General features: G+C 72.1%; 55 protein-coding genes (2 of these 55 running past the window's edge). 21 read left to right on the top strand and 34 right to left on the bottom strand.

From position 1 onward, the window contains the following. Positions 1-83: the final stretch of a hypothetical protein gene (locus tag AB4030_RS15570; protein ID WP_442280118.1), read on the top strand. The gene continues 148 nt to the left of window position 1, outside the view; 83 of the gene's 231 nt are visible here — the last part of the coding sequence; its start codon lies beyond the left edge, outside the window; the stop codon is at positions 81-83. 2 nt (positions 84-85) lie between these two features. Next, the gene (locus AB4030_RS15565; protein ID WP_442280117.1) at positions 86-1,420 is read left to right on the top strand and encodes a hypothetical protein; all 1,335 of its coding nucleotides are present in this window, start codon (positions 86-88) and stop codon (positions 1,418-1,420) included. Positions 1,421-1,453: 33 nt separating this feature from the next. Here AB4030_RS15565 and AB4030_RS15560 read toward each other — a convergent pair whose 3' ends face one another. Both AB4030_RS15560 and AB4030_RS15555 read right to left on the bottom strand, forming a co-directional pair. Then, complete coding sequence (locus AB4030_RS15560) at positions 1,454-2,947, bottom strand: AAA family ATPase (protein ID WP_442280116.1); 1,494 nt, start codon at positions 2,945-2,947, stop codon at positions 1,454-1,456. Continuing rightward, complete coding sequence (locus tag AB4030_RS15555; RefSeq protein ID WP_442280115.1) at positions 2,944-3,609, bottom strand: hypothetical protein; 666 nt, start codon at positions 3,607-3,609, stop codon at positions 2,944-2,946. Before AB4030_RS15555 ends, AB4030_RS15560 begins: the two co-directional genes overlap by 4 nt. Before the next feature lie 191 nt (positions 3,610-3,800). On the opposite strand from AB4030_RS15555, the gene AB4030_RS15550 reads away from it, so the two are divergent. Next, on the top strand, positions 3,801-4,028 hold the full coding sequence (locus AB4030_RS15550; protein ID WP_442280114.1) for a helix-turn-helix domain-containing protein: 228 nt from the start codon (positions 3,801-3,803) through the stop codon (positions 4,026-4,028). A 36-nt stretch (positions 4,029-4,064) separates the two neighbouring features. Here AB4030_RS15550 and AB4030_RS15545 read toward each other — a convergent pair whose 3' ends face one another. Next, positions 4,065-4,610 carry a hypothetical protein gene (locus AB4030_RS15545; protein ID WP_442280113.1) on the bottom strand — a complete coding sequence of 182 codons (546 nt, stop codon included), beginning with the start codon at positions 4,608-4,610 and terminating at the stop codon, positions 4,065-4,067. Between the two features lie 99 nt (positions 4,611-4,709). Between AB4030_RS15545 and AB4030_RS15540 the strand changes: the two genes are divergently transcribed. Together AB4030_RS15540 and AB4030_RS15535 are read left to right on the top strand one after the other, a co-directional pair. Further along, positions 4,710-5,720: a LysM peptidoglycan-binding domain-containing protein gene (locus AB4030_RS15540; protein WP_442280112.1), complete on the top strand. Its 1,011-nt coding sequence runs from the start codon at positions 4,710-4,712 to the stop codon at positions 5,718-5,720. Next, a complete protein-coding gene (locus tag AB4030_RS15535; RefSeq protein WP_442280111.1) occupies positions 5,717-6,259 on the top strand; it encodes an Rv3235 family protein in 543 nt (180 codons plus the stop codon). Before AB4030_RS15540 ends, AB4030_RS15535 begins: the two co-directional genes overlap by 4 nt. A 139-nt stretch (positions 6,260-6,398) precedes the next feature. Here the strand turns inward: AB4030_RS15535 and secA are convergent, their stop codons facing one another. From secA to AB4030_RS15490, 9 genes are all read right to left on the bottom strand, one after another. Continuing rightward, on the bottom strand, positions 6,399-9,230 hold the full coding sequence (gene secA, locus AB4030_RS15530; protein WP_442280110.1) for a preprotein translocase subunit SecA: 2,832 nt from the start codon (positions 9,228-9,230) through the stop codon (positions 6,399-6,401). Positions 9,231-9,431: 201 nt separating this feature from the next. Beyond that, a complete protein-coding gene (locus AB4030_RS15525; protein ID WP_442280109.1) occupies positions 9,432-10,670 on the bottom strand; it encodes a winged helix-turn-helix domain-containing protein in 1,239 nt (412 codons plus the stop codon). Then, a complete protein-coding gene (locus AB4030_RS15520; protein WP_442280108.1) occupies positions 10,667-11,356 on the bottom strand; it encodes a response regulator in 690 nt (229 codons plus the stop codon). The genes AB4030_RS15525 and AB4030_RS15520 overlap by 4 nt, the downstream gene beginning before the upstream one ends. Before the next feature lie 132 nt (positions 11,357-11,488). Further along, positions 11,489-12,139 (bottom strand): ribosome hibernation-promoting factor, HPF/YfiA family, encoded by a 651-nt coding sequence (hpf, locus tag AB4030_RS15515; RefSeq protein WP_442280107.1) that lies wholly within the window; start codon positions 12,137-12,139, stop codon positions 11,489-11,491. A gap of 269 nt (positions 12,140-12,408) precedes the next feature. Then, positions 12,409-13,269: a ComF family protein gene (locus AB4030_RS15510; protein WP_442280106.1), complete on the bottom strand. Its 861-nt coding sequence runs from the start codon at positions 13,267-13,269 to the stop codon at positions 12,409-12,411. A 152-nt stretch (positions 13,270-13,421) separates the two neighbouring features. Then, positions 13,422-15,215 (bottom strand): LpqB family beta-propeller domain-containing protein, encoded by a 1,794-nt coding sequence (locus AB4030_RS15505; protein WP_442280105.1) that lies wholly within the window; start codon positions 15,213-15,215, stop codon positions 13,422-13,424. Continuing rightward, a complete protein-coding gene (gene mtrB / locus AB4030_RS15500) occupies positions 15,212-16,951 on the bottom strand; it encodes an MtrAB system histidine kinase MtrB (protein WP_442280104.1) in 1,740 nt (579 codons plus the stop codon). The genes AB4030_RS15505 and mtrB overlap by 4 nt, the downstream gene beginning before the upstream one ends. Position 16,952: 1 nt before the next feature. Beyond that, entirely contained in the window at positions 16,953-17,630 is a 678-nt protein-coding gene (gene mtrA / locus AB4030_RS15495; RefSeq protein ID WP_442280103.1) for an MtrAB system response regulator MtrA, read from the bottom strand. A gap of 218 nt (positions 17,631-17,848) precedes the next feature. Continuing rightward, positions 17,849-18,388 carry a hypothetical protein gene (locus tag AB4030_RS15490; protein ID WP_442280102.1) on the bottom strand — a complete coding sequence of 180 codons (540 nt, stop codon included), beginning with the start codon at positions 18,386-18,388 and terminating at the stop codon, positions 17,849-17,851. A 311-nt stretch (positions 18,389-18,699) separates the two neighbouring features. On the opposite strand from AB4030_RS15490, the gene AB4030_RS15485 reads away from it, so the two are divergent. Next, positions 18,700-20,076 carry a hypothetical protein gene (locus tag AB4030_RS15485; protein WP_442280101.1) on the top strand — a complete coding sequence of 459 codons (1,377 nt, stop codon included), beginning with the start codon at positions 18,700-18,702 and terminating at the stop codon, positions 20,074-20,076. Positions 20,077-20,163: 87 nt separating this feature from the next. On the opposite strand, the gene ahcY is transcribed toward AB4030_RS15485, so the two are convergent. The 7 genes from ahcY to AB4030_RS15450 all read right to left on the bottom strand — a co-directional run bounded on the left by ahcY (position 20,164) and on the right by AB4030_RS15450 (position 27,934). Continuing rightward, on the bottom strand, positions 20,164-21,600 hold the full coding sequence (gene ahcY / locus AB4030_RS15480) for an adenosylhomocysteinase (protein WP_442280100.1): 1,437 nt from the start codon (positions 21,598-21,600) through the stop codon (positions 20,164-20,166). 578 nt (positions 21,601-22,178) lie between these two features. After that, positions 22,179-23,120 carry a DUF808 domain-containing protein gene (locus AB4030_RS15475; RefSeq protein ID WP_442280099.1) on the bottom strand — a complete coding sequence of 314 codons (942 nt, stop codon included), beginning with the start codon at positions 23,118-23,120 and terminating at the stop codon, positions 22,179-22,181. A 42-nt stretch (positions 23,121-23,162) separates the two neighbouring features. Next, a complete protein-coding gene (locus AB4030_RS15470) occupies positions 23,163-24,554 on the bottom strand; it encodes a mycothione reductase (protein ID WP_442280098.1) in 1,392 nt (463 codons plus the stop codon). A 95-nt stretch (positions 24,555-24,649) separates the two neighbouring features. After that, positions 24,650-25,798: an SIS domain-containing protein gene (locus tag AB4030_RS15465; RefSeq protein ID WP_442280097.1), complete on the bottom strand. Its 1,149-nt coding sequence runs from the start codon at positions 25,796-25,798 to the stop codon at positions 24,650-24,652. A 5-nt stretch (positions 25,799-25,803) separates the two neighbouring features. Beyond that, complete coding sequence (locus tag AB4030_RS15460; RefSeq protein ID WP_442280096.1) at positions 25,804-26,013, bottom strand: Trm112 family protein; 210 nt, start codon at positions 26,011-26,013, stop codon at positions 25,804-25,806. Continuing rightward, complete coding sequence (locus AB4030_RS15455) at positions 26,010-27,509, bottom strand: phosphomannomutase/phosphoglucomutase (protein ID WP_442280095.1); 1,500 nt, start codon at positions 27,507-27,509, stop codon at positions 26,010-26,012. Before AB4030_RS15455 ends, AB4030_RS15460 begins: the two co-directional genes overlap by 4 nt. 8 nt (positions 27,510-27,517) lie before the next feature. Beyond that, positions 27,518-27,934 (bottom strand): DUF3499 domain-containing protein, encoded by a 417-nt coding sequence (locus tag AB4030_RS15450; RefSeq protein WP_442280094.1) that lies wholly within the window; start codon positions 27,932-27,934, stop codon positions 27,518-27,520. Between the two features lie 225 nt (positions 27,935-28,159). Here AB4030_RS15450 and AB4030_RS15445 point away from each other — a divergent pair, with 225 nt between their 5' ends. Then, positions 28,160-28,495, top strand: coding sequence for a metallopeptidase family protein (locus AB4030_RS15445; RefSeq protein WP_442280093.1), 336 nt, complete (start codon positions 28,160-28,162; stop codon positions 28,493-28,495). Between the two features lie 73 nt (positions 28,496-28,568). On the opposite strand, the gene AB4030_RS15440 is transcribed toward AB4030_RS15445, so the two are convergent. After that, positions 28,569-28,871 carry a helix-turn-helix domain-containing protein gene (locus AB4030_RS15440; RefSeq protein WP_442280092.1) on the bottom strand — a complete coding sequence of 101 codons (303 nt, stop codon included), beginning with the start codon at positions 28,869-28,871 and terminating at the stop codon, positions 28,569-28,571. Positions 28,872-28,934: 63 nt separating this feature from the next. Between AB4030_RS15440 and map the strand changes: the two genes are divergently transcribed. Further along, on the top strand, positions 28,935-29,711 hold the full coding sequence (gene map, locus AB4030_RS15435) for a type I methionyl aminopeptidase (RefSeq protein WP_442280091.1): 777 nt from the start codon (positions 28,935-28,937) through the stop codon (positions 29,709-29,711). 12 nt (positions 29,712-29,723) lie between these two features. Here map and AB4030_RS15430 read toward each other — a convergent pair whose 3' ends face one another. From AB4030_RS15430 to AB4030_RS15420, 3 genes are read right to left on the bottom strand one after another with little or no spacing between them, the layout of a single operon-like run. Next, positions 29,724-31,190: a DUF5719 family protein gene (locus tag AB4030_RS15430; RefSeq protein ID WP_442280090.1), complete on the bottom strand. Its 1,467-nt coding sequence runs from the start codon at positions 31,188-31,190 to the stop codon at positions 29,724-29,726. Continuing rightward, entirely contained in the window at positions 31,187-34,456 is a 3,270-nt protein-coding gene (locus AB4030_RS15425) for a glycosyltransferase family 2 protein (RefSeq protein WP_442280089.1), read from the bottom strand. The genes AB4030_RS15430 and AB4030_RS15425 overlap by 4 nt, the downstream gene beginning before the upstream one ends. A 37-nt stretch (positions 34,457-34,493) precedes the next feature. Beyond that, positions 34,494-34,760, bottom strand: coding sequence for a WhiB family transcriptional regulator (locus AB4030_RS15420; protein WP_442280088.1), 267 nt, complete (start codon positions 34,758-34,760; stop codon positions 34,494-34,496). Positions 34,761-35,003: 243 nt separating this feature from the next. On the opposite strand from AB4030_RS15420, the gene cofD reads away from it, so the two are divergent. Beyond that, positions 35,004-35,999, top strand: a complete 996-nt coding sequence (cofD, locus tag AB4030_RS15415) for a 2-phospho-L-lactate transferase (RefSeq protein ID WP_442280087.1) — start codon at positions 35,004-35,006, stop codon at positions 35,997-35,999. Beyond that, the gene (locus AB4030_RS15410; protein ID WP_442280086.1) at positions 35,996-37,054 is read left to right on the top strand and encodes a coenzyme F420-0:L-glutamate ligase; all 1,059 of its coding nucleotides are present in this window, start codon (positions 35,996-35,998) and stop codon (positions 37,052-37,054) included. The genes cofD and AB4030_RS15410 overlap by 4 nt, the downstream gene beginning before the upstream one ends. Before the next feature lie 13 nt (positions 37,055-37,067). Here the strand turns inward: AB4030_RS15410 and AB4030_RS15405 are convergent, their stop codons facing one another. Beyond that, positions 37,068-38,039: a zinc-binding dehydrogenase gene (locus AB4030_RS15405; RefSeq protein WP_442280085.1), complete on the bottom strand. Its 972-nt coding sequence runs from the start codon at positions 38,037-38,039 to the stop codon at positions 37,068-37,070. 52 nt (positions 38,040-38,091) lie between these two features. On the opposite strand from AB4030_RS15405, the gene AB4030_RS15400 reads away from it, so the two are divergent. The 3 genes from AB4030_RS15400 to AB4030_RS15390 are packed head-to-tail and all read left to right on the top strand — an operon-like array spanning position 38,092 to position 40,143. Next, positions 38,092-38,769: a biotin transporter BioY gene (locus AB4030_RS15400; RefSeq protein ID WP_442280084.1), complete on the top strand. Its 678-nt coding sequence runs from the start codon at positions 38,092-38,094 to the stop codon at positions 38,767-38,769. A gap of 7 nt (positions 38,770-38,776) precedes the next feature. Next, complete coding sequence (locus AB4030_RS15395; protein ID WP_442280083.1) at positions 38,777-39,487, top strand: energy-coupling factor ABC transporter ATP-binding protein; 711 nt, start codon at positions 38,777-38,779, stop codon at positions 39,485-39,487. Between the two features lie 44 nt (positions 39,488-39,531). Next, a complete protein-coding gene (locus tag AB4030_RS15390; protein WP_442280082.1) occupies positions 39,532-40,143 on the top strand; it encodes an energy-coupling factor transporter transmembrane component T family protein in 612 nt (203 codons plus the stop codon). Here the strand turns inward: AB4030_RS15390 and AB4030_RS15385 are convergent. From AB4030_RS15385 to AB4030_RS15375, 3 genes are all read right to left on the bottom strand, one after another. Then, a complete protein-coding gene (locus AB4030_RS15385; RefSeq protein WP_442280081.1) occupies positions 40,140-41,312 on the bottom strand; it encodes an NAD(P)-dependent malic enzyme in 1,173 nt (390 codons plus the stop codon). The two genes, AB4030_RS15390 and AB4030_RS15385, sit on opposite strands and share 4 nt — an antisense overlap. A gap of 172 nt (positions 41,313-41,484) precedes the next feature. Continuing rightward, entirely contained in the window at positions 41,485-42,771 is a 1,287-nt protein-coding gene (locus AB4030_RS15380) for an HD-GYP domain-containing protein (RefSeq protein WP_442280080.1), read from the bottom strand. Further along, positions 42,768-44,081 (bottom strand): HD-GYP domain-containing protein, encoded by a 1,314-nt coding sequence (locus AB4030_RS15375; RefSeq protein WP_442280079.1) that lies wholly within the window; start codon positions 44,079-44,081, stop codon positions 42,768-42,770. The genes AB4030_RS15380 and AB4030_RS15375 overlap by 4 nt, the downstream gene beginning before the upstream one ends. A 456-nt stretch (positions 44,082-44,537) precedes the next feature. Between AB4030_RS15375 and AB4030_RS15370 the strand changes: the two genes are divergently transcribed. Continuing rightward, positions 44,538-44,612: a 50S ribosomal protein bL37 gene (locus tag AB4030_RS15370; RefSeq protein ID WP_369791897.1), complete on the top strand. Its 75-nt coding sequence runs from the start codon at positions 44,538-44,540 to the stop codon at positions 44,610-44,612. A gap of 105 nt (positions 44,613-44,717) precedes the next feature. Here AB4030_RS15370 and rsrA read toward each other — a convergent pair whose 3' ends face one another. The 4 genes from rsrA to AB4030_RS15350 are packed head-to-tail and all read right to left on the bottom strand — an operon-like array spanning position 44,718 to position 47,303. Then, complete coding sequence (rsrA, locus tag AB4030_RS15365; RefSeq protein WP_442280078.1) at positions 44,718-45,017, bottom strand: mycothiol system anti-sigma-R factor; 300 nt, start codon at positions 45,015-45,017, stop codon at positions 44,718-44,720. Beyond that, positions 45,014-45,793 (bottom strand): sigma-70 family RNA polymerase sigma factor, encoded by a 780-nt coding sequence (locus tag AB4030_RS15360; RefSeq protein WP_442280077.1) that lies wholly within the window; start codon positions 45,791-45,793, stop codon positions 45,014-45,016. The genes rsrA and AB4030_RS15360 overlap by 4 nt, the downstream gene beginning before the upstream one ends. Positions 45,794-45,810: 17 nt before the next feature. Then, positions 45,811-46,449 (bottom strand): alpha/beta hydrolase family protein, encoded by a 639-nt coding sequence (locus tag AB4030_RS15355; RefSeq protein WP_442280146.1) that lies wholly within the window; start codon positions 46,447-46,449, stop codon positions 45,811-45,813. Continuing rightward, entirely contained in the window at positions 46,449-47,303 is an 855-nt protein-coding gene (locus AB4030_RS15350; protein ID WP_442280145.1) for an SOS response-associated peptidase, read from the bottom strand. Before AB4030_RS15350 ends, AB4030_RS15355 begins: the two co-directional genes overlap by 1 nt. 146 nt (positions 47,304-47,449) lie before the next feature. On the opposite strand from AB4030_RS15350, the gene AB4030_RS15345 reads away from it, so the two are divergent. From AB4030_RS15345 to AB4030_RS15325, 5 genes are all read left to right on the top strand, one after another. Then, positions 47,450-47,980 (top strand): DoxX family membrane protein, encoded by a 531-nt coding sequence (locus tag AB4030_RS15345; protein ID WP_442280076.1) that lies wholly within the window; start codon positions 47,450-47,452, stop codon positions 47,978-47,980. Between the two features lie 37 nt (positions 47,981-48,017). Then, a complete protein-coding gene (aroA, locus tag AB4030_RS15340; RefSeq protein ID WP_442280075.1) occupies positions 48,018-49,376 on the top strand; it encodes a 3-phosphoshikimate 1-carboxyvinyltransferase in 1,359 nt (452 codons plus the stop codon). Beyond that, positions 49,373-50,419, top strand: a complete 1,047-nt coding sequence (rsgA, locus tag AB4030_RS15335) for a ribosome small subunit-dependent GTPase A (RefSeq protein WP_442280074.1) — start codon at positions 49,373-49,375, stop codon at positions 50,417-50,419. Before aroA ends, rsgA begins: the two co-directional genes overlap by 4 nt. Positions 50,420-50,484: 65 nt before the next feature. Further along, positions 50,485-51,276 (top strand): histidinol-phosphatase, encoded by a 792-nt coding sequence (gene hisN, locus AB4030_RS15330; protein ID WP_442280073.1) that lies wholly within the window; start codon positions 50,485-50,487, stop codon positions 51,274-51,276. A gap of 55 nt (positions 51,277-51,331) precedes the next feature. Continuing rightward, on the top strand, positions 51,332-51,928 hold the full coding sequence (locus AB4030_RS15325) for a GNAT family N-acetyltransferase (RefSeq protein WP_442280072.1): 597 nt from the start codon (positions 51,332-51,334) through the stop codon (positions 51,926-51,928). A gap of 17 nt (positions 51,929-51,945) precedes the next feature. Here the strand turns inward: AB4030_RS15325 and AB4030_RS15320 are convergent, their stop codons facing one another. Together AB4030_RS15320 and AB4030_RS15315 are read right to left on the bottom strand one after the other, a co-directional pair. Continuing rightward, positions 51,946-53,334 (bottom strand): M16 family metallopeptidase, encoded by a 1,389-nt coding sequence (locus tag AB4030_RS15320; RefSeq protein WP_442280071.1) that lies wholly within the window; start codon positions 53,332-53,334, stop codon positions 51,946-51,948. Continuing rightward, positions 53,331-54,629: a M16 family metallopeptidase gene (locus AB4030_RS15315; protein WP_442280070.1), complete on the bottom strand. Its 1,299-nt coding sequence runs from the start codon at positions 54,627-54,629 to the stop codon at positions 53,331-53,333. The genes AB4030_RS15320 and AB4030_RS15315 overlap by 4 nt, the downstream gene beginning before the upstream one ends. A 121-nt stretch (positions 54,630-54,750) precedes the next feature. Here AB4030_RS15315 and AB4030_RS15310 point away from each other — a divergent pair, with 121 nt between their 5' ends. Together AB4030_RS15310 and AB4030_RS15305 are read left to right on the top strand one after the other, a co-directional pair. Continuing rightward, a complete protein-coding gene (locus tag AB4030_RS15310; protein ID WP_442280069.1) occupies positions 54,751-55,113 on the top strand; it encodes a hypothetical protein in 363 nt (120 codons plus the stop codon). A gap of 92 nt (positions 55,114-55,205) precedes the next feature. Continuing rightward, entirely contained in the window at positions 55,206-56,906 is a 1,701-nt protein-coding gene (locus AB4030_RS15305; protein WP_442280068.1) for an aminotransferase class V-fold PLP-dependent enzyme, read from the top strand. A 30-nt stretch (positions 56,907-56,936) separates the two neighbouring features. Here the strand turns inward: AB4030_RS15305 and AB4030_RS15300 are convergent, their stop codons facing one another. Beyond that, positions 56,937-56,944: the final stretch of a hypothetical protein gene (locus AB4030_RS15300; RefSeq protein WP_442280067.1), read on the bottom strand. Its footprint extends 835 nt past the window's final position; only the last 8 of its 843 coding nucleotides appear in the window; the start codon falls outside the window, past its right edge; its stop codon occupies positions 56,937-56,939.

The following is a 56,944-nucleotide window of genomic DNA, read 5'->3' as shown; positions in this document are numbered from 1 at the left end:
GGCTGACCGGCAAGGAGGCCGGCTCCTACGAGATCGAGACGCACGACCCGGCCCTGACGCTGCTCACGGTCGCCGTCCGCTGACCGTGGCCCTCCTCGCTCCTGCGGTCGCCCCGGCCCACGGCGTCGGCAGCCGCAGCGACCTGCCGCTGCCGTTCACGGCCCTCGTCATCGCGGCCGTCGCGGCCCTGGTCATCTCGTTCGTCGCCATCGGCACGCTGTGGCGCGAGCCGCGTCTGCGCGACACCGACGGCTGGCTGCTGCCGGCCCCGATCGCCGCCGTGCTCGACTCACACTGGCTCCGCGTCGTGGCCCGCACGCTCGCGGCCGTCCTCACCGTGTGGACGCTCGCCGCGCTCGTCCTCGGCCTCGACTCGGCGCGCAACCCGGTGCCGCACGTCGTCTACGTGTGGCTCTGGGTCGGTCTCGCCTTCTCCTCGATGCTCCTCGGGCCCGTGTGGCGCGTCATCAACCCGCTCCGGGTGCTGCACGCCGGGCTGCTCCGGCTCGCCCGCGTCCCACCGGACATCGCGGCGCTGCGCTACCGCTGGGGCCTGTGGCCGGCCGCGGTCGGGCTCGGCACCTTCACGTGGGTCGAGCTCGTCGCCGAGGAGAACACGTCCCTGGGCTTCCTCCAGTTCCTCGTGGCCGGCTACTTCGCCGTGTCGCTGCTCGGTGCCGCCGTCTTCGGCCGCACGTGGTTCGACCAGGCCGACCCCTTCGAGGTGTGGTCCCGCCTGCTCGGCCTGCTCTCGCCCCTCGGGCGGCGTCGCGACGGCCGGTGGGTGCTTCGCACTCCGCTGCACGGCGTCAACGGCCTGCGAGGCCAGCGTGGGCTCGTGCCCACGGTCGCCGTCATGCTCGGCGGCACGGCATACGACGGCTTCTCTGCGAACCTGTCATGGGCGACCTTCGTGCAGACCTCGCCCATCCCCTCGTCGCTGCTCAAGACGGCGACGCTGCTCGCCTTCTTCGGGCTGGTGGCCGGGACGCTGTGGATGGCCTCGGCGGTGTCCGTCCGACTCTCCGGCGAGCCCTTCTCCCACTCCTTCTCCTTCGTCAGCGACATCGCGCCGTCGCTGATCCCGATCGCCGGGGGTTACCTCGTCGCGCACTACTGGTCGCTGTGGGTCTACCAGGGCCAGTACGCGTGGCGCCTGTTGACCGACCCGCTCGGAACCGGCGCGGACCTGCTCGGCACCGCCGACCTCACCCCGAGCGACCTGCTCATCCAGCCGACACTCGTCGCGACGATCCAGGCGGTGAGCATCGTCCTCGGTCACCTCCTGGGCGTCCTCGCCGCCCACGAGCGCGCGATCACGGTGCTCGACCGCCGCGCCGCCGTGGTCGGTCAGGTGCCGGTCATGGCCGTCATGATCGTCTACACCCTGGGCGGCCTGACGATCCTCTTCTCCCCCTGACCCCGACGTCGCGCTCAGGCTCCGACGTCGCTCTCAGGCCCCGGCGACGGCCGAGGACCCGCGACGCAAGAGTCGGCGGCCCCGCCGTTCGCGGCGGTCACGGCGCTGCCCGGCAGGGACGGTCCACGGGAGCAGCGCGGTGGCGAGGTCGGCGACGGCATCGATGACCGGGGAGTCAGGTGCGTGCTCGACGAGCGAGCGCCCGGCGAGGAGGGCCCCGTCGAGCGCTCCGGGGTCGTCGGGCACGAAGCGCACCGAGGTCAGTCCGGCGAAGCGCAGGAGCGAGTCGGCGATGCGCGACTCCGGCCTGGACCCGACGGCGACGCTGCGGACCCGGTTGACGACCGGCGCCGGCTCTCCTGACGGGACGGTGCCGAGCTCCTGCAGGCCCCGGACGAATCGTTGGAGCGCCACCGGGTCGGCTCCACTGACGGCCACGACGTGGTCGGACGCCGCGAGGGAGGTCAGCGTCGCCTCGTTGCGGCGCGGAGCGACGGTGTCATAGCTCAGCTCCTCGTCGTCCTCGAGGCAGAAGCCGCAGTCGACCACGACGACCTGCACCAGCGACCGGCTCAGCTCGAGCACCCGCTCGAGGGCGGCCGCGCGGACCTCGGGCCAGCGCTCGGCCTTGGGCAGGCCGGTCAGCACCCGCAGGCCGGGGACGACCGTGGGCGCGATGCGCGAGAGGGCGGGCAGGTCGAGCAGACCCTGGTCGGCCGCGCGGCAGGCGGCGGCGATCCCGGGCGCCTCGTCGAGCAGCCCCAGGGTCTGCGCCACACAGCCGCCGTAGGTGTCCGCATCGATGAGCAGCACCTCGATGCCACGGCGCGCGACCTCCGCGGCCAGCGTCGTCGCGATCGTCGTGCGCCCGGGGGCGCCGGTGGGTCCCCACACGGCGACGACGGGCGCCCGGGCCGGGCCGCGACGTGAGCTCGCCGCAGGGCTCTCGCCGCCGACACCCTCTACGGGCCGGGCAGCATCGGCAGCCCCGTCGCCATCGCCGGGCGAGGGTCGGTCACCCGCACCGGCGGGGAGCCATCCCGGGCCGGGGTCGGCAGCCTCGCGGCCGTCCCCGAGGGCCCGCAGGTCCCCCCGTGACCCGGTTGCCCCCTTGGCGCCCGGCTCGGAGGGCTCCGACGGTCCGGACGCCTGGAGCGCAGCCTCGAGCTCGTCGACGGCGCTGGGACCCTCCTCGAGAGACGTCGTCCACCGGCCGGCATCCGCGTCGACCGGCAGGGTGGTCGTCACGGTGAGCTGGCGCAACCTCCGCTCGGCGCCCTCGTCGTCGGCGGGGTGGACGCCGATGACGCGGATCCGGTTGGCCCGCAAGCGGTTCACGACAGCCAGGTCGAGCCCGCGCAGGTCGGAGGAGACGACGGCGGTGTCGCCCAGACCCGCCTCGGCCACGGACAACAGCTCGGAGACGTCGGCGCAGCGCCGGCTCACCGTGACCCCGCGCACACCCTCGAGGGTCGTGGCCACCGCCGACTCCCACTGGTGGCTGAGGGCGGTCAGGACCTCGGTCATGCTCCGCCGCCGACAGCCGCCCCCACCGCCGGCACCAGGGTGAGCTTCGCGTCGGCGTCCACCGCCTCGACGAGCGGCTGCACCTTGTCGGAGGGGACGTAGATCTGCACCGAGGTCATCGAGCCCGAGCCGAAGCCACCGGTGCTCGTCAGCACCGCCGCCACAGCAGCGGACTCGAGGACCTTCTTCGTGCGCATCGTCGTGGCAGCGTCGCTCTGGGTCGACGTCTTCGGCGTGACGAAGACGTCGACGCGGCTGCCACGGGCCAGTCCCGTCGTCGACATGGCGTCGGCCCGCACGGTCACCCGCTGCACGTCGACGCTGTCGGCGCCACCGACGGCCGAGGCGGGCACCAGCTCGCCAGCACGCACGTCGCGGAGCATGAACGAGCCCGTCGGGGGCGGCGCGTCGGCGGCGAGGTAGCCGTTCATGCCGTCGGCGAGGCGCACGTCGGCACGGGCGAAGGACGCCTCCTCGACCTTGTCACCCGCAACGAGGTTGCTCGCGGCCACCCACACCGGCACCCGGTCGTCGGCGCTGGCGACGGCCTTGGCTCCGAGGGTCGCGGCGACGACGACGAGGAGCAGCCCCACGACGAGGCGGCTGTCGCGCCAGGACGGTCGCTGCAAGCGTTTGGCGCTGGGACGGGCCAGCTCGGTCATGGGACCCCCTGTGGTCCGTAGGTGGATGTGCGCCTCGATGCAGACACCGGGCGACGCGGCAACATCTTGCAGCACGTGGGGGCGAAACGCTCGTCGAGCGTGCACAGGTGGGGACAACGGGCGAGCCAGTTGCGGCGGGTCTCTAGGATGATGAGGTCCGTCGACGAGGCGGTGACAGAGAAGGAGTCAAGGTGGCCCAGCGGTTCCTGCAGCTCGCCGAGGTGTCGGAGATCCTCAACATCTCCTCGGCGCAGGCCTACGCCCTGGTGCGTTCCGGGGAGCTGCCGGCCATCAAGATCGGCGGGCGGGGCCAGTGGCGCGTCGAGGCCACCGAGCTCGAGAGCTACATCCAGCGGATGTATGCCGAGACGAAGTCCTTCGTGCAGGCCCACCCCTTCGGCGGCACCGGCGAGGAGTGAGGTCGGGCCGGGTGCCCGGGCTGAACGGTCGTGCACCTAGAGACGGCGGACCGACCCGAGTGACCAGAACGGCACCAGGAGCCGGCCGGTGACGTTCGCCGTGCGCCGGACCTCGTCGGAGGCGTGCTCGGCGAGCTCGAGGTGGTCGGCGCCGACGACGTCGATGGTTCCGGTCACCCCCTGACCGTCGACGTCGGCCACCTCCACCACCGCCCGGTCCCTGCTGACGGCGCGCAGGGCCGCCCCCAGGCCGAACCGTCGGGCCACGACCGACGGAGTGAGCGCTCCCGGACCGACCCCGGACACGGCACGGACCGCGGCGAGCGCCACCAGGACGGGGCGGCCCGGTGCCGTCTCGACGAGCGCCCAGTCGGGGCCCACGTCCACGAGGCAGCCGGCGACCACGCGTGCCGGCAGGCGCAGACCGACGTGTGATGACCCGACGTTGGCGAGCAGGCGGGTGTGCACGTCGAGCAGCGCTCGCTCCCGCCGGGTGCGGTCGGCGACCTCTGCCTCGAGCTCACGGACGTCGTCGAGAGCCAGCTGCGCCTCGAGATCGTCGAAGAGTCGGTCCCACCGCATGCGCTCCACCCTCCCTCGCCGAAGCATCGGGCGCCACCCGATGTCCCTTGACCAAAACCATACTTGACCAAACGCAAGCAAACGACATTCAATGATGGCATGTACAGGGGATCAGCATCAACCATCCGCGCCGGGTCGCGGCCAGCACGAGCCCGGCACGAACACCGCCGGCGCCGGCCGGGCGCGGGGGCCGGTCCGGGGACGACCGTCCGGGAGCTCGTGGGCGGCCTGGTCGGCGTCGGCGTCGCCGTCGCGGCCATGGCCCTGCTGATGACCGTCGTCCGACAGGGCGCGCGCCTCCCGGCGGCCGCCCGTCTTGACGACGTCCTGCTCCTGCTCCTCGGGTGGGTCGGTGTGCTGCTGGCAGCCTGGCTCGCGCTCGGCTCCCTGCTTGCGGTGGCCGCGCTGCTGCCCGGAGCCGCCGGGCGCGCGGCTGCGAGTGTCGGGGACCGCATCACGCCGCTGGCGGTGCGCAAGATCCTGGCCCTGACGCTGGGGGCCTCGGTCGGCTCACTGGCCCTGCCGCCGACTCCCGTGTCGGTCGCCGGATCCGGTCCGGTCGCCCGAAGCACGGACCCCGGGGTCCCGGCGGGCGGCAGCGCGACGCCGAACGACCTGGCGCCGGGGTTCGCACCGACCGAACCGACGCCCGGCTTCGCCCCGACGGTCGACCGAGGGCAGGGTGCCACCCCCGCGCCCTCCGTCGAGCCCGCAGTCCCCCCGACGCCTGCCGGCCCGGGCTACGTCCCGACGGCTCCTCCACCGGTCCACGACACCGACCTCCCCCGACTGCTGGCGCCGGCACCCAGACCGACGTCGGCGGCCCACGACCTCGTAGCTGTTCGCCGCGGCGACTCCTTGTGGTCCATCGCGGCTCGACACCTGGGACCGGGCGCCACCGCCGCCGAGATCGCCTGGGAGTGGCCCCGGTGGTATGCCGCGAACCGTGCCGTCGTGGGCGACGACCCCGACCGGCTCACGCCGGGACAGCTGCTGCGACCGCCGCCGGCGACCTTCCCAGCGACCGCGGCGCTCCCCTCCGCGCCTGGCCTCGGGACGCCTGCCGGCACCCTCACGAGCGCGCCCGCCCAGCAAGGAGCCCCGCGATGACGCGAGCCACCGCGGCAACAGCCGCCCTGTCGACCACCCCCGCGCCGGCCGGCTTCACCGTGCGGCGCATCCCCCAGACCGCGCCACGGGTCATCAGCGCCGACGAGGCGTGGCACGGCGAACTGCCCTACGCCCAGGACGCCCTCGCCCTCGACTTCCTCGGCGCCCGCGACGACGAGGACTTCGGTCGCCAGCCCACCCGCTCGAGCCAGCTGCCCGAACCGGCGCCGCTGGTGGCTCGCCTCGCACAGGCCATCATCGAGGTGGTCTCGGGGCAGCGACCGGCGCCGCAGCTCATCCGGCACACCGCCCCGACCATCTACTCGGTCATCGCCCGCCAGGCCATGGTCGCGGGTCGCCGCCGGACCCCCGGACCACGACGACCTGCGATCGTGCGCCGAGTTCGGGTGTGCGAGCCCGCCGACGGGATCGTCGAGGCCTGCGCGGTCGTCGTCTCGCACGGCCGCGTCCGGGCCCTGGCACTCCGGCTCGAAGGCCTCGACGGCCGCTGGCTCGTCACCGCCCTCACGATCGGCTGACCGTGGCGCCGACGCCGGGGCGCGCCATCCCGTGGTGTCGGCGGCCCACCCGGCATACGCTCCCTGTCGGACACGAACGGCCCGGGCAGCCTGTAGGTGCCCGGGCCGTCTGCCCCGCGCTGTGCGGGAAGAACGTGGATCAGCGGCGCTTGCGCTTGACCTTCTTGCCGCGGCGGTCGGCCTTGCGCTCCACCGTCTGCTGGTCGCCGGACTCCACCGCCCGGCCGTCCTCGCCGGGGGCGGTGTACCGCAACCCACCGGAGCGCTGGCCGTCAGTGTCGAGGTCCACGCCGGACACGCGGACGCCAGACCCGAACGGTCGACGCCCGGCCGCCACGGCCTCGTCCTCCTCGCCGCCCGCCGCGGCGCCTGGCGCGTCGTCGGCCACGTGGGCGTGGTCGGCGAGGCCACCCATGAGGTCACCGACCGACATCGGCGTGGCGCCGACGGGAGCCGCCGCCGGCTCCGGGAGCTGCACCTCGACTGAGAAGAGGTGGCTGACCGACTCCTCCTTGATCGCCTCCATCATCGCCTCGAAGAGCTGGAAGCCCTCACGCTGGTACTCGATGAGGGGGTCACGCTGGGCCATGGCGCGCAGGCCGATGCCCTCCTGGAGGTAGTCCATCTCGTAGAGGTGCTCGCGCCACTTGCGGTCGAGGACCGACAGGACGACACGACGCTCGACCTCGCGCATCGTGTCCGAGCCGAGGGCCTCCTCGCGCTGGTCGTATGCACGGTGGGCGTCGGACATCAGCTGCTCGCGCAGGAGCTCGGCCGTGATGGCCTGCCGCCCGCCGGCCATGTCCTCGACCTCCTCGACGGTGAGCGAGACGGGGTAGACCTGGCGCATCGCGTCCCAGAGCTTCTCGAGGTCCCAATCGGCGGCGAAGCCGTCGGCGGTCGCGGCGTCGACGTACGAGCCGACGACGTCGTTGACGAACATGCGCAGCTGCTCGTGCAGGTCCTCGCCCATGAGCACGGCACGGCGCTCGTCGTAGATGACCTGGCGCTGGCGGTTCATGACGTCGTCGTACTTGAGGACGTTCTTGCGGATCTCGTAGTTCTGCGCCTCGACCGAGCCCTGGGCCTTCTGGATCGAGTTCGTCACCATCTTGCTCTCGATCGGCACGTGGTCCTCCATGCCGGCGGTCTGCATGAAGCGGTCGACGAGACCGGCGTTGAACAGGCGCATCAGGTCGTCGTTGAGCGAGAGGTAGAAGCGGGACTCCCCCGGGTCACCCTGACGACCGGAGCGGCCTCGCAGCTGGTTGTCGATACGGCGCGACTCGTGCCGCTCGGTGCCCAGGACGTAGAGCCCGCCCAGCTCGGTGACCTCCTCGTGCTCGGCCGCCACGTCGCGCTCGGCCTTGGCGAGCGCCTCGTCCCACGCGGCTTCGTACTCCTCCGGCGTCTTGTGCGGGTCGAGCCCGCGACGCTTGAGCTCCGCGACGGCCCGGAACTCGGAGTTGCCGCCGAGCATGATGTCGGTGCCGCGACCGGCCATGTTGGTCGCGACGGTCACGGCGCCCTTGCGACCGGCGTCGGCGACGATGGCGGCCTCGCGCTCGTGCTGCTTGGCGTTGAGCACCTCGTGCTTGATCCCGCGCTTCTTCAGCTGCTGGGAGAGGTACTCGCTCTTCTCGACCGACACGGTGCCGACGAGGACGGGCTGGCCGACGGCGTGCTTCTCCGCGATGTCGTCGACGACGGCGTCGTACTTGGCGACCTCGGTGCGGTAGACGAGGTCGGCCTGGTCCTTGCGGATCATCGGACGGTTCGTCGGGATCGGGATGACGCCGAGCTTGTAGATGGAGTTGAGCTCCGCCGCCTCGGTCTGGGCGGTGCCCGTCATTCCGGAGAGCTTGTCGTACATGCGGAAGTAGTTCTGCAGGGTGATCGTGGCGAGCGTCTGGTTCTCGTTCTTGATCTCGACGCCCTCCTTCGCCTCGATCGCCTGGTGCATGCCCTCGTTGTAGCGACGGCCGGGCAGCATGCGACCGGTGTGCTCGTCGACGATGAGGATCTCGCCGTTCATGACGACGTAGTCCTTGTCCTTCTTGAACAGCTCCTTGGCCTTGATGGAGTTGTTGAGGTAGCCGATGAGCGGGGTGTTGACCGTGTCGTAGAGGTTGTCGATGCCGAGCAGGTCCTCGACCCGGGCGATGCCCGACTCGAGGACGCCGACGGTGCGCTTCTTCTCGTCGACCTCGTAGTCGCCGCGCCCGTCCTCGCCACGGTTCAGGCGAGCGGCGATGCGCGCGAACTCGACATACCACTTGGTCGCGAGGTCGGCCGGGCCGGAGATGATCAGGGGGGTGCGGGCCTCGTCGATGAGGATCGAGTCGACCTCGTCGACGATGCAGAAGTTGTGGCCGCGCTGGACGAGCTCCGACGGGTCCCACGCCATGTTGTCGCGCAGGTAGTCGAACCCGAACTCGTTGTTCGTGCCGTAGGTGATGTCCTTGGCGTACTCGGCGCGGCGCTGCTCGGGCGTCATCTGGCTGAGGATGCAGCCGGTCTCCATGCCGAGGGCGCGGTGCACGCGGCCCATCAGCTCGGACTGGTACTCGGCGAGGAAGTCGTTGACGGTGATGACGTGGACGCCCTTGCCGGACAACGCGTTGAGGTAGCTCGGCAGGGTCGCGACGAGCGTCTTGCCCTCACCGGTCTTCATCTCGGCGACGTTGCCCTGGTGCAGTGCGGCGCCGCCCATGAGCTGCACGTCGAAGTGGCGCTTGCCCAGCGTGCGCTTGCTCGCCTCACGCACGGCGGCGAAGGCCTCCGGCAGGAGCATGTCGAGCGTCTCGCCGTTGTCGAGACGCTCGCGGAAACCCTTGGTCTCGTCGCGCAGCTCCTCGTCGGACAGCTTCTCGAAGTCGGCCTCGAGGGCGTTGACCTGCTTGGCGATGCCCTGGAGCTTCTTCAGGGTCCGGCCCTCGCCGGCGCGAAGCAGCTTCTCGATGACGGCCATCTGGTGATCTCACTCCCGACTGAACGTGTGGACGCGCCCGGTGGGCGGGCTCCATCGCCCGTGATGGGTCACGGGACCCGCCTAGGCTAGCCGCCTTGCGGACACAACGACCAACGCACCGGCGCGTGGTCCGGTTCCGATGCCGTTCGGACGGGGGGTCTGGCGCCACCCGAGGGCGTATGCCGGGTGCTCCGGGCACGCTCAGCGGCTGACCATCGTCCCGGCGAGGTCGAGGGCGGCATCGCCGGCGAGGTCGACGCGGCCGAGTCCGAGCCAGCTCGCCATGGACTCGAGGTTGGCGAGCAGTGCCGGGCGCGCCTCGGCGGGTGCCTGCGGCTCCCACGTGACCCGATGGCAGCGGAGCACGCCCGCGGCTCGGTCGGCCTTGAGGTCGCAGCGCGCCACGAGGGCGTCGCCGTGGAGGAAGGGCAGCACGTAGTAGCCGTGCACGCGCTTCTCGGCGGGGGTGTAGATCTCGATGCGGTAGTGGAAGTCCCAGAGCGCGTGGATGCGGTCGCGCTGCCAGACCAGCGAGTCGAAGGGGCTGAGCAGCGCCTCGGCGTGGACGCGTCGGGGCAGCCGGGCCTCCGCGTGCAGCCAGGCCGGCTTCCACCCGGGCACGGTGACCGGGATGAGCTCACCCTCTGCGACGAGGCGCGCGATGGCCGGGCGGGCGTCCTCGCGCCTGATCCGGAAGTAGTCGGCCAGGCAGAGCTCGGTGCCGACGCCGTGCGCCCGGGCCGCGATGCGGACGAGCTCGACGAAACGCTCCGGGTCGGCCTCCGCGCCGGGACGCTCGGTCCAGGCCTCACGCAGGGGCGGCGGCGCGGTGGTCGCGAGGGCGGCATACCGACGCTCGAACGCAGTGGTGCGCCCGACCGAGCTGATCTGCCCGGCCCAGAAGAGGTACTCGAGTGCCTGCTTGACCTCGGACCAGTTCCAGCCCCAGTGGTCGGTGCGGCGGGGCTGGTCGTGGGCGAGGGCGACCTCCACCTCACGTGCCGTCATCGGGCCGCGGGCCTCGACCTCGGCTCGGACCAGATCGACGTAGTCGGGGCGCTCCTCGAGGATGCGCCGCATCCCGCCCCAAGCCTTCTCGGCGGCGGCGCGCATCCGGAAGTCGAGCAGCGGCCAGGTCGAGGGCGGCACGAGACTCGCCTCGTGCGCCCAGTACTCGACGAGGCGACGGGGCGCCCGGTCACGGGCCCGGTCGAGCAGCGCGGTGTCGTAGGGCCCGAGCCGGGAGAAGAACGGGAGGTACTGGCTGCGGGCGAGCACGTTGACGCTGTCGATCTGCACGACACCGACCCGGTCGACGACGCGCTGGACGTGGCGCATCGTCGCAGCGAAGGGTGCGGGACGCGGGTCGAGGAAGCCCTGGGCGGCGATGGCGACGCGTCGGGCCTGCCCTCGCGTGAGGCTGCGGGTGGCGGCGCTCATTCGCCGGGGTCGATGAGCCGCTGGCGGACGGCATACATCGCTGCCTCCATGCGCGAGTGCATCTGGAGCTTGTCGAGGATGTTGCGGATGTGGTTGCGCACGGTGTTCTCGGAGATGAACAGCTCCCCCGCGATCTCCCGGTTGAGCCGGCCGCGGGCGACGAGCTTGAGGATCTCGAGCTCACGGTCGGTCAGGCGCGGCAGCTCCAGTCCGGACACCGGGGCCGGGGCGGTATCGCGCTGGCTGATCTGCTTGAACTCCTCGAGCAGCTTGGAGGCCATCGACGGCGAGAGCAGGGACTGGCCGTGGAAGACGCTGCGGATCCCGGCCGCGACCTCCTCGGGAGGCACGTCCTTGAGGAGGTAGCCGTTGGCCCCCGCGCGCACCGCCTCGAAGAGGTTCGCCTCGTCCTCGGAGCTCGTCAGCATCAGGATGCGGGCCGAGGGCACGCGCTGCTTGATGACCCGGCAGGCCTCGATGCCCCCGCGCTTGGGCATGCCGACGTCCATGACGATGACGTCGGGAACGATCTCCTCGGCCCGATCGACCGCCTCGACCCCGTCCGCTGCCTCGCCGACGATCTCGATGCCCTCCTCGACCGCGAGGACGGTCTGCAGGCCCCTGCGGTAGAGCGCGTGGTCGTCGACGATGAGGACACGGATGACGTCGGTGGTCGGCGGGTTCACGCCCCCATCTTGGCGCACACCACCGTCACACCGCCCGTCGGATCCGCGTGGCCGCGACTCGGACGTGAAGACCGGTCGGGGCGCCCCCTCGAAAGGGGACGCCCCGACGTGTCGGCGTGCAGGAATCGTGGTTCAGCCCGTGGCGGCCACGTCGGCGTCCACGTCGGTCTCGAGGTGCAGGACCCCGTAGCTCCAGCCGCGTCGCCGGTACACCACGCTCGGGCGGTCCGTGTCCGCGTCGTGGAAGAGGAAGAAGTCGTGCCCGACGAGCTCCATCTCGTTCACGGCGTCCTCGAGGGTCATGGGCGCTGCCGTGTGGATCTTCTCGCGGACCTCGATGGGCGAGTTGCCGAGTGCACCGAAACGCTCGAGGTCATCGACCCGGTCGTCGCGGGTGTCGGCGTCGGAGCCGGCCAGCGCCGTCCCGTCCGCCAGGGAGTCGATGCGGGCGGTCGCGTGCGCGACCGACTCCGGGATCCGTCGTCCGCGACTGACCTTGCGCTTGTCGTGCACCCGCCTGAGGCGGTCCATGAGCTTGTCGACAGCCATGTCGAGCGCGGCGAACTTGTCATCGAGACAAGCCTCCGCCCGGATCACAGGCCCCTTCGCATGGCACGTGATCTCGACCTTCTCGGACCCGCGGGCAACCCGCTCGTGGGTGACGACGACGTCGATGCGGTGCACCTTGGGGGCGAGCGCGGGCACCTTGGCCAGTCGCTCGTCGAGCTGCTCACGGAATCGGTCGGGGATCTGGACGTGACGTCCAGTGACGACGATCTCCACGGTTCCTCCTTGATCGCGCACGTCTTCTTCGTGCGGTGCAGTGAGAGTGGTTTTGGGCCTCTGGTCACCTTGGACCGGGCCCACCGGTCATCCAGGCACCACCTCTTCCTGTTGATCTCGTCCCGGGTCGACGGCCGGACGGCCGCACCCGTGGGACGGGGTCCATGACCCGACCCTACTTGCGCCGCGCGTCCACTGGAAGGCGTGCAACGCCCTCAGACCGGAACAATCCGCGCCGCACCCGCAGGGCCCGTCCACAGGTCGCGTCTTCAGCCGCGAGTGCGCTGGGTGGCCGCGATCGAGGCACCCACGACAGAGCCCGAACCGGCGGCCCGCAGGGCTCTGGCGCCTTCGGCGAACGTCGCACCCGTCGTCACGACGTCATCGACCAGCAGGATTCGGCGTCCGCCGATCACGCTGTGCCACAACGGGATCACCGAGAGGGCGCCGGAGAGGTTGCCGCGCCGCTCAGCCGTTCCCAAGCCGGACTGGTCCTCCACCCGGCGCACGTGGCGGAGTGCCGGCGCCACTCGGAGGACGGGTCCGCCTCGATCCGTGAGCTCCGCGACGGCTGCGCGGCAGAGTGCGGCCATCGGTGTGTCGCCGCGCTCGCGCACGGCGTGTCGCGACGAGGGTGCAGGGACGACGACGACCACTCCGTCGGCCCAGCCCGCGCCCCTGAGGGCGCCGTCCACGGACGCGGCGAGCAGGGGTGCCAGGACGGCTTCGAGGTCGCGCCGGCCCACGTCCTTCCATGCCGACACGGCAGCCCGGAGCGGGTCGGCGTAGATCCCCCAGGCGTGCACCGGCGGCATGCCGGCCGGTGCCGGGTGCGGCACGACCCAGGGGCCGCCGCCGTGCTCGACCACCGCAGCCCCCTGCACGGTCGCCGGGGCCGCACCCGGCTGCAGCAGGCCCCGGGCCGGTGCCTCGAAGGCCAATCCCAGCAGCGCCCGTTGGCACCGCGCGCACCAGTCCGCGCCGGGGCGGAGGCACCCGCCGCACTCACGGGGCAGGACGAGGTCGACGAGGGCGCTGCCCCTCAGCCGCGACAGGGCCCGCCCGACGCCGCTCCCGACGTCACGACGCCTCCGCGGATCGGTGGGTCCGGTCGCGCCACGCCCAGCCACGAGACCACCAGACAGCATCGGACGTGGAGACGTGAGACGGTTCGCAGGGTCTGGGGACGACGGCGTGTCGCCGCGGGGGGATGTGGACCCGGAACCGCAAGCCGCTGGATCGCTCTCTCTGGACCACGCCGCCCTGACCAACCGGGCCCGGGTCAGCCTCCCGGCACGAGCACGTCGCTGCCCCGCTCGATCTGCGGCCAGTTGGACCCGGCTCGCGCCAGCACGCGGTGGTCGCTCGTGACGATGAGGATGCCACGGGGTCCGCCGACGGTCGTGATGCTCACGGCGCCCGGGACCGCGTTGAGGCGACCGATCCCCGGAGCGGTCCCGTCGACGCCCGCACCGAGCGTGGCCAGCCAGGGGCGCACGGCGTCGCTCGCCCCCACCTGGCCGAGGACTGCGTAGTTCGCCGGGTCCAGCCAGGTGACGTCCTGGATGCGGGTCAGCGACTGGGCCTGGCGCAGCGGCGGCGACAGGGCCTCGGGCTCGCTGTTCGTGGCCCGGACGATCCCGCTGAGGCCGAGCTGCGCGTCACCCCCCGAGCGGTCGGTGGTCACGACGAGCACGCGGGCGCCGTCCGCCGCGACGGCGAGCGCCGTGATGCGACGGTTGCCGAGCCACGGTGTCCTGATCGGCTTCGGCGCGGACTTGGGGTCGCTCGAGACGGAGTCGAGGACGTAGACGCGGTCGTTGCCCCGGTCGTCGGAACCGGCGATCCAGAGGTAGCCGTTCGCGTCGAACGTCGGTTGCGTCAGCGACGTGGCGAACGACGGGACCGGCCTGGTCGGCTCCGTGGCCCGCCAGATCGAGAGGTCGCGGCGGTCCGCCGACACGGCCGCGACCTGCTTGCCGTCGACGGAGAGCGCGAGACCGCCCCACGTGTCGGGGACACGGGCGATGTCCCCGTCCTTGGGTTTGAGGTCCGGTCGCTTCGACGCCTGCGTGTCGGGGACGTAGCGGGGATCGAAGCGCCGGATGGCATCGCCGTCGCGCAGCAGGGCGGTGTCGAAGACCGCGGTGGCGGCGACGTCGTAGCCGAGGTCCGAGGCGGACTCCACCGACGTCACGCCACCCGGCAGCTCGAGCTGGGTGTTGTCGACAGCCAGCGACACCGACCCGACCGAGGCGACCTGGCCCAGCGTCTTCGTCAGCTGTGCCCACATCGCCGCGCGGGCGGCGGGGTCGGCGGAGAGCGCCTCGCTGCTGAGGTTGACCAAGGCCCTGCCGCCGGTGACCGGGACGGCGTTGACCGCCAGGCGCGTCCCCGTCGGCACCCCACTGGTGACCGCGCCAGCCAGGTGCGGGGGCACTGAGCTGAGCTGGGCGCGGGCCAGGGTCGTGGCCAGACGGGTCCCGATCGGGAACCAGCGCGGGTCCGGGACGAGGTCCCGGTCGTTGGGGGCGACGTAGTAGATGAACCGCTTGACGAAGACCCGGTTGAACTGGTCGTTGTCGAGCCACAGCCCGAACCCGCCCGGAGGCAGCTCGACCCGCCACTCGCCGCCGACCTTGGTCAGGCCGAAGACGACCTTCTCGCGAGTCCCCGGTGGCTGCTCGATGTAGCGTCCGTCGGGCGTCAGCCGGGCCATGCCGGCCGCACTCACCTCGACGGCGTCACCGGGGAGCTGCTTGACCGTGAGATCCCCGTCGTAGACCACGACGTCCTCGCTCGACCATCGCCAGAGGTCCACCGACTGCGGCGCGAGGAACAATCGGCCCGTGGCATGGGTCTCGTCGATGTCCTCGCCGGCGCGCAGGAACCCTCGAACCACTGCCTCCTGGCTGGCACCGTCGACGGGTCCGACGGCCACGACCCGGACGGGCTCGTTGAGGACCTCGCCCAGGGCGCGTCCCTCGACGACCGGGCCGGTGCTCGGCAAGCCGCCGCAGGCGGCGAGCACCGTGGACGCGACGAGGAGCAGCCCCGCGAAGCGGCGGCCTCTCACGGTGCGCGCTCCACGACGATGCGGCGCAGGCGCAGCGTGTCGTCGTCGGCGGGCTGGACCGGGCCGGATGGCTCGTCGCTGCCCGAGTCGTCGCCGCCTCCACGGAGGCGASCCGCCTCGGCAGCGAGCGGGCTGAGCGGCAGCGGTGAGCTGGTGATCGTCGCGTCGGCCCGACGCGGCAGGGTGAGGCGGAAGCACGACCCCTCACCGCGCGCGCCCCAGGCCTCGAGCCGCCCGGCGTGCAGGCGCGCGTCCTCGAGCGCGATGGCGAGCCCGAGGCCCGTGCCGCCGGTCGTCCGGGCCCGGGCCGGGTCGGCCCTCCAGAAGCGGGTGAAGACGAGGGCCGCCTCCCCGGGGCGGAGCCCGACCCCGTGGTCGCGCACCGTCACGGCGACCGCGCTGTCGTTGGAGCCGATCGTGATCTCGATCGGCTTGCCCTCGCCGTGCTCGATGGCGTTGGAGACCAGGTTGCGCAGGATGCGTTCGATGCGCCGCGAGTCCATGTCGGCGACGACGGGGGTCGAGGGCGCGTTGACGACCAGCTGGGTGCCCTTGCGGGCGGCGAGGGTGCGGTGGGCGTCGACGGCTCGCTCGACGCACGCACGCAGGTCGCTGGCCTCGACCTCGAGCACCGCCGCCCCCGCGTCGAACCGGGAGATCTCCAGCAGGTCGCTGAGGAGGGACTCGAAGCGGTCGAGCTCGCCGCGCAGCAGCTCGGCCGAGCGCGCCACCGTGGGCTCGAAGTCACCGCGCGAGTCGTGGATGAGGTCGCCTGCCATCCGGATCGTCGTCAGCGGGGTGCGCAGCTCGTGCGAGACGTCGGAGACGAAGCGTTGCTGGACGCGCGAGAGGTTCTCGAGCTGCGCGATCTGCTGCTGGATCGAGGCCGCCATGCCGTTGAAGGAGGTGCCGAGCCGGGCGAGGTCGTCCTCGCCCTTGGCCCGCATGCGCTCGTTGAGGTTGCCCTCGGCGAAGCGCTCCGCGACGGCAGCCGCACGCCGGACCGGGTCGGCGACGAGGCGCGTCACGACGAAGGCGATGGCGCCGATGAGCAGGATGAGGGCCGCCCCGCCGAAGAGGAACGTCTGCCCGATGAAGCTGATGATCTCGCGCTCGCGGTCCATCGGGTAGATGAAGTAGAGGCCGTAGTTGCCGGCCACGGGCAGGACCACCGTCTGCCCGACGATGACGGCGGAGATGGTGTCGCCGCCCTCGTCGATGGTCGCGACCTGGAGGTGCTGCCGGTCGGGCTGTGCCGCGACCTGCTGGCGCAGCTCGTCAGGGATGAAGCGCACCCCGACGCTGCCGCTCTCGATCGGCCCGACGATGAACGGCGACGGGTTGTCGTCGAACCGGGTCAGCACGACGTAGCGCGTCTCGTTGCCGGCGTCGCGCCGGTAGGACTTGATCAGCGTCGTGGCGAACTGGGTCAGCTTGTCCTGCGTGTCGGTCTGGTCGGTGGAGTCGAACTGGCCCTGGGCGTCGGTGGCGTCGCGCAGGCTGTCCTCCGCGGCGATGCGTTGGCGGCTGTCGACGAGACCTTGGGCGATCGAGCCGTAGAGGTAGGTGCCGACGGCGGTGAGCACGAGGATGCCGAGCAGCATCGTCACGATGACGACGCGGAAGCCGAGCGAGGCCCGCCACAGGTGCAGGACCCGGTGCCACGCGCCGCGCAGCACCGAACCGACCCGCGTGGCCAGGCCCGCAGGTCCGTTTCGGGCCGCGCGCTCCGTCATGTCAGGAGGGGCCCGCCTTGTAGCCGACCCCGCGCACGGTCACGACGATCTCGGGCCGCTCGGGGTCGTGCTCGATCTTCGAGCGCAGCCGCTGGACGTGGACGTTGACGAGCCTGGTGTCACCGGCGTGGCGGTAGCCCCAGACCTGCTCGAGCAGCACCTCCCGGGTGAAGACCTGCCAGGGCTTGCGCGCCAGGGCGACGAGCAGGTCGAACTCGAGCGGCGTCAGCGAGAGGGACTCGCCGTTCCGCTTCACCGAGTGCCCCGCCACGTCGATGTCGAGGTCCCCGATCGACAGCCGCTCGGGCGCCGGCTCGTCACCACGACGGAGCCGGGCGCGGACGCGAGCGATGAGCTCCTGCGGCTTGAACGGCTTGACGACGTAGTCGTCGGCTCCCGACTCGAGCCCGACGACGACATCGACGGTGTCGGTGCGCGCGGTCAGCATGACGATCGGCACCCCGCTCTCGGCGCGGATGCGGCGGCACACCTCCATGCCGTCGAGACCGGGGAGCATGACGTCGAGCAGCACGAGGTCGGGCCGCGACTCACGGAACGCGCCGACCGCCTCTGAGCCGTCGGCCACGTGCGTGACGTCGAGCCCCTCGTTGCGCAGCACGATCCCGAGCATCTCGGCGAGTGCGAGATCGTCGTCGACGACCAGTACCCGACCCTTCACGACACACTCCTCCCCGGAACCGCGGATCCCGCGTCCCGTACGTCCTGACCAAATCATCACACACGCCTGACGGCCTGCTGACGCTCTTCGGTCCCCGCGGGGACACGCCGGAGGACGTATGCCGTCCGCGCGCGTCCCGGGGACGCGCCACCCGGCATACGTGGTCGGGCGCCGACGGCGGAGCGGACGGGTGGCCGGGACGGGTCAGCCGCGCACCGTCAGCCCTGCGTGACGTACCACTTGCCGCCGATCCTGACGGCCTTGAAGCTGGAGACCACGTCGGCGGCGAGGGCCGGCTCGGTCGTGACGCTCTCGAAGGAGGCGGTGTCGCCGTTGACGGTGGCTCCGGTGATCTTGAGGCCCTTGAAGGCGGCGCCGAGATCCTTGATCTGGTCGAGCATGGGCGTGATCGTCCTGCCACACGTCGCGGCGGCGCCGGGGATGCTCGAGATGGCCTTGCCCTTCGTGGCCATGAGCGCGCAGACCGAGTTGCCGTCACCGGCCACCATGGCGCCGAGCCACGACGTCATCGCAGCCTCCGGCGTGGACTGGTCGACCGGCCCCGCCGTCGCGCCGGCGGTGCTCGTGCCGGTGCCGGTGCCCGTCGGCGTGTCGCTCGACGTGCCGCTCGGGGTGGTCGCGCTCGACGTCGAGGCGGCCGGAGTGCTCGGCGGTGCTGCCTGGTCGACGGCCTTCGAGCAGGCGGCGAGCGAGACGGACAGCGCCAGTGCGAGGGCACCGGTCAGGAGCTTCTTCATGTCGGTCCTGCCAGACGGAAGGTCGGTGGGCACCCCCGATCCTCGCACGGTGCGCGCCCTGGCGATCGCTGCGGCGCAGGCCAGCTGAGACGCGGCACTCGGGCCGGAACGGCCGCAAATCCACCCAAAAGCCCCCGCCGTCCCGAGTCAGCGGGGATGATCGGGCGGTGACGACCGACACGCGGAAAGCCATTCCTGCCCCAGAGCTGGACAGGGCATCCGGCCCCACCCCTGCCGTGGCTCCCGGAATCGCCTCCGACGGCGACAGCGAACCGGCACCACGACTCGAACGCCGTGGCCCACTCCCCCTCGTGGTGCGTCAGGCGCTGCCCGGACTCGTCGTGCTGGTCGCGGTCGTGCAGCTCGCGCGGCCGGTCAGCGACCCCGACACGTTCTGGCACGTCGCGGCAGGAGACCGTCTGCGCGAGACGTGGACCTTCAACGGCCCCGACCCGTGGAGCACGATGTCCACCCAGCCGTGGCGGTTGCACGAGTGGCTCCCCGAGCTGCTCATGAGTTTCATGCAGCAGGTGCTGGGGCTGCCCGGCGTCGCTTGGCTGCTCCCCCTCGGCGGCGCAGCCATCGGCCTCACCCTGTGGCGCGCCACGAGGCCGCGGGCCTCGCTCCTCGCCTCCGCCGCCGTGACCTCCGTCGCCCTTGTTGCGATGAGTCAGAGCCTGTCGCTCCGCCCCCAACTGCTCTCGTTCGCTTTCGCTGTGGCGTTCACCGCCGCCTGGCTTCGGTCAGACGTCGACGGCCGTCCGCGTTGGTGGCTGATTCCTGTGACATGGCTCTGGGCCTGCGCGCACGGCATGTGGTTCTTCGGCGTCGTCATCGGTGTTGTCGCGATGCTCGGGATGGCGCTCGAGAGGTCGGTGTCCAGACGCGAGCTGCTGCGCCTCGCCCTCGTGCCGCTCGGCTCGTTGGTGGTGGCGGCGGTCACGCCCACCGGGCCGGCGCTGTTGTTGTCGCCGTTCGCCGTCAATGAGACGACGCAGTACATCGAGGAGTGGATGCCCCCGTCGATGCGGCAACCCGGCTTCCTAGCCTTCCTCGTCCTCGCCAGCACAGTTGTGCTCGTTTGGGCGCGGGCCCGGCACCGCCCGCGTTGGACCGCCATCCTGCTGACAGGTCTGGCGATCGGCCTGGCCCTGCTCTACAGCCGCACGGTCGCCGTCGGCGCCGCCGTCATCGCTCCCGTCGCGGCGGCGACCATCCAGGCGCTGCTCCCTCCCGACCGCGAGCCGATGAGCCGGCGGGAGGTATCGCTGACCCTGGGCCTCACGACGCTTGGCCTCGTCATCGCGGCCCTCATCCTGCCGACCAAGGCCGCGGTCCCGACGTGGGGGGCGAATGACCTCGACGCTCGCCTCGCAGCCCTGCCTCGGGACACCGTCGTGTGCAACGACTACGGCGTCGGGGGCTGGCTCATCTGGCGCCACCCGAACGTGCGCCCCACCATCGACGGGCGCGTCGAGGTCTACGCCACCGGCCACGTCAAGGATCACATCGACTTCGAACGAGCCGCGCCGGGTTGGCAAGCCTATCTGCAGCGGACCCGGTGCACCTACGCGCTGCTGACCAAGGACCAGCCGGTCGTCGAGGCGATGGTCCAGCAGGCCCACTGGACCGTGGCCGCCCGCGGCTCGACCTACGTGCTGCTCCGGTCGTCCGCCGCGACCGGCTGAGGTCACCCGAGACGGACGTATGCCGTCCCCCTCGCGAGGGGGACGGCATACGTTCTCGTGGCGCGGGCTCAGCCCGTCCGGGTCCGCTCAGTAGCGGTAGTGCTCCGGCTTGTACGGGCCGGCGACGTCGACGCCGAGGTACTCGGCCTGGCCCTTGGTCAGCTCGGTGAGCCGGACGCCGAGGGCGTCGAGGTGCAGGCGCGCGACCTTCTCGTCGAGGTGCTTCGGCAGCGTGTAGACCTGCTTCTCGTAGTCGCCCGTCTTCGTGAAGAGCTCGATCTGGGCGATCGTCTGGTTGCTGAAGCTGTTGCTCATGACGAAGCTCGGGTGGCCGGTGGCGTTGCCGAGGTTCATCAGGCGACCCTCCGAGAGCACGATGATCGAGCTGCCCGAGGTGAACGTCCACTCGTGGACCTGCGGCTTGATCTCGGTCTTCTGGATGCCGGGGACGCGGCCGAGGCCGGCCATGTCGATCTCGTTGTCGAAGTGGCCGATGTTGGCCACGATCGCCTTGTTCTTCATCTTCGTCATGTGCTCGGCGGTGATGACGTCGTAGCAGCCGGTCGTCGTGATGAAGATGTCGGCGGTCTCGACGACGTCCTCGAGGCGGGCGACCTGGAAGCCCTCCATCGCGGCCTGCAGCGCGCAGATCGGGTCGATCTCGGTGACGATGACGCGGGCGCCCTGGCCGCGGAGCGACTCGGCGCAGCCCTTGCCCACGTCGCCGTAACCGGCAACGACGGCGACCTTGCCGCCGATGAGGACGTCGGTGGCGCGGTTGAGGCCGTCGATGAGCGAGTGGCGGCAGCCGTAGGTGTTGTCGAACTTGCTCTTGGTCACCGCGTCGTTGACGTTGATGGCCGGGAAGAGCAGCTCGCCGGCCTCGGCCAGCTGGTAGAGGCGGTGGACACCGGTCGTGGTCTCCTCGGTGACGCCCTTGATGCCGGCGGCGACCGTCGTCCACTTCTGCGGGTCGGTGGCCAGCGTCTGGCGCACGAGCTCCTTGAAGACACCGAACTCCTCGGAGTCCTCCTCGGTGGTGGGCGGCACCTGGCCGGCCTGCTCCCACTCGCGGCCCTTGTGGACGAGCATCGTGGCGTCGCCGCCGTCGTCGAGGATCATGTTCGGGCCCTCGCCGCCGGGCCAGGTGAGGATCTGGTCGGTGCACCACCAGTACTCGGGGAGGGTCTCGCCCTTCCAGGCGAAGACGGGCACGCCCTGGAGGTCGTCGGCGGAGCCCTTCGGGCCGACGACGACGGCGGCGGCGGCCTCGTCCTGGGTCGAGTAGATGTTGCAGGAGGCCCAGCGGACCTCGGCACCGAGCGCGGTGAGGGTCTCGATGAGCACGGCCGTCTGGACGGTCATGTGCAGCGAGCCGGCGATGCGGGCGCCCTTGAGGGGCTGGGCCGCGGCGTACTCCTCGCGGATCGCCATGAGGCCGGGCATCTCGTGCTCGGCGAGTCGGAGCTGGTGTCGGCCGGCCTCGGCGAGGCTCAGGTCGGCAACCTTGTAGTCGAAGGACATGAGTGATCGTTTCCTTTGATCGTCGGTGTGCAGACCCGGCGCGCCCCTCTGGGCTCATCTGGCGGGTCATCACCCACGCCGGCAGTCGCCCAGTCTAGCGGCGCCGGGGCCCCGACCTCGACTGCCGTGTCGAACCTGCGCCGCCACGCCCGCAACTCCCCGGGGTCTGAGCGCACACCTCGTCTCGGCGCACCGACCCGGCCGGAGGCGGACTTGTCGCAGTCACCCGGCCCGAAACCGCCACACCTAATCCGCCCCGGCGGAGTTGTTGCAGTCACCAGACCGAAACCGCCACACCTACTCCGCCCCGGCGGAGTTGTTGCAGTCACCAGACCGAAACCGCCACACCTACTCCGCCCCGGCGGAGTTGTTGCAGTCACCAGACCGAAACCGCCACACCTACTCCGCCCCGGCGGAGTTGTCGCAGTCACCAGACCCGAAACCGCCGCACCTACTCCGCCCCGGCGGACTTGTGACGGGCGTGGCCGGTGGGCGACCCGACCCCGCGGCCTCCCCCGGCGGCTCCAGGAGAGGTCAGCACACGGCATATGCCACGTGGCTGGCTCCAGCGGTGCGGGTCAGTGCGTGGCCGCGCCTTCGTCGTGCTTCGTCCTGCGCGGGATGACGTGCAGGACGGCGACGACCAGCCCGCCGACGACGAGGCCGATGAGCGCCGAGGCGAGGGTGTTGACGACCCAGGCGAGAAAGCCGCCGATGCCCGCGACCCCGGCCACGCCCTCCTCGAGGTGGTGGACGAGGTCGTAGAGCGCGTGCCAGCCGAGCTCGTCGACCCCGACGAGCAGGATGTGGCCACCGACCCAGAGCATGGCGGCGATGCCGACGGTCGACAGCACCGACAGCAGCTTCGGCATCCCCTTGACGAGGCCACGTCCGACGCGCTGCGCCGCGCCGGAGTCGCGCCCGGCCAGGTGCAGGCCGACGTCGTCCATCTTGACGATGAGCCCGACGACGCCGTAGACGAGCGCCGTGATGAGCAGGGCGACGATGACGAGGATGATGAGGCGCGAGAGGAACGGCTCGGTGTCGACCTCGTTGAGTGCGATGACCATGATCTCCGCCGACAGGATGAAGTCGGTGCGGATGGCGCCCGTGACGACGGCGTTCTCGTCGACCTCGCCGACCTCGGCCTCCTCCTCACGGTGGCCCGAGATGATCTCCCAGACCTTCTCGGCGCCCTCGTAGGCGAGGTAGGCACCACCGACCATGAGGATCGGGGTCAGCAGCCACGGCACGAGCTGGCTGAGCAGCATGATGACCGGAAGGATGATGAGCAGCTTGTTGCGCAGCGAGCCGAGCGCGATCTTCTTGATGATCGGCAGCTCGCGCTCGGGCGCCAGGCCCTCCACGTAGCGCGGCGTCACGGCCGTGTCGTCGACCACGACACCGGTCGCCTTGACGCTCGCCCTCGCCGCGGCGGCGCCCACGTCGTCGACGGACGCCGCCGCGAGCTTCACGAGTGCCGCGACGTCGTCGAGTAGGGCTACGAGTCCGCCTGCCATGGCGTCATCCTAGGGTGGTCTGGGAGTCGGCTGGGAACGCGCTCAGACCGGGCCGTCGACCTTCAGTCCGAGCAGGGCGTTCTCGACGACCTCGGCGAGCGCCGGATGGATCCAGTACTGCCCGCGGGCCAGGTCGTGCACCGAGGTGCCGAACGCCATGCCCTGCACGAGCGGCTGGATGAGCGAGGTGGCCTGCGGTCCCATCAGGTGGGCGCCGAGGAGCAGCCCGGTCGTCGGGTCGGCGATGAGCTTGCACACGCTCGTCGTGTCCTCCATCGCCCAGCCGTATGCCGTGTCCCCGAACGCCTGGACATACGTCACGTGGGCGCGTCCCTGCTCGACGCACTCCTGCTCGGTCAGCCCGACGGTGGCGATCTGGGGGTGGCTGAAGACCCCCGAGGGCACGTGCTCGAGCGGCAGCCGGCGCAGGTCGTCGGGGTGCGCGAGGTTGTGCGCGATGGTCCGCGCCTCCGCGTTGGCGACGTGCTTGAGCTGGTAGGGAGCACTCACGTCACCGAGCGCCCAGACCCCGGGGGCGCTCGTGCGACCGTGGTCGTCGACCTCGATCCGTCCGTCGTCTAGGAGGCGAAGGCCGGCGGCGTCGGCGCCGAGGTCGGCCGTGTTGGGCTGTCGGCCGGTCGCGACGAGCAGCAGGTCGGCGTCGACGACCGCGGTGCTGTCGAGGTGGAGTCGCACCCCCGCTCCCCCGGTGCCGGGCTCGACACGCACGACGTTCGTGCCGGTGCGCACGTCCCACTGCTCGCGGGCGAGGTCGGTGAAACGCTGGGCGATCTCGGTGTCGAGGTGCCGCAGCAGGACCGACGATCGCGCCAGGACCGTCACGTGCACGCCGAACGAGGCGAAGACGTGGGCCATCTCGGCGGCGATGAAGCCGCCCCCGATGATCGCGAGCCGCTCGGGCAGTTCGTCGATGCGCATCACGGTGTCGGAGGTGTGGAAGGGCACCCCGGACTCGGTGACGACGTCGGGCACGACGGGGTGGGCGCCGGCGGCGACGACCACCTGGTCGGCCGTCAGCGACTCCTCGCGGCCGTCGCCGAGGGCGACCGTGAGCATGCGGTCTCCGGTGAAACGCGCGTGGCCGAGGTATGCCGTGGTGTACGGCCCGTCGACGCGGTAGCGCCGGCCACCGTCCGAGATGGGGTCGATGCGTCCGAAGACGCGGTCGCGCACGTCGGTCCAGCGCACGCCCTCGAGCGTCGCGTCGACGCCGTAGCGACCGGCCTCGCGCACGTCACGCGCGATGTCCGCGGCGTACACGAACATCTTCGTCGGGATGCAGCCGACGTTGAGGCAGGTCCCGCCGAACGTGCCGCCCTCGATGATGGCGACGCGCTTGTCGTCGAAGTCCGGCGTCACGAGCGAGTTGCCCGATCCGCTGCCGATGATGGCCAGGTCGAAGTGCTGCGTCACCGGGGCAGCCTACGTGGCGGCGGTCCGCCGTCCCCGAAACGGCATGGCGCCGGGCAGCCCGCTGGGCGGCATACGCCCTCGGTGGACCCGAGCGGTCAGTCCCCGCGGAAGCCCCGCAGCAGGCGGACGTGGGGTGAGGTGGCCGGGTCGAAGCCGAAACCGAGCGCCAGGTAGGTCGCGGCGAAGTCGGTCAGCGACACGTGGTGGGCGAGGCGGAGCAGCGGGTCGGCCGCGGGCGCGTCGACGAGCGACACCCGGACGCCGGCGTCCTCGGCGACGGAGACGACAGTGTCGGCCAGGCGGTGCCCGTCGCCGGTCGAGGTGTCGCGCAGCATGATGAGCCGCAGCGGCGCCCGGCTGGGGCCGTCGAGGAACGGGTCGGCGAAGATGTCGTCGCTGCCGCCACCGCCCGACTGGCCGGGAGACAACGGCCCGTCGAAGCAGGCGACGATCTGGCTCGCGGCGTCCGGCAGGCAGCCGTGGGCGACGGGCACCCGACCGGTGCGACCGAACATCGCGGCGGCCCGGCGAGCGGTGACGTCGCCGAACGGGCCTTCGCCGAGGACGATCGGGGTCGACTCGGCGAGCTCGGTCGCGAGGATCTTCGCCGGGTTGACGAACGACTCGGACGACGGCCGCGAGTCCGTGGCCGTGCGGTCGAGGAGGTCGGCGAGCTCCGACAACGTCTCGTGGCTGACGGAGGCGATGCCCATGGCATCGGCGGCGAGCAGCGCCGGCGTGGCCTGCGCCCACACCGACGTCCGCGACGAGGCCCCGCTGACGGCGATCGGCACGTGCACGCCGTGGGACCGCGCGCACACGTCGGCGAGCGGAGAGTCCGCGGCGCCGACCGTGACGAGGAACGCGCCGCGCCGTGCCGCCTCGGCGGCGAGGGCGAGGGTGCCCGCAGCGCGACCGGACTGGGACACGGCGATCACGACGTCGAGAGCGCCCACCCACCCCGGCAGGGAACCGGACGAGCAGCTCTGGACCGGCAGCGCGGCAGCGCCACGCGAGACGGCCTCGAAGAGGTCGGCCACAGCACCGGAGCCGCCTGCGGCTGCGACGACGACGCCGCGTGGCTCGACGTCCCGCAGCCGGTCGAGACCGGCCTCTCCCGCGGCGGACATCGTGCGCCGCACCTGCGCCCCGGCCCCGGCGAGGGCGCGGAGCGTCTCGGCGGAGTCGAGGGACGCCAGGGCGCCCTCGTCATCGAGGCGGGCCTCGTCGAACACGGCGCCCACCGGGCTCAGCCGTCGGTGCGTCGGGCGAGGTCGACGAGGAGGACGGGGACGCCGCCCTCGACGGGGTAGGCGAGCTGGCAGGTGGGGCACCGCAGCTCGGTGACTGCGGCACCAGCCTCCTCGGTGGCGACCGCGTCGATGACCTCGCCCTTGCACTGCGGGCACCGGATGATGCCGCGCAGCCACGGCTCGATGGTCGGCTGACTCTGGTTCACGAAGCGTCTCCTGCGTCCTGGGCGGTGGCGGGACCGCCCTCGTCGGGTGCGTCGGCGCCGGCGGCGCCCGACCGGATCAGGGCGAGCAGCTCGTCGCGCACGTCCTGCATGGTGTCACGGTCGGCGGCCTCGACGTTGAGCCGCAGCAGCGGCTCCGTGTTGGAGGCCCGCACGTTGAACCACCACATCGGCCTCTGTCCCTGGGGGCTGCTGACCGTGAGTCCGTCGAGCTCGTCGGTGGTGGCTCCGCGCACCTGGGCCCAGGCCCGAACCTGCTCCACGACCGCAGCCTGGTCGGTCACCGTCGAGTTGATCTCGCCCGAGGCGACATAGCGCTCGTACGCGGCACAGAGCTCGGACAGCGGGGCGTCCTGCTCGCCGAGGGCGGCGAGCACGTGCATGGCCGCGAGCATCCCGGTGTCGGCGAACCAGAAGTCGCGGAAGTAGTAGTGGGCCGAGTGCTCACCGCCGAAGACGGCGCCGGCCCGGGCCATCTCGGCCTTGATGAACGAATGACCGACTCGGGTGCGCACCGGCGTCGCGTCGGCCTCGAGCACGATCTCGCGGACCGCGGCACTCGAGATGACGTTGTGCACGATGGACACGGTGGTGTCGCCGCCGGCGCGAGCCCGGTTGATCTCGCGCACGGCGACGAGACCCGTCACGGCGCTCGGGGAGACGGGCTCACCGTCGGCGTCGACGACGAAGCAGCGGTCTGCGTCCCCGTCGAAGGCGAGTCCGATCTCGGCGCCGTGCTCGCGGACGGCTGCCTGCAGGTCGACGAGGTTGGCGGGGTCGAGCGGGTTGGCCTCGTGGTTGGGGAACGTGCCGTCGAGCTCGAAGTAGAGCGGCACGATCTCCAGGGGCAGCTGGGGCAGGCCCGCGCCCGTCCCGAGCACGGCGGGGACGGTGTGGCCGCCCATGCCGTTGCCGGCGTCGACGACGACCTTGAGCGGGCGCGAGCCCGAGAGGTCGACGAGGCCGCGCAGGAAGGAGGCATAGTCACCGAGCAGGTCGCGGGTCGTCACCGACCCGGGACCACCGGCAGGACGGGCCAGGCCCGAGCCGCCGCCGAGCATCCACTGCGCGAGGTCACGGATCTCGGCGAGGCCGGAGTCCTGGCCGACCGGACGCGCCGCGGAGCGGCACAGCTTGATGCCGTTGTACTGCGCAGGGTTGTGGCTCGCTGTGAACATCGCGCCGGGCAGGTCGAGCGCGCCGCTGGCGTAGTAGAGCCCGTCGGTGGAGCAGAGTCCGATGACGGTGACGTCGACGCCTCGCGAGGTCACGCCGGCGGCGAAGGCCGCCGAGAGCTCGGGCGAGCTGGGACGCATGTCGTGGCCGATGACGACGCCGTCGGAACCGTCAGGGACGGCGACGACCTCGGCGAACGCGGCGCCGATGGCGTGGGCCACCTCGGGCGACAGCTGCTCCGGCACGAGTCCGCGCACGTCGTAGGCCTTGACGAAGTCTGCGAGGTGGGGCACGCGGAACACCCTAGTGGTCAGGAGTCCCTGAGGATGCGCAGGTGTCCCCGGCGGCCGGACTCCACAGCGCCGGAGTCGGCCTCGGCACTCGCCTGGCCCCGGGGCGTCGTGCGGGGCGTCGTGCGGGCCGTCGAGTGGGGCTCGGCCGGGCGGTTGGTGCGCGGGCGGCCGGCCTCGCGCACCGCATCGGCCAGGGCGACGAGGTCGTCGGCTGCGAGGGCGGGCTCGGGGAACTCGCCACCGACGCGCACGACCTCCCAGCCGCGGGGCGCCGTCATGCGCTCGGCGTGCTCGAGACAGAGGTCATAGGTGTGCGGCTCGGCGTAGGTCGCGAGCGGGCCCACGACGACGGCGCGGTCGGCATACGCGTAGGTCAGGGTTGCGACGGCTGGACGCGCACATCCCGTCTTCGAGCAACCACGTGTCAGACCCACGATCCGGGACTCTAGCCCGCCCTCACCGAGAGGACGAATCACCACGCCGTCCGAGCGTGAGATCACGGGGGCGTATGCCGGCCGTGGCGGCGACGTGAGCCGTGCCCGCCGATCTACAGTGGGGTCGTGGACACCGCCTCGCCCCTTACTCCCGGGCGTCGTCGGCGACGCGACCGTCACGGACGGGGCCGCCGCGGGCCACTGGCGTGGCCACCGGTCCCGGCCATGGTCTCGCGCCGTGACGAGTTCGACGACTTCGTCCTCGATGCCGCCGCTCGGCTCGAGGCGACGTGCGGGCGAGCCTTCCCCGCAGTCGAGTTCGCGGTCGAGGACGTGCCCCGCGGCCCGGCGCCGTGGGACCACCGGGAGGTCCCGCTCGGCCGGCTCTTCCCGGCGACGAGCGCCCGCGCGGCGCGCATCGTCGTCTACAGGCGGCCCGTCGAGACGCGGGTCACCGACCGTCGCGACGTCGCCGCACTGGTCGCCGACATCGTCACGGAACAGGTGGCCGGCCTGCTCGGCGTGGCCCCCGAGGAGCTGGACCCCGGCTTCGGGGAGTGACGCGAGCAGCCGGTCGCGGCTCACCGCTCGGTGGGAGCAGTCGGTGCGGTCGCCGGTCGAGCGTCGGCCCCGGCTACGAGGCGAGGTCGCTGACGCGCGACCGGCGCGCACCGTCGCTCTCGGCACCGGGGCCGGAATGGTTGACCTCGGCCCACACCGCGTCGAGGGAGAGGCCGAGGACGTCGGCGATCGCCGCGATGGTCGGGAACGCCGGCGTGGCGACCCGGCCCGACTCGATCTTGCGCAGGGTCTCGGGTGAGACATGCGCCTCAAGGGCCGTCTCGAGCATCGACCGCTCGCCCCGGGCGCGGCGCAGGAGGGCGCCGAGACGCTGTCCGCGCGCCAGCTCAGCAGGGGTGAGGGGCAACCTGACCATGCTACGAATCCTAGCCGACCGGGATAACATTGCCGGGATAGTTATTGGACGAGAGAGGCCCGCATGATCGAGATCCTGACCCCGGCCGAGCTGGACCGGGCCCGCGAGGCGGGCGCCGTCGTCGCGGACACCCTGCAGACGCTGCGGAGCCGCAGCACGGTCGGGACGAGCCTGCTCGAGATCGACCGGTGGGCCAGGGAGATGATCGAGGAGGCTGGCGCCCAGTCCTGCTACGTCGACTACGCACCGTCCTTCGGGCGTGGGCCGTTCGGCCACTACATCTGCACGTCGGTCAACGACGCGGTGCTCCACGGCCTGCCCCGCGACTACGCCCTGGCCGACGGCGACCTGCTGTCGCTCGACCTGGCCGTCTCGCACGGTGGCGTCGTCGCGGACTCCGCCGTCAGCTTCGTCGTCGGCGAGTCGCGACCTCCGGGGAGCACCGAGATGATCGACGCGACAGAACGGGCGCTCGCAGCCGGGATCGCCGCCGCCGGGCCGGGCGCCCACCTCGGGGACGTCTCGCACGCCATCGGCGAGGTCCTCTCAGCGGCGGGCTACGCCATCAACACCGAGTTCGGCGGTCACGGTGTCGGCTCGACGATGCACCAGGACCCGCACGTTTCCAACACGGGCCGTCCCGGCCGTGGGTACCGGCTGCGACCGGGCCTGCTGCTCGCCCTGGAGCCGTGGGTCATGGCGGACACCGCGGAGCTCGTCACCGACGCGGACGGGTGGACGCTGCGGAGCGCGACCGGTTGCCTGACGGCCCACAGCGAGCACACCGTCGCCATCACCGAGGACGGCGCGGAGATCCTGACGCTGCCCACCTCCGCCTGATGATCGAGTCGCTCAGTTGCGCACCTGACGGACCGGGACCGACAGGGCTCGGACCGGCGCGTCGGTGAGCGAGGCCACCGAGAAGAACGGCACTCCTCCGTCGACACCGCCGACCGAGACGGCAGCTCGGACCGACCCGGCTGTCGGGCTGACCCAGACCGCGTCGGCGTCTCCCACGGCGACGGCCACGGTCGAGTCGGCCGGCACGGCAACGGTCGAGAGCTTCGCCCCGCCCCCGGTCCCGAGGCGCACCTGGGCGCTGGCGGGCGCCGGACCCCCTGTCAGCAGAAGGCGTTTCGTCGTTCCCTTCAGCCCGGGCAGGAGGACTCCGGCCACGCCCCGGAGGGCGGGCGTTGCCGGCGTCCAGGCGAAGTCGCCCATGCGGTCCGCGGTGGTCGCACGACGCTCGGCCCAGGCCGCCGCGACGAGCGGCTGGTCGGAGCGGATGCCGAGGCCCATGGCCGCGCGGTTGGCGGGCAGCGGGACGTCGAGCGTCGAGCCGGCCGGAACGCGGACCGCCCTGAGGTTGTCGGGCTGCACCGCACCCTTGTCGGTGAGCAGCCGCACCTGGGCCAGCGCCTCGGTGTCGCCGGGATTGGCCAGCCGCAGGGACGTCGCACCGCCCGTCTCGACACCGGGCACGACGAGGTCGGTGCCCGGGGAAGCGGCCCGGGTCGCATCGTCGATGCCACGCCCCGTGGCGCCGAGGATCCACTGGTCGTCCAGCACCGCTGACACGACTCCACCGGTGGCGGTGACATGGACGACGGGGTAACCCTCGTCGGGGGCGATGGCGTCGAGCGAGACGACCTCGCGGGACAGCGGCGGGATGGAGACATCGCGGCCGGCTGCGGCGTCGATGCGGCCGGAGCTCCCGAGGACCTCGAAGGAGACGGAGACGGCATTCGCGCCGGGGTTGCTGACGATGATGCGCTCGGTGCGCGACGGCCCGCTCCCGCCCCCGACGAGCCACACGTCGGACGACGGCAGCTGGCACGGCGTCACGGTGAGGCCGCGGTCGTCGTCACCGGTGTGTCGCCACACCTGGGTGGCCACGAGGCCGGGAGCCAGGATGCCGCTCGCCCTGGCGACGACGACGTCGGCGGCACTCACCCCGGCGGAGACGACCGCGCCAGGGTCGGCGGTCTGGGCCAGACCCGTCGACGACGGTCCACCGAGGAGCTGGACGCTCCCCGAGCCGCTGCCGGGCGCGCCTGCGACGACCCCGGCGTCCGGGGACGCGGCAGCGGCCGTGACGGTGCCCCGGACGTCGCGCAGGCCGGTGGCGCCGAGGCGCTGCTGGCCGGGGCACACGAGCGAGGCGGCGTCGACGAGCACGCTGGACGACTCGGGCAGGCCGACGCGTTCGCCCGGGGTCGCCAGCTGCACCGAGCCGCTCACCCGGGTCGCGCCGACCGCGAGGCCGGCGGCGACCACGGCCACGGCTGCGGCCCGGACGATGCCGGACACGTTCCTCATGTGCGCCTCCTCGAGCGTCGGTTGCCGAAGGGCACGGCCATGAACACGACGAACGCGAGCAGCACCGCCTGACCCAGGCGCCACCACGGCTGAGCGGCCGCGAGGTCGATCTGGAGAGCGCCCGCGGTGGTCGGCACGGCATACGTCGGTTGAGCTGCGCCGGCCACGGGCTCGAGCTGACGGCCGTCGAAGGTCACGAGCGCCTGTCGCGACCACTCGTTGGGCTCGGCCAGGACGACGAAGCGAGGGCCGGCGCCGGCCCGGATCGTCGTGTCGACCGCAGCGTGCGGCCCCACCGTGGGCACGACCTGCAGCAACGCGCCGTCGGCGTCGACGAGCCGGGCCCGGGACGGCGACGTGGCCGCCTCGACACCGGGGGCAGCCGGTAGCGGCTGGACCTTCCAGAGGATGCCGAGCTGGCTCGAGCCGAGGCGGCTCAGGCCCTGCGAGGAGTCCAGGCGCCGAGCGAGCGCGGAGTCGGCCGTCGCACGCACCTGGACGAAACCGATGCCGAGACGGGCCAGCGCCTTGGAGTCGAGCGAGTCGGCGCCCCGGCCTCCGACGATGTTGGCGACGGCGGCGACGAGGGCGGCGTCGTCGGCGTCAGGGGCGTGGTCGAGGTCGCGCAGCGGCTCACCCGGCTCCTGCCCGGCGAGGACGAAGTCGACGACGTCATCGGAGGGCCGCAGCAGCAGCAGACGGTTGCCGAGCGGTCCGCCGCCCTGCTCGACGGCGATGGCCGGCAGGGTGGCCTGGCCGACCGACAGCGTGCGGCCGATCCCCTGGACCCCCCACACGGTGGCGGCAGCGAGGACCGGCAGAACCGCGAGAGCCGCAGCGACCACCGCGGCGGCGAAGCCCCACCGGCGGCCGGGGCGACCCAACGAGGCGAGCACGGCACGGCTGCCCGCCAGGACGCCGACGAGCAGGCCCGCCCACCACAGCTGCACGCCGAGGCCCGCCCAGAGGTGTGCCGGGGCGGACTGGCCCACGCCCGTCTCGGCTGAGCCGAGGACGAGGTGGTCCGAGACGAGCGCGCCCGCGAGCCCACCGACGGCCAGCAGCGCGCCGACCGCCATGCCCACGGACTCGGCGCGAGAGCGCCCGCGCGTCGCGAGTCCGATGACGCCGAGCACGACGAGCGGAGCCCCGAGCCAGGCGGCCCATGTGGTGCCGCCGGTGTCACCGAGCACGTGGGTGAGCACGCCCCACGGGCTGCGGTCGGCGGAGGTCGCGACGAGCCCGGGTCCGGACAGGAGCAGGCGTGGGTCGGTCACGAAGCGCGCCATCCACGGACCGAGGAGGGCAACGGGGACGGTGAGCAGGACGAGCGCTCGCGCCCGTCGCAGTCCCGGCGCCAGGACGAGCATCAGCAGCGCCGCGACGACTGACAGGGCGAGCAGCGGCGGCGCGAAGGCGCCGAGCACGGCCGTGGCGAGAGCCGTCGCGAAGGTGGCCGTGAAGGTGCCGTCGCGACGGGCCGCGAGGCAGAACCCGGCAAGGACGAAGGGCAGCAGCACGTGAACGACCGCCACGCTCACCCGGCCCTGGGCCAGCCCGGACGCAGCCACGCCGGCAGTCCCCCACGCGAGCGCGGCCAGGGCCCGGGCCACCCGTGAGGAGGTGACGACGCGGGCCGCGAGGTAGGTGGACCACGCGGCGAGCGCGGGCGTCAGGAAGAGCAGCCAGGCGATGGTGACGCCCGCGCTCGACCGGCTCTCGGCGAGACCGGGGACGCGCTCGGCCAGCCAGGTGAGTGCCGAGAGCACCGCGAGGTGGGGACCGGACTCGGCTCCCGTGCCGAGCCCCGCACCGTGCCAGGCGTCGCGGAACGCGTGCCACAGTCCCAACGAGTCGGTGGTGACGGGACGCAGCTCGCCACCGGCGACACCGGCGTTCGTGGGCGACAGCGCGCCGGCGCGGATCGTGCCACGCCACGCCGCCACGGTGGCGGCGAGGACGGCGGCGACGGCGAGGAAGCCGGGGTGGGTGACGACGCGACGAGGCAGGGAGGCCGGGAGGTGGTCCAGCGACTCCGACTCGTCTGCGACGGGGCCGGTCTCGATGGTCGCCGCCGCTTCGCGCCGCGCGCGGGTGCGCTCCGGGGTGATCGCGTCCTGGATGTGGTCGATCGTGGTCCGAGCGGCGACCAAGGGGGCGACGAAGAGCGTCCCGAGGTGGTCACGGCGGAGACGTTTCGTCCGTCGTCCGCGCCAGCGGGCGCCGAACGTCGCGAACGGGTGTAGCAGGGCGGTCACGTCGGTCAGCTCGCGCCAGGCCTGACGGGGACGCTTGGCCACGAGCAGCGTGACGGAGGCGACGATCGCCGAGAGCGCCATCCAGATGGCGAGGAAGGGGGCGGCGAGCGGCGAGCACCGGGCCAACGTGACCTGACGGGCGGCCCGGCGGCCGCGGCGCTCGAGCTCGCGCGGTGCCGGGGCGCCGGGTCGGCGTCCCTCGAGGCTCGCGGACGCGTCGCGCACGACGGCGCCCGGGACGACGATGACGCGGTGGCCCGCGAGCTGGGCCCGCCAGCCGAAGTCGAGATCGGCCCCGTGGTCGACGAACACGGGGTCGAAACCGCCGATGTCGTCGTGGACGGAGCGCCGCACGAGCATGCCGCTCGTGCTCACGGCGAGGACGTCTGCGCGCGTGTCGTACTGGCCCTGGTCGGCCTCGCCGCGGACCGACGAGCCGAGCCGGCGTCCCGTGCGCGTGATCTGGATGCCCATCTCGACGAGCTGCCGCGGGTCCTCCCAGCTGACGAGCTTGGGCCCGGCGACCCCGACGGACTTGGACCGCAGCCCGGCCTGGAGCAGCTGGGCGAGGGCGTTGGCCCGGGGCACCGTGTCGTCATGGAGGACCCAGACCCAGCTCGACGATGCGTCCGCCGGCACGGGCAGCGCCTCGATGCCGCGCTCGATGGCCCGGCCGAGCGCCACGCGGGCGTCCAGGCGGATGACCTCGACGGACTCGATCGCCCGGCGAACGCCGGTGTGGGCGTGGGCGATGGCGTTCGACGAGTCGCTGCTCGCGACGTCGACGATGACGAGCCGCGCCGGCGGCAGCGTCTGGGCGGCGAGGCCGTCGAGACACTGCGCCAGCCACGTGGCTCCGTTGTGCACGACGACGATCGCCTCGACGGTCGCGTTCGGCCGTTGCCCCGTGGAGGGAGGGGCGGACAACGACGCGGACGACGCACTCCCCGCGGTGGCGGGGGTGCTCAGGTCTTCGGCAAGCGCTTCGGGCACAGTGGCTACCTTCACCCGGACACCTGCGAGGGGCCGGGTTGGAACCTCACGATCAGACCGCGCGCTTCTTCAGCTTGCGGCGCTCCCGCTCCGACAGTCCGCCCCAGATGCCGAAGCGCTCGTCGTTGGACAGGGCGTACTCGAGGCACTCCGAGCGCACCTCGCATCCGACGCAGACCTTCTTGGCCTCGCGCGTGGATCCGCCCTTCTCGGGGAAGAACGCCTCCGGATCGGTCTGGGCGCACAGCGAGCGCTCCTGCCAGGAGAGCTCACCCTCCTGCTCGCCCGTGTTCGACCAAACCACCATCAAATCGTGCATGACCCCTCCTCGACCCTGACTGCACTGTGTGTCAGCACTGTCGCACCGAGCGAGCCCGCTCTCTGGAGGTTTCGGACAATTACGTCCATTCGTTCCAGAACCACGTCCCCGACCGATCACAACAATGGAATTACATGCGTGTCATATGCCTCACGTCAAGCCCGCGGGTGATATTTGCAGGTTCGAAGCGCCGGACCCACCCCGCGCGACCGGCCCGGGACGGCCTGCTGAGAGGATCGGGGCATGCGCATCACCGCCCTGGCGGGTGGAGTCGGCGGCGCCCGGTTCCTCCGCGGCCTGCACCACCACGTCCGACAGACCCAGCTCCTGACGCCGGATTCCGATCCGGTGCACCTGACGGTGATCGGCAACACCGGCGACGACATCACCCTCTTCGGGCTCCGGGTCTGTCCCGACATCGACACCCTGCTCTACACCCTCGGTGGCGGCATCCACGAGGGCCAGGGCTGGGGTCGGGCCGACGAGTCGCACCACCTCGCCGAGGAGCTCGCCGCGCTCGGCGCCGAGCCCCAGTGGTTCACGCTCGGCGACAAGGACTTCGGCACCCACGTCTACCGCTCGCAGCTGCTCGGGCAGGGTATGCCGCTGAGCGCCGTCATCGACCGGCTCTCCGCCCGCTGGGGGCTCGGAGACCTCGGTGTCCGCCTCCTGCCGATGACCGACACTCCCGTCGAGACCCACGTGGTCGTCGAGCAGAAGGGCGAGCAGCGCGCGATCCACTTCCAGGAGTGGTGGGTGAGGCACCGGGCCGAGCTGCCCGCGGAGAGGTTCGTCGTGGCGGGCCTCGACCGGGCGGCCCCCGCCCCCGGGGTGCTCGACGCGATCCGTGAGGCCGATGTCGTCATCCTGCCGCCGAGCAACCCCGTCGTCTCGATCGGCATCATCCTCGGCGTGCCGGGCGTCAGGGACGCCCTGCGCGGCACTCGCGCCCCCGTGGTCGGGGTCTCACCGCTGGTCGGCGGCCGACCGGTCCGTGGACACGCGGACGTGTGCCTGCGCACCATCGGAGTCGACGAGACGAGCGCCGCTGTCGCCGGGCTCTACTCCGACTTCCTCGACGGTTGGCTCGTCGACGAGGACGACCCGATGCCGGGCGGGGGCCGTCTCGAGGTGGTCCGTCGTCCGCTCCTGATGAGCTCCGTGGACGCGGCGGCCGAGATGGCCGGCGCCGCGCTGGACCTCGGTCTGCGACTGCGGGCGGAGCGAGCGCCGGCGTGACGGGGCCCATCACGATCACGCCGCTGACCGGCATACCCGAGGTCCGCGAGGGCGACGACCTGGCCGACGTCGTGCAGGTCGGGCTCGACCACGCCGGGGTGCGTCTGGCCGACGGCGACGTCCTCGTCGTCTCGAGCAAGGTCGCGAGCAAGGCCCTCGGCCTCGTCACGCACGACCCCGACAAGGACCGTGTCGTGCGCGGTGAGACCGAGTACGTCGTGGCCGAGCGTTCGGTGGGAGCCGGGGTCACGCGCATCGTGCGAGCCAAGGCGGGCCCGATCATGGCGGCGGCCGGCGTGGACGGATCCAACACCGGAGAGCGCGGCGGGTGGCTGCTCCTCCCCCACGACCCCGACGGGATCTGCGAGCAGCTCCACGACGCCCTGGTGGCCCGGCACGGCGTGCGGTTGGGCGTCGTGCTCAGCGACACCGCGGGCCGCGCCTGGCGAGTGGGTCAGATCGACTTCGCGCTGGGGGCGCACGGTCTGCGTGTCGTCGACGACCTGCGCGGGGGCACCGACGCCGACGGCAAGCCGCTCGAGGTGACCACGCGCGCGGTCGCCGACGAGATCGCAGCGGCGGCAGACCTGGCCAAGGGCAAGGTGGCGGCGGTGCCGGCCGCGCTGCTCCGCGGCGTCCCGGAGGTCCTCGTCGACGAGCCCCTCGAGAGGCACCCACGCGGACGCGACCTCGTGCGCACCGGGCCCGGCGACTGGTTCGGCTACGGCCGGGTCGAGGCCGTGCGAGCGGCGCTGGGCATCGAACCGGGCAGCCCGTCGGCGGTGGCAGTCGGCGTGGCGCCGGCCGCCGGCGACAGCCGCCTCGACGCGGTGTCGCGGGCGGTGCGCGCCGCGCTGCACGGTGTCGAGGGAGGCACCGCCGATGTGGGGCGTCTCTCCGTCACCCTCGGCGCCGACAGCCCCTACGAGCTGGGACAGCTCGTCTCCCGGCTGTGCACCGCCCTGTGGTGCGAATGGCTGGTCGGCGCGGCCGATAGCCCGTCGGCCGACGGGCTCTCAGTGGTCGTCCGCATCTCGGGAGCGCACTCCAGCTGACGTCCGGGCGGCGTCAGCCGATGGTGAAGACGACCTTGCCGAAGACATCACCGTCGACCATCCGGGCGAAGCCGTCGCGGGCGTCGGCGAGCGGCATGACCGAGTCGACCACCGGCTCGACGCGGCGCTGCTCGACGAGGCGAGCCAGCTGCGCCAGCTCCTCGCGGGTGCCCATCGTCGACCCGACGACGCGCAGCTGCTTGAAGAAGATCTTCGTCAGCTCGGCCTTGGCCGGGGCGTCGCCCGACGTGGCACCCGAGATGACGATGGTGCCGCCGGGGCGCAGGGAGTTGACCGAGTGCGACCAGGTGGCGGCGCCGACGGTCTCCATGACGGCGTCGACGCGGTCGGGCAGGCGCTCACCCGAGCCGAAGACGCGGTCGGCGCCGATCTCGAGCGCGCGTCGGCCCCGCGCCTCGTCGCGGGAGGTGGCCCACATCCGGTAGCCCGCAGCCGAGCCGAGCTGGATGAGCGCGGTGGCCACGCCACCACCGGCACCCTGGACGAGCACGGTGCCGCCCGGCTGCACGCCGGAGTTGGTGAAGAGCATGCGGTATGCCGTGAGCCACGCCGTCGAGAGGCACGCGGCCGTCTCCCACGACAGCGTCTCGGGCTTGGGCACGACGTTGCCGGTGGGCACGAGGACCTTCTCGGCGAGCGTCCCGTCGTGAAGCTCCGACAGGAGCGTGCGGCGCGGGTCCAGGGTCTCGTCGCCCCGCCAGCCGTCCGAGGGGACGACGGCGTGGACGATGACCTCGTTGCCGTCGGCGTCCACCCCGGCTCCGTCGCACCCGAGGATCATCGGCAGCCGATCCTGCGCCAGGCCCACCCCACGCAGGGACCACACGTCGTGGTGGTTGAGCGCGGCCGCGCGCAGGTCGACCACGGTCCAGCCCGGCCGGGCCTGCGGGTCGGGCCGCTCACCTACGACGAGGCCCGAGAGCGGGTCGGCGGCGGACTGACTGACGGCGTAGGCAGCGAGCATCCCAGCACCATAGTGACCGGTGACCGCCGTGGACACCGGTAGGGTCCTGCCCGTGACAGACAACACGCCCGTGCGCAGCCCAGCACAGCCGGGACCTGCGGCGCCCCGCGGCCGTGCACCCGAGACCTCGTCGTCCGTCCCGGACCGTCCGGCTGGTCGAGGCGTCGATGCGCAGTCGGTGGCCCTCGTGGCCGTCTTCACGGCGCTGCTCGTGGCGGCTGCAATCGTGCCCGGTGTCCCGCTCGGCGGGGCCGGCGTGCCGATCACCCTGCAGACCCTGGCCGTGATGCTCACCGGCCTCGTGCTCGGCCCGTTCCGCGGCGGCCTCGCGGTCCTGCTCTACCTGCTCCTGGGCTTCGTCGGGCTGCCCGTCTTCAGCCGCGGCCAGTCCGGCCTGCAGGTGCTGAGCGGGCCGACGGCCGGATACCTCGTGTCGTTCGTCGTGGCGGCCCTCGTCGTCGGGCTCGCGGCGCGGGTGGTCGTCCGGCGGGCACGCCAGGCGCTCTGGGTGCCCCTGTTGCTCGTCGCGTCGTTCGCCACCACCGTCGTCGTCGTCCACGCGCTCGGCATCGTGGGACTCATGGTCAACCTCCGGCTGCCGCTCTCGGCCGCGGTGAGCGCCGACCTGCCCTTCCTGCCCGGAGACCTGGTCAAGGACGTCGTCGCGGTCGTGGCCGCGGTCGCCGTGCACCGCGCCTTCTCGGACGTGCTCCTGCGCCCGCGCGCGTGATCCCTCAGTGACGGAGGTACGGCTCGACGGGGCCACGGTCACCGTGCCGGTGGACGGCTCCCCGGACCGACGGACGCGTCGCATCCTCGGTCCCGTGGACCTCGTCCTGACACAGCGTCGGGTCACCGTCATCGGCGCCAACGGGTCCGGCAAGTCGACCCTGCTCCGCCTGCTCAACGGCCTCGTGTCCCCCAGCGCGGGTGCGGTCACCGTGGACGGCCTCGACACGGTGCGCGACGGGGCACGGGTGCGCCGACACGTGGCGTTCGCCTTCACCGACCCGATCTCGCAGCTCGTCATGCCGACGGGCCGGGAGGACGTCGAGCTCTCGCTCCGGCGCCTGCACCGGTCACGCAGCGATCGTCGAGCCGCGGCCGAGCAGGTGCTCGAGCGCTTCGGGCTGACCCACCTCGCCGACCAGAGCGTCTACGACCTGTCCGGGGGTGAGCGCCAGCTGATGGCCCTCGCCGTCGTCCTCGCGACCGACCCGGACCTGCTGGTGCTCGACGAGCCGACGACCCTCCTCGACCGCCGCAACACCCTCCGCCTGCACGCGCTGCTCGACGCCCTGCCCCAGACCGTCGTCCTCGCGACCCATGACCTCGACCTCGCCGCAGCCTCCGAGCGCACCCTCGTCGTCGACGAGGGACAGGTCGTCTTCGACGGTGACCCTGCAGCGGCCGTGGAGCGCTACGTCCGACTGGTCGACGAGCCGTGAGAGAGCCGGGACTGTTCACCGCCCACGTCCCAGGCACCTCCGTCGTGCACCGAATGCCTTTGTGGGCCAAGCTCGCCGGCGTCCTCGCCGTCGGGGTCCTGCCATGGGTCGCTGCGTCGGTGTGGCCCCTGGCGCTCGTCACGGCCGCGCTCGCAGGGGTCGTGGTCGTGACCCGGCTGCCCGCACGCCGCCTGCTGCGCTCGATGCGCGGCCTGCTGCCGGTCCTCGTCCTCCTCCTGGCCTTCCAGTGGTGGTCCCACGACCTGGCGTATGCCGTTCGCGTCGTCCTCGGCATCGTCAACGCGTTCGTCGCAGCCGGGATCCTCACCGCCACGACGCCGGTCACCGACCTGCTCGACGGCGCGGTGCGCGCGGCGCGGCCGCTCCGCCGTGTCGTCGACCCCGAGGTCGTGGCACTGACCCTCGGTGTCGTCGTGCGTTCGGTGCCCTGGGTGGCCGGCTCGTTCTCGAGCGTGCGCGAGTCGGCCCGCGCCCGCGGCCTCGACCGCAACCCGCGAGCCGTGGTCGTGCCGACGGTCGTGCATGTCGTGGCGTTCGCGCGATCCACCGGCGAGGCGCTGGCGGCCCGGGGGCTCACCGACCCCGGTGACGACGCTCCCGGCCCGGGTCGGACCGGGAGCGCCCGGCCGGGTTAGCGCGCGGTCTCGGCGACCTGGCCCGCCACCGCGGCGGCCACGGCCGGCGCCACCCGCTCGTCGAAGACGCTCGGCACGATCCGGTCGGCGGTCGGCTCGTCGACGAGCCCGGCGATGGCATACGCGGCCGCGAGCTTCATCTCCTCGGTGATCCGGCGCGCGCCCGAGTCCAGGGCGCCACGGAAGATCCCGGGGAAGGCGAGCACGTTGTTGATCTGGTTCGGGAAGTCCGAGCGGCCGGTCGCCACCACCTCGGCGAAGCGGGCAGCCACCTCCGGGTGCACCTCGGGGTCGGGGTTCGCGAGGGCGAAGATGATGGCTCGCGGAGCCATCCGCATGAGGTCGCGCTCGAGCACCGTGCCGCCGGAGACGCCGATGAGGACGTCGGCGGCGGAGAGGGCGTCACCGATCGTGCCGGTGACCCCACGCCGGTTCGTGAGATCTCGCAGCTCCCGCTTGTGCGCGACGAGGTCCTCGCGGCCCGGTCCGAGCACGCCGCGCGAGTCGACGACGACGACATCGCCCACCCCGGCCGCGACGAGGATGCGGCTCACTGCGACGCCGGCAGCCCCCGCCCCCGACACCACGACGGTGAGGTCCGCGAGGTCCTTGCCGACGACCCGCACGGCGCCCAGCAGGGCAGCGAGCGCAACGATCGCCGTCCCGTGCTGGTCGTCGTGGAAGACCGGGATGTCGAGGCGGGCCTGGAGCCGACGCTCGATCTCGAAGCAGCGCGGAGCCGAGATGTCCTCGAGGTTGATGCCGCCGTAGGTCGGGGCGATCCGCACCACCGCGTCGACGATCTCCTCGACGCTGCCGGTCTCCATGCAGACCGGCACGGCGTCGACGTCGGCGAAGTGCTTGAAGAGCACCGCCTTGCCCTCCATGACCGGCATGGCGGCGAGTGGACCCACGTCCCCCAGGCCGAGGACCGCGGTGCCGTCGCTGACGACGGCGACCGTGTTGCGACGGCTCGTGTAGACCGTGGCCAGCGCGGGGTCGGCCGCTATGGCCCGGGAGACCTGGGCGACACCAGGGGTGTAGAGGAGGGAGAGATCGTCGGCGTCCCGGAGGGCCGACGTGGCGTGCACCCCGAGCTTCCCGCCCTCGTGGACCCGGAACACCGGGTCGCTCGGGTCGAAGAGCCGGGTGATGGGCAACGCACTCATGCTGGAAGCACCTCGTTCGCAGAAGACGATGAGGGCAGGCGCCCTCACTGGTGGAACAGCGCCGGGGGTCTGGCCTGCATGCTCGTTCTCGCGACGGGGGTTGCCCGAAGTGGCCATGATGGCACGCCAGCGGCCACCACCCAAGGGGTGACGCGGCGGTGTGACGGCTCTCTCAGGCCTGGGCTGACCCGTTGCCGATCGACGTGAGCAGCGCATCGACGACGCGCGGGTCGTACTCGTAGCCCAGACCGAGGTAGATGCGTTCGACGGCGGCCTCTCGCGCCCGTGCGCTGCGCGCACCGGCCGTGAGGTCCTCGTAGGCGTTGACGACCTTGACGATGCGGCTCGTCAGCGGGATCTCCTCGCCGAGCTCGCGCACCTGGCGGTAGGGCGTGGTCTGGTGCTCCAGGATCCGGGCTGCCCCGTCGAAGACACCGGTCTCGCGGACGATCGCCACCGTGTCGGCCTCGATGCGGCGCTGGTCGGCCGGTGCCGCGAGGACCGTGGCGCCGCCCGGGATCGGCTCGACGAGGGCGACCTGACCGATGTCGTGCAGCAGGGCGGCGTACTCGAGGTCGAGCAGCTCGCGCTCGGAGAGCCCGAGCTCGCGCCCGACCCGGACCGAGAGGGCAGCCACCCGCTCGGAGTGGCCCGCCGGGGTGTAGCCCGCTACGTCCGTCAGCCGCGAGAGGGTGCGGACGCTCTGGAGGTAGGTGGCCCGGATGCTGACGTAACGGCGGAACGCGAAGAGGGTGAGGACGAGCGGCATGAGGAAGAGCGGCACCGACGCGATCCCCATGGGCGGGGCTGCGAGCGCGATGAGCACCCCGGTGACGGCGACCGCCATCGACATCGCGAACGACGAGCGGACCTCCTCGACGAAGGTGCGCCGGAGGTTGGCGGTCGCGGACAGGGCGCGGAGCACCGAGGTGAAGAGCGTGTCCGCGACGAGGGCAAGGACCGAGATGCCGAGCATCAGGGCGGCCCGCTGCCACGGCGGGAGCGCGTCTGAGGGCGCCTCCGTGCCGGGCGACTGGCCCAGGTAGACGTTGCGATACACGACCGTCACGACGGCAGTGGCCACGAAGCGGCCCGTGGTCTCGACGAGGCTGACCTCCCGCCCGGCCAGCACCCGGGTGGCCGTGGCGATCACCATGGCGACGGCGGTGACGGCGACGACGAAGGCGGCCCCGTAGCCGACGAAGTGCCCTGCCGGCACCTCCGTGGTCAGGGCGAGACCGAACGCCGCGGCCGTGGCGATCGGCGCCGAGCCACGGAAGCCGGGAGCGGACAGCCGGAACCACTCCCCCAGCACGATCATGAGGGCGAAGACGGAGACGACCCCGACGTCGCCGCCCTCGGGGAGGTCGCGATCGACCAGGGTGAGCAGGGCGGTCGTCACCAGGCCCAGGAGGCCGACCAGCAGCGCGACCGGCTCGCGACGAAGGGTGCCGTTCACGTTGCCACCCCGGTGCCCACACCACTGGGCCAGCCGTGCTTCCCGAGGGCCTCGATCGTCGCCGCCCCGACCGCCGGGTCGAAACGACCGGGATCAGAGCGGAGCAGGCGTGCGGCATCGACGACGCGCGCCGGGAGTGTCACGTCCACCGGTCCCGGCATCAGGGCCTCCACCGCAGCCGCCACGGCCACGATGCGGGCGGCGACCGGGATCTCCTGCCCCGCGAGGCCGTCGGGACTACCGCCGCCGTCGAATCGCTCGTGCTGGTGACGAATGCCGGAACGGGCGTCCTCGAGGAAGTCGATGCCCTCGATCATGCGGGCTCCCGCCACGCAGTGCCGGTCGATGGCGCGACGCTCCGCCGCGCTGATGGCTTCAGGGGACCGTCTCAGCAGCCGCGCGGGCACCCCGAGATGGCCCACCTCGTGGAGCGTGGCCGTGTAGCGGACGGTGGCGATCTGTCGGGGCCCCAGACCGAGCTCCTCAGCCGTCCACTCGGCCAGCTGGGCGACCCGGGCGCTCCGCTCGACCGCGGCCGGCTCCTTGGTGCCCAGCGCGGTGACGAGCGTCTCGACGACCCGTTCGTGGGAGCGCAGCTCCTCACCGAACTGGACGAAGGCCCACCGGGCCGCGAGCAGGGGCGCCATGACGAGGAACGCACTGAACGCGCCGAGCCCGGCGGGGTACCAGAGGATGACGAAGAGGAACCCGATGACGCCGTAGCCGATGTAGGCGACCCCGGAGCTGACGAGGATGCGGCGGACGAAGACCCAGAACGGGACCTGCTGGTCGAAGGTCACGGCGCCGGCCACGAGGAACGCGTTGGTCAGGCACTGGACCACGTCGGCGACGATGAGCGGCAGCCCCACTTGCCTGACCAGGTCGGGGAAGCCGCTGACCGACTGGAGCGACGCGACGCCCCCGCACAGGATGTAGGCCATGGCGCCGGCCACACCGATGAGGCCGTTCATCGCGATGTTGAAGGCACGGTGGTACCACCTCATGCGGGACTCACGCTCGATGCTCTGTGACGCGAGCCCGACGAGCCACGCGCCGAAGGGGCCGAGGATCGCTCCTGAGGCGAGCAGGATGATCGACAGGAACGAGAAGCCTATGCGCGAGGTGACTGTGGGCTCGCGGAGGGTGTAGCTCAGCACACCCATGGCCGACAGCAGCAGGAGCGGACCGGCCTCAGGGTGGCGGCCGTAGGCCCAGGCCAGCACCCCGAGGACGACTGACACGACGCAGACGAGGGCGACGTAGCAGAGCAGCCGGGGCGACGAGGCTCGCTGGGCGGGTGTGTCTTTCACGGACTACAGGTAAGACACAACAGATCGGTCCCGCAACCGCGGTGGGAAGCGGGACCGAACTGGTGCGACAAGAGCAGGGTGCCTCAGGGGCCCCACGTCCAGGTGTTGGCGAGCGATGCCATCGCTCGGGTCATGAAGTCGTTGGAGGCAAGGGCGGACAGCAGGGCAGCGAACATTGGGGGCTCCTAGATAGCGTCGATGTTCCGGATGCGTGCGCCATGGAGGGGCGTTGCTCGCGGCAGCACAGAACAACTGAGGTTTCCCTCTACCCCACAATCTCAAACCGCGCGAGCGCACGGAAGTACATCCGGCGCGTTTCGGACGGATCTATACCAAGATTTTACGGTCGGGGACGCAACCCTGTCTCCGAATTGGGCGGTTGAGGGCCCGTGTGGAAGAATCGGGGCTTCGTGCCCGTCGGGTGCGAAGCATCCGCAGGACCAAGGAGAGCCGACGATGAGCAAGCGCGCCCGCAAGCGCCGCTCCCGCAAGGGCAACGCCGCCAACCACGGCCGCAAGCCCAACGCCTGAGCCGCAGACGTCAAAGGCCCGCACCCGATCAGTTCGGGGCGGGCCTTCGTCGTGTCCGAGGTCGTGCTGCCCGAACCGTTCTGCCGGTGAGGAGCACCAGGTCTTTCAGCCGCGGTCGACCTGGATGACGGTCATGGAGATGCGCGACATGATCGTCAGGCGCAGCGCCTCCGGGGCCTGCTCGGACTCGCAGGACCGCTTGATGAGCGACTTGAGGGTCGTGTCGAGGTCGTACTCCTTGAGGCACGGGCCGCACTCGTCGAGGTGGGCCTGGATCTTCGCCACCTCGTCGGGGCCGAGCTCGCCGTCGAGGTACTCGTAGACGCGCAGCAGGGCCTCGGAGCAGTCGGTGTGCGTCCCCGCACCCCCCGACGGGTCGGGCCTGTCCGTCGTCTGGTCACTCATGACTGGCCTCCTTCCGTGCCTGCGGCGACGAAACCGCGCTCGGCGGCATACTCCGAGAGCAGCTCTCGCAGCTGGCGCCGGCCGCGGTGCAGACGGCTCATGACGGTGCCGATGGGCGTGTCCATGATCTCGGCGATCTCCTTGTAGGAGTAGCCCTCGACGTCGGCGAAGTACACCGCGAGACGGAACTCCTCGGGGATCGCCTGGAGGGCGCGCTTGACGTCGCTGTCCGGGAGGTGGTCGAGCGCCTCCGCCTCGGCGGAGCGCAGGCCCACCGACGTGTGCGACTCGGCTCGCGCCAGCTGGTAGTCCTCGATCTGCGCCGCGTCCGACTCGAGGGGCTGCCGCTGCTTCTTGCGGTAGGTGTTGATGTAGGTGTTGGTGAGGATGCGATACATCCACGCCTTGAGGTTGGTCCCCGGCTTGTACTGGTGGAACGCGGCGTATGCCTTCGCGAACGTCTCCTGGACGAGGTCCTCGGCGTCGCTCGGGTTGCGTGTCGTGCGCAGCGCGGCGCTGTAGAGCTGGTCGAGCAGCGGCATCGCCTCACGCTCGAAGCGCGCCCGCCGCTGGGTCTCACTCTCGCTGGCCACGTCGACGCTCGCGTCGGCGCGGGCGAGGTCCTCGGGGTCCGCGAGCCGCAGGGCGGCGCTCGAATCGGTCTTCTTGTCCTTTGCCATCGCCTCCCAGCCTAGACCGGTGGGCTGTGCGAGCAGACCGCGCACGGAGGCAGCGGTCGTGCTGCTCTCGGGCGCACGGGTGGGGCAGGTGACCATGCTCCCTGCAACGACACCTAGCCGGGGAGCATTCCCGCGATCCTCGTGAGCGCCTCGGTGAGGGCGCTGCGTGAGCTCTTGGGGAAGCTGTGGGCGCCGGGCACCTCGAGGAGCTCGGTCCCCCGGGGCAGGTGAGGGCGGACCTCGTCCGGGGTGCCGAAGGCGTCGCGCGTGCCCTGCACGACCCACGACGGATCGGGCGCCAGGGCGAGCTCGTGGGCACGGAGCCGGTCGGGTTGCCCGGGCAGGTGGAGGGGGAAGCTGAGCAGGAGCGCCGCGTCGGCCTCGAGCGGCCCGGCCGTGCGGCACGCGACCCGCGCCCCGGCACTGCGGCCCCCGACGACGAGCGGTCTCGGCAGCCGTCCCCGGCCGGTGACGAGCGCCTCGACGATGGGCACCCAGGCGGCGTCGAGGGTCGGTGGTCGCCCGGCCACCTTGCGCCCCGCCACGAGCCACGGCTGCTCGACGAGCACGACGGCCCATCCCGCCCCGACCAGCACCTCACGGGCGAGGGCGAGGTCGATCGAGCCGAGGCCTCCCCCGGCGCCGTGCCCGAGGACGACGGTGCCGCGCGCGCCGGGCGGGCGCTGGACGTGGGCGCGTCCGGGGCCGCCCGGCGTCTCGATCTCGCGGACCGACACCCGGATCGGGGCCATCACGCGCCGACCACCTCGCCCGTCATGGGGTCGACGACGCCCTCGAGCTCGGACTCGGGGACGGGCTCGACGAGGGCGGGTCCGTTGTTGCGCGTCGCGCCGACGGCGCGACTCACGGGGTGCGCCTCGAAGCGACCGGGTGCGGCGAAGCCGAGGACCTCCTGGACGTAGGCGGGGTCCTTCTCGTCGGGGTCGAGCCACTGCTCCCACTGCTCCGGCTCGAGGACGAGGGGCTGGCGGTCGTGGATGCGGTCCATGCCGGGATCGGCCGCGGTCGTGATGATGGTGAACGTCGTGAGCCACGCGCCAGGGTCGCCGTCGGGCAGCTCCCTGTCGCGCCAGAACTCGTAGAGACCTGCGAACGCGACGGGAGCCCCGTCGGCCCGGTGGATGAAGAAGGGTTGCTTGCGCGGCTTGCCCTTGGAGTCGAGGGCGGTCGGAGACACCTGCCACTCGTACCAGCCCTCCCCCGGGACGATGCACCGCCGCGAGAGCGCGGCCTTGGCGAAGGCGCCCTTGCCGAGGACCGACTCGGCGCGGGCGTTGGTCATGCGCAGACCCATCTTGACGTCCTTGGACCAGGCCGGCACGAGCCCCCAGGTGAGGAGACGGAGCTGGCGGAGCGGGTGGGCCTCCCCGCCGTGGTCGTCGCTCGCGTCCTCGCTCCTTGGCCGGCGCGTCAGGACGACGGGCGCCTGCTTGGACGGCGCCATGTTCCAGTCGGGCTCTCCGGGGGGCGGGGTCTGGGGGTTCTTGAGCACGCTGCGTGAGGGCTCTCCCGTGTGGTCCTGCTCGACGTCGAAGGCCTCGATGAGCTCGTCGGGCCGCGCGCTCGCGGCATACCTCCCACACATGAGCCACAGCGTATGCCGGGGCGACCTCGAGCGGACGGGCGTGGGCGTCGTCCCGTGGGCTGCGGGTATGTCGATACCGTAGGTGCCCACACGTCCACGATGGCCACGACGCGCTCCGGCGCTCTGCGGCCAGAGGAGGAAATCGCATGATCGTCCGCCGTCTCGCCCGTCCGCTGCTCGCGTCCGTCTTCGTCGCCGCCGGCGTGGAAGCGCTGCGCAACCCCGCAGCGCGCACCGACCAGGCCGCCCACCTGCTCCAGAAGGTGCCCGACCAGGTCCCCGGGGTCGAGGGCGCCGCGAAGGATCCCGACCTCTTCGTCCGGGTCAACGGCGCGGCGCTGCTGGGCGGTGGCCTCCTCCTCGCAACGGGGCGTATGCCGCGTCTGGCCTCGACCGTGCTCGCGGCGTCCATCGTCCCGACCACGGCCATCGAGCACGCGTTCTGGGAGGAGACCGACCCCGCCCGCAAGGCACAGAGCCGCAGCCTCTTCCTCAAGAACGTCGGCCTGCTCGGCGGTCTGCTCCTCGCAGCCGTCGACACGGAGGGCCGCCCGGGCCTCGCGTGGCGCGCCCAGCACGCCACGAAGACGACCCGTCGCGAGGCCCGCCACGCCCAGCGGACCGCCAAGCGCGAGGCCCGTCTGCTGGCCCGCCGAGCCCAGGACGTCGTGAGCTGACTTGAGTCCCGCAGAACCATCCCCTCGCCCGACGTCCGTGACGACTGGCCCCCCTGACCGCGCCATCCTGACGGCGGAGCCGGACTGGGCGGCCCCGGTCGCTCGCGGTCCGCTCGATGCCACGGTGGTGCTCCCCGGGAGCAAGTCCCTGACGAACCGCTACCTCGTCCTGGCAGCACTGGCGACCGAGCGCTCACGGCTGCGAGCGCCGCTGCGGTCGCGCGACACGTTGCTGATGGCCGACGCGCTGCGCTCCCTGGGGGTGCGCATCGACGACGTCGCCGCGGAGGGCGAGTCCGTGGCCGGCGAGGTCCCCGACTGGGTGGTCACCCCACCCGAGACGTTGACCGGTGACGTCAGCATCGACTGCGGGCTGGCCGGCACCGTCATGCGGTTCCTGCCGGCGGTGGCGGCCCTGGCCGATGGGCCGGTCCGGCTCGACGGAGACCCGCAGGCGCGGGTGCGCCCCATGGGGCCCGTCATCGACGCACTGCGGGTGCTCGGGGCCGACCTCGACGACGACGCCGGACACCTGCCGGTGACGGTCAACGGCCGGGGTCGCGTGACCGGCGGTGACGTGACGATGGACGCGTCGGCGTCCTCGCAGTTCATCTCCGCCCTCCTGCTCGCCGGAGCCCGCTACGACGAGGGCGTCACCGTGCACCACGACGGCAAGCCCGTGCCGAGCGAGCCCCACATCCTGATGACGGTCGAGACCCTCCGCGACGCCGGCGCGATCGTCGACGACAGCGAGCCCAACAGGTGGCGCGTCGAGCCGTCCGAGATCAACGCCCTCGACGTGTCCGTCGAGCCGGACCTCTCCAACGCCGGGCCCTTCGTCGGCGCGGCCCTCGTCGCGGGCGGCACGGTGTGCGTACCGGGGTGGCCGCAGCACACCACCCAGGCCGGTGACCTCCTCCGCGAGATCCTCGACACGATGGGCGCCGACGTGCGGCTCGACCGCGCTGGGCTCACCGTCATCGGCAGTGGGGAGCTCGTCGGCATCGACATCGACCTGCACGATGCGGCGGAGCTGACACCCACGGTCGCAGCTCTCGCCGCTCTCGCGTCGACTCCGACGTGGATCCGGGGTGTCGCGCACATCCGTGGACACGAGACGGACCGGCTCGCAGCACTCACCGCGGAGCTCAGCGGCCTCGGCGCGCAGGTGGCCGAGACCGAGGACGGCCTGCGCATCGCGCCGGCGCCCTTGCACGGCGGGCGTTTCCGCAGCTACCACGACCACCGGATGGCCACCGCCGGGGCGATCATCGGACTGCGCGTGCCGGGCGTGCACGTCGAGGACATCGGGACGACGCGCAAGACCCTCCCCGACTTCGTGGGGCTGTGGCAGGGCATGCTCGACCGCTCCGGCCCGGCGGTGCGGGCGCGATGAGCTGGCGGGACCTCGACGAGGGTGACATCCGGGTCCGTCCGAGCCGCAAGGGGTCCAGGCCCCGAACGAAGGAACGCCCCGCCCACGTCGACGCGGTCGTCGCCATGGTCATCGGCGTCGACCGCGGTCGCTACACGTGCCTGATCCCCAAGGGCTCGCTCGGCAAGAAGGAACCCGAGCGTGTCGTCACGGCGATGAAGGCCCGCGAGATCGGCCGCACCCGCGTCGTGGTCGGAGACGACGTCGCTCTCGTCGGCGACCTCGCGGGCGGACCGGACGCCCTGGCGCGCATCGTGCGCATCGAGGAGCGCCGCTCGGTGCTGCGCCGCACGGCCGACGACACCGACCCCTACGAGCGCATCATCGTCGCCAACGCCGACCAGCTGGTCATCGTCACGGCGCTCGCCGACCCGGAGCCCCGGCCGCGGATGGTCGACCGGTGCCTCGTCGCGGCCTACGACGCCGACCTCGTGCCGCTGCTCGCCCTGACCAAGGCCGACCTCGTGGACCCCACCGAGTTCCTCGCCAACTACACGCCGCTCGAGGTCGAGCACGTCGTGACCTCGTGGAAGGACGGAGACTTCTCCGGACTGGACGCCCTGCGCGCGAAGCTCTCCGGCAAGGTCTCCGTCCTCGTGGGCCACTCCGGCGTCGGCAAGAGCACGCTCGTCAACGGCCTCGTGCCGGGGGCCCTGCGGGCGACGGGCATCGTCAACGACACGACCGGCCGTGGCCGACACACGTCGACGAATGCCGTGGCGCTGCGCCTGCGCGGCGCCGACGGATCGGACGACGGCTGGGTCATCGACACGCCCGGCATCCGCTCGTTCGGACTGGCCCACATCGACGTCGACCGGATCATCGACCACTTCCCCGACCTCGCAGCGGGCACGGACGGCTGCCCTCGCGGGTGCACCCACGACGAGGAGGAGTGCGCGCTCGACGCCTGGGTCGCCGAGGGCCACGCCGGGCCCGCCGGCGCCTCACGGCTGGAGTCGTTGCGTCGCCTGCTCAGCAGCCGGAGCACGACCGAGGATCACTGAGGGGCAGCGGCATACGCCCTCGGGCCGCGCTCCCCCGCTCGGGCCGATGCCGCTAGGTTGACCCGGTGACCTCCTACGACGATGACCTCCGTCTGGCCCACGTCCTGGCGGATGCCGTCGAGCGGGTGACGATGGCACGCTTCCGCGCAGCCGATCTCGTCGTGGAGAGCAAGCCGGACCTCACGCCCGTCACCGACGCCGACCGCGCGGCCGAGGAGCTCGTCCGGCACCAGCTCAAGCGCACCCGACCACGCGACGCCGTGGAGGGTGAGGAGTTCGAGACGACCGGTCACGGTCCCCGCCGCTGGATCATCGACCCGATCGACGGCACGAAGAACTTCGTGCGTGGAGTGCCCGTCTGGGCCACGCTCATCGGCCTCGTCGTCGACAACGTGCCCGTGCTCGGCCTCGTCGCGGCGCCAGCCCTGCAGCGTCGCTGGTGGGCGGCGACCGGCTCCGGCGCCTGGACCGGCCGCTCGCTGTCGTCGGCCCGACGCATCTCCGTGTCGCAGGTCGGCAGGCTCGGCGACGCGTCCCTGTCGTACTCCTCACTGGCCGGCTGGCGCGTGCGCGGGCGACGTGACGACTTCCTCGACCTCATGGACGACTGCTGGCGCACGCGCGCCTACGGTGACTTCTGGTCCTACATGCTCGTCGCCGAGGGTGCCGCCGACATCGCGGCCGAGCCCGAGCTCGCCGTCCACGACATGGCGGCGCTCGTCGCGATCGTCGAGGAGGCCGGCGGCCGCTTCACCGGCCTCGACGGGCGGGACGGCTGCTGGAGCGGCAACGCGCTCGCGACCAACGGCCTGCTGCACGACGAGGTGCTCTCACGCATCGGCACGTCGCCGGCCTGAGACCGCTGGGTGGTCGGCACTGGGCGGGGTGCCGTGCCAGGCCTAGCCTTTCGGCATGAGCACCGGACCCACCGACAGCACTGCCTCTGTCCCCGTCTCCGTCCCTGTCTCCAGAGCGACGGTCCGCCCTGCCGGCGCGGCGGACGTCTCTCCGGTCGCCGCCGTCGCGGCCGCGACGTTCGAGCTCGCGTGCCCACCGTCGATGACCCGGGACCGGGTCGAGGCGTTCGTCGACGAGGTCCTCTCCCCCGAGCGCTTCGCCGACTACGTCGCCGACCCCACCCGGCAGGTCCTGCTGGCCGAGACCGGGGGGACCGTGCTGGGCTACGCCATGCTCGTCCGCGGCGAGCCGTCGGACGACGACGTGCGGGCCACGATCCGGCTCCGGCCGACGGTCGAGCTGTCGAAGATCTACGTGCTGCCACAGGCCCACGGCACGGGCGCGGCCGCGCTCCTCATGGCCCGGGCCCTGGAGTGGGCGCGAGCGACCGGCGCCGCCGGCGTCTGGCTGGGCGTCAACCAGCAGAACGAGCGCGCCCAGCGCTTCTACGGCAAGAGCGGCTTCGAGCGTGTCGGCACCAAGCGGTTCCTCGTCGGCGGTGTCTACGAGGACGACTACGTGATGGAGCGCGCCCTCGACCCACGCCCCTAGTCGGCCCCCGTGCCGGCTCAGGCGTCCGTGACGACGGTGACCTCGCCCAGGTCGAGGGCCTTGATCGCGTCGAGCTGCGCCGTGGCGTCCCCGACCATGACGATGGTCCACCCGGCGCCCGGAGCGCCAGCTCCGATGCCGGCGCCATCGGCAAACCGCGCGTAGGCCGCGTCGACCCGGCTGCGGTCGACCGTCGCGAGGTCACGCAGGTTGGCCGTGGTGAAGGCCGTCGTGCGACCGTCGAGTGCCATGCTGACGGCTTCGTCGGCGATGGCGTCGGCCGTGGCGTAGCGACCCGGCGCGGTCTTGGAGATGAAGTCCACGCCCGAGCGGATCTCCTTGTCGGTGAAGCCATCTCGGCCGCCGTCGAGGATCTCGACCAATAGCCGCAGCGACTCCGCGGTCGAGTCCGCCCGCACCGAGCCCGAGGTGAGGAACACGCCACCGCGGCGACGGGGACGGAAGCTCGAGCGGATGCCGTACGTGTAGCCCTTCTCCTCGCGAAGGACCGCGTCGATGCGGGCGTTCGGCGAACCGCCGAGGACGAAGCCGAGCACGGGGTAGGGCGCCCAACCGCCCGCGACGGACCGGTCCGGACCAGGCGCTCCGATGACGAGCTCGGTCTGCACGGAACCCGGTCGCGACACGAGCACGATGCGCCCCCGGTCGGGTGCGAGGGCGGCGGCGTGCTGGAGGTGGCGCTCCCGATGGCGGGGGCCCTTCGCCCAGCGGCCCAGAGCCGACTCGACGAGCACCGGCACGTCGAGGCCTCGGAGGTCGCCGGCGACGACGAGGGTCACGCCCGCAGCGACGACGTGCTCGGCATGGAAGGCCGCCACGTCCTCGCGGGTGATGGACGACACCGTCTCGCGGGTGCCGCCGGTGGGTCGGGACGACCGGTCCTCCGGCGCGTAGAAGGTGCGGACGAACTCGAGCCCGGCCCGGTGTGCGGCGTTCGAGCGCTCCTGCTCGATCTCCGCGATCCGGGTGCGGACCTGGCGGGCGACCTCGGTCTGCGGGAAGGTCGGCTCGGTGAGGATCTGGCGCAGCAGGTCCAGCGCCGGCTCGAGGTTGCCCTTGACGACATCGAGGTCGATGGACAGGCCCGCGTCCGCCATGCCCGCACCGAAGCTCACGCCCTTGCGCTCGAGCAGCCGCGCGAACTCCTCGGCGGTGTGGTTCTCCGTGCCCTCGTCGAGGGTGCGCGCCATGATCGAGGCGACGCCCTCACGCTCCCGCGGCTCGTCGCGCAACGACACGGGCACACCGATCCGGACCGACACGACGTACTGCCCCGGGACGTCGTAGGTGAGCAGGCGCAGGCCGTTGGGCAGGTCGTAGGTGCTGCCTTCGGGGAACTCCCACGGCTCGGGTGGGACGACGACGGGGCGGGCGACGGCGGTCATGAGGCCTCCTCGGGGTCCTGGGACGTCGGGTCGGTGAGGTAGCGGACGACGGCCCGGGCCTCGGGGTCGAGCCAGGTCGCCGCGGCGAGGCGCGCCTGCTCGGCGGTCACGGAGCGGATGCGCTCGACGAACGTGTTGACGTATGCCGGGTCGCCCGTCAGCAGCGCGTGGTGGCTGATGTGGTCGGCGCGTTCCTCGATGCTGGCGAGGGCGCTGAGCCACGAACGCTCCGTGTCCGCGATGACGGACTCCAGCTCCGCGGCATCCGGCCCCTCCTCGACGAAGCGACGGATCTCCTCGCACACGGCGGACTCGACCTCGTCGACGTCGGCGCCGGCGGACACGTCCACGGTGATGGTGCCCAGACCGGAACCGTCGACGAGGCCCATCGTCCAGCCGCCCACGGCCACGGCCGTCTCGTCGGTGCGGACGAGACGACGCACGAGCCGCGAGCTCGCGAGGCCGCCGAGGACGTCGACGGCGACCTGGCAGGCGAGGTACTCGGGAGTGGTGTCGACGGGAAGCCGGAACGAGACGTAGATCCGGTCGTTGGGCACGTCACCGACCCGGTCGAGCCGCACGGGCTCGGCCAGCGGCGGCAGCTGCGGGTGTCGAGCACGGCAGCTCAGCTCGATGGCCGGCAGGGGTCCGAAGTACTTCTCGGCGGCGGCGAAGCCCTCCTCCGGGGTGACGTCCCCGACGAGGGTGAGGACGGTGTTGTTGGGTCCGTAGTGCGCCCGGAAGAAGGCGTGGACGTCCTCGAGCGTGGCGGCGTCGAGGTCCTCCATCGACCCGATCGTCGGGTGGTGGTACGGGTGGTCCTCAGGGAAGACGGTGGCGTAGATGTCGATGAGGGCCGACCCGTAGGGCACGTTGTCGTAGCGCTGGCGCTTCTCCTCCTTGACGACGTCCCGCTGGTTGTCGAGGTTCTCCTGCGTCAGCGCGTCGAGCAGGTGGCCGTGGCGGTCGGCCTCGAGCCACAGGGCGAGCTCGAGGGCGCCGGTCGGCACGGTCTCGAAGTAGTTGGTGCGGTCGAACCACGTCGTCGCGTTGAGCCGGGCTCCCTCGTCCATCAGGGCCGAGAAGTGCTCGCCGGAGGCGACGTTGCGGCTGCCCTGGAACATCAGGTGCTCGAACAGGTGGGCGAACCCGGTGCGACCTGGCGTCTCGTGGCGGGAGCCGACTCCGACCCAGAGGTTCACCGCGACGTTGGGCACCGTGTGGTCCTCGCTGACGATGACACGCAGGCCGTTGGCGAGCGTGCGCTCGGCGAGTGGATAGGAGATGGCTGTCACGGGCTCGACCCTATGCGACGCGAGCGCGAAGATGACGGGCCGTCGAACGCCCGCAAGGCCGGACCTTCGTGGAGAATGCGCTCGGCGCACCCGCCACCGACCCGTCAGGAGCCACTCACCCATGACCGACCGCCCCGACCGCACTGCCGCTCCGGGCGGTCGCCTCTCGCGCCTCAAGCCTTATGCGGTTCCCCTCCTGGCGATGCTCGCGTTCTTCCTCTTCCGTGCCTTCACCGCCGACGACGGCACCCACGGCATCCAGACCGGTCAGTGCGTCGCGGCCGTCGGCTCCGACGACTTCAAGAAGGTCGACTGCAAGGACTCGACCTCGCTCGGCAGCGTCTCGTACATCGAGAAGGACGTGTCCACCGAGGAGGCCGCCGCTCTTCGCCTCTGCTCGGCGCACGGTGCCCGGGGCGCCTTCACGAGCGCCGACTCCTCGGGCGGTACCGGCACGGTCATCTGCGTGGCGGACCCCAAGTAGGAGCCGGGCCTGCCCCCCGGATCGGCGGGATATGACCTAACACTTGGTTATGCTCTTTCGCTTTAGCATCACCAGCCGCTATGATCGGTGTCATGGAGGCAGCTGCGGAGACCGACCTTCTCGCCACCATCCGCGCCGCGGTCATCGGCGAGGACCAGGTGATGCACGGGCCCTACGGCCCGCGGCGGGTCACCTACGCCGACTACACCGCCTCGGGTCGCGGCCTGACCTTCATCGAGGACTTCATCCGCGACGAGGTGCTCCCCCGCTACGCCAACACCCACACCGAGAGCTCGGGCACCGGCCTGCAGACGACCCGGCTGCGCGAGGACGCCCGTCGCACCATCCGTGACGCCGTCGGCGGTGACGACGAGACGGTGGTCGTCTTCGCCGGCTCGGGCTGCACCGGGGCCATCGACAAGCTCGTGGGCATCCTCGGACTGCGCATCCCGTCGAACTTCGAGGACCGTTGGCACGCCAGCGACCTGGTCCCCGCCGACCAGCGCCCGGTCGTCTTCATCGGCCCCTATGAGCACCACTCCAACGAGGTCATGTGGCGTGAGTGCGTGGCCGACGTCGTCGTCATCCCCCAGGATCTCGACGGCCACGTGGACATCACGGTGCTGCGGCGGCGCCTGGTCGAGCACGCCGAGCGCCCCCTCCTCATCGGCTCCTTCTCGGCCGCGAGCAACGTCACGGGCATCGTCACCGACACCGACGCGATCTCCTCCCTCCTGCACGAGCACGGCGCCCTCGCCTTCTGGGACTACGCCGCTGCGGCGCCCTACGTCGACATCGAGATGTACGGCCGTGGCGGACCCGGAGTGGCCGACCCCGCGGCATACAAGGACGCGGTGTTCCTCAGCCCCCACAAGTTCATCGGTGGCCCGAGCACGCCCGGCGTCCTCGTCGTGCGCCGCGAGCTCATGACCAACCGGGTGCCCGACGTGCCCGGCGGCGGCACCGTCGCCTACGTCAACCCCGACGACCACGCCTACCTGACCGATCCCGCCCACCGCGAGGAGGGCGGTACGCCTGCCATCATCGAGGCGATCCGCGCGGGTCTCGTCTTCAAGCTCAAGCAGGCGGTCGGCACGCCGACGATCCGCGCCCGGGAGGACCACTTCCTCCAGCGCGCCGTCGCGGCCTGGCGGGACGAGCCCGGCATCGAGATCCTCGGCAACCTCGACGCCGAGCGGCTGTCGATCGTGTCGTTCGTCGTCCGTGGCCAGGGCGAGCGCTACCTGCACCACAACTTCGTCGTCGCCGTCCTCAACGACCTCTTCGGCATCCAGGCCCGCGGCGGCTGTTCGTGCGCCGGCCCCTACGGCCACTACCTGCTCGGCATCGACCTCGAGCGCTCCCACGAGTTCGAGCGCGAGATCGGGCGCGGCTGTGAGGGAATCAAGCCCGGCTGGGTGCGCGTCAACTTCAACTACTTCATCTCCGACGTCGTCGCCGACTACGTCATCGAGGCGGTCCGGCTCGTGGCCCGTGACGGGTGGCGCCTGCTCGGCGACTACGTCTTCGAGCCTGCGACGGGTCTGTGGAAGCACCACGACGGTCCGGTCGAGCCTCCCCTGCGACTGCACCAGGTGAGCTTCGAGCACGGCCACCTCACCTACCCGGCGCAGCACGAGCGGGCCGGCGAGGACGCGCTCGCCCGACACCTGGCCGACGCGCGCGCGATCCTCGCCGCGGCGTCGGCCGAGCCGTGCGACGAGGCCCACGTCAACGTGGACTTCGACCACCTGCGGTGGTTCGACCTTCCCATCCGCAGCCTGCCTCGCTGAGCGACGCCCTACAGCCGTGGGCCGCATCCGTCACGGAG

Origin of the sequence: Terrabacter sp. 2YAF2, from assembly GCF_052114705.1 — a bacterium.
Classification (GTDB): Bacteria; Actinomycetota; Actinomycetes; order Actinomycetales; family Dermatophilaceae; genus Terrabacter.
This window is presented reverse-complemented; position numbering and strand designations above follow the sequence as displayed.

Coding starts and splice junctions, on each gene's coding strand:
- AB4030_RS15310 (WP_442280069.1), top strand. CDS start 54,751: ATGACCGACCGCCCCGACCGCACTGCCGCTCCGGGCGGTCGCCTCTCG.
- AB4030_RS15540 (WP_442280112.1), top strand. CDS start 4,710: ATGTACAGGGGATCAGCATCAACCATCCGCGCCGGGTCGCGGCCAGCA.
- rsgA (WP_442280074.1), top strand. CDS start 49,373: ATGAGCTGGCGGGACCTCGACGAGGGTGACATCCGGGTCCGTCCGAGC.
- secA (WP_442280110.1), bottom strand. CDS start 9,230: ATGGCCGTCATCGAGAAGCTGCTTCGCGCCGGCGAGGGCCGGACCCTG.
- AB4030_RS15525 (WP_442280109.1), bottom strand. CDS start 10,670: ATGAGCGCCGCCACCCGCAGCCTCACGCGAGGGCAGGCCCGACGCGTC.
- AB4030_RS15490 (WP_442280102.1), bottom strand. CDS start 18,388: ATGAAGAAGCTCCTGACCGGTGCCCTCGCACTGGCGCTGTCCGTCTCG.
- map (WP_442280091.1), top strand. CDS start 28,935: ATGATCGAGATCCTGACCCCGGCCGAGCTGGACCGGGCCCGCGAGGCG.
- ahcY (WP_442280100.1), bottom strand. CDS start 21,600: ATGTCCTTCGACTACAAGGTTGCCGACCTGAGCCTCGCCGAGGCCGGC.
- AB4030_RS15440 (WP_442280092.1), bottom strand. CDS start 28,871: ATGGTCAGGTTGCCCCTCACCCCTGCTGAGCTGGCGCGCGGACAGCGT.
- AB4030_RS15350 (WP_442280145.1), bottom strand. CDS start 47,303: ATGTGTGGGAGGTATGCCGCGAGCGCGCGGCCCGACGAGCTCATCGAG.
- AB4030_RS15345 (WP_442280076.1), top strand. CDS start 47,450: ATGATCGTCCGCCGTCTCGCCCGTCCGCTGCTCGCGTCCGTCTTCGTC.
- AB4030_RS15320 (WP_442280071.1), bottom strand. CDS start 53,334: ATGACCGCCGTCGCCCGCCCCGTCGTCGTCCCACCCGAGCCGTGGGAG.
- AB4030_RS15445 (WP_442280093.1), top strand. CDS start 28,160: ATGGTCTCGCGCCGTGACGAGTTCGACGACTTCGTCCTCGATGCCGCC.
- AB4030_RS15325 (WP_442280072.1), top strand. CDS start 51,332: ATGAGCACCGGACCCACCGACAGCACTGCCTCTGTCCCCGTCTCCGTC.
- AB4030_RS15555 (WP_442280115.1), bottom strand. CDS start 3,609: ATGACCGAGCTGGCCCGTCCCAGCGCCAAACGCTTGCAGCGACCGTCC.
- AB4030_RS15360 (WP_442280077.1), bottom strand. CDS start 45,793: ATGGTCACCTGCCCCACCCGTGCGCCCGAGAGCAGCACGACCGCTGCC.
- AB4030_RS15545 (WP_442280113.1), bottom strand. CDS start 4,610: ATGCGGTGGGACCGACTCTTCGACGATCTCGAGGCGCAGCTGGCTCTC.
- AB4030_RS15405 (WP_442280085.1), bottom strand. CDS start 38,039: ATGCTCGCTGCCTACGCCGTCAGTCAGTCCGCCGCCGACCCGCTCTCG.
- AB4030_RS15475 (WP_442280099.1), bottom strand. CDS start 23,120: ATGGCAGGCGGACTCGTAGCCCTACTCGACGACGTCGCGGCACTCGTG.
- AB4030_RS15385 (WP_442280081.1), bottom strand. CDS start 41,312: ATGAGTGCGTTGCCCATCACCCGGCTCTTCGACCCGAGCGACCCGGTG.
- AB4030_RS15535 (WP_442280111.1), top strand. CDS start 5,717: ATGACGCGAGCCACCGCGGCAACAGCCGCCCTGTCGACCACCCCCGCG.
- rsrA (WP_442280078.1), bottom strand. CDS start 45,017: ATGAGTGACCAGACGACGGACAGGCCCGACCCGTCGGGGGGTGCGGGG.
- AB4030_RS15560 (WP_442280116.1), bottom strand. CDS start 2,947: ATGACCGAGGTCCTGACCGCCCTCAGCCACCAGTGGGAGTCGGCGGTG.
- AB4030_RS15420 (WP_442280088.1), bottom strand. CDS start 34,760: ATGCACGATTTGATGGTGGTTTGGTCGAACACGGGCGAGCAGGAGGGT.
- AB4030_RS15430 (WP_442280090.1), bottom strand. CDS start 31,190: ATGAGGAACGTGTCCGGCATCGTCCGGGCCGCAGCCGTGGCCGTGGTC.
- cofD (WP_442280087.1), top strand. CDS start 35,004: ATGCGCATCACCGCCCTGGCGGGTGGAGTCGGCGGCGCCCGGTTCCTC.
- AB4030_RS15355 (WP_442280146.1), bottom strand. CDS start 46,449: ATGGCCCCGATCCGGGTGTCGGTCCGCGAGATCGAGACGCCGGGCGGC.
- AB4030_RS15305 (WP_442280068.1), top strand. CDS start 55,206: ATGGAGGCAGCTGCGGAGACCGACCTTCTCGCCACCATCCGCGCCGCG.